This is a genomic window from Acidobacteriota bacterium (genome assembly GCA_035471785.1).
In the GTDB taxonomy this organism is placed as follows: domain Bacteria; phylum Acidobacteriota; class UBA6911; order RPQK01; family DATIPO01; genus JANQFM01.
On the sequence record DATIPQ010000086.1, the window covers coordinates 1 to 57671 of the forward strand.

The 57671-nt window shown below is 61.6% G+C and carries 49 protein-coding genes, 1 tRNA gene and 1 pseudogene (1 of these 51 running past the window's edge); 27 read left to right on the top strand and 24 right to left on the bottom strand.

The annotated features are described in order from the left end of the window. From VLU25_12115 to VLU25_12140, 6 genes and pseudogenes are all read left to right on the top strand, one after another. On the top strand, nt 1–202 hold a 202-nt coding region (locus VLU25_12115), incomplete at its 5' end, for a hypothetical protein (protein ID HSR68675.1). Between the two features lie 382 nt (nt 203–584). Beyond that, complete coding sequence (locus tag VLU25_12120; protein ID HSR68676.1) at nt 585–1037, top strand: hypothetical protein; 453 nt, start codon at nt 585–587, stop codon at nt 1035–1037. 101 nt (nt 1038–1138) lie between these two features. Further along, nucleotides 1139–1551: pseudogene (tnpA, locus tag VLU25_12125) on the top strand (IS200/IS605 family transposase). A 1009-nt stretch (nt 1552–2560) separates the two neighbouring features. Then, nucleotides 2561–3049: a hypothetical protein gene (locus tag VLU25_12130; protein HSR68677.1), complete on the top strand. Its 489-nt coding sequence runs from the start codon at nt 2561–2563 to the stop codon at nt 3047–3049. Between the two features lie 44 nt (nt 3050–3093). Beyond that, on the top strand, nt 3094–3486 hold the full coding sequence (locus VLU25_12135; GenBank protein ID HSR68678.1) for a hypothetical protein: 393 nt from the start codon (nt 3094–3096) through the stop codon (nt 3484–3486). A 17-nt stretch (nt 3487–3503) separates the two neighbouring features. Next, entirely contained in the window at nt 3504–4280 is a 777-nt protein-coding gene (locus VLU25_12140) for a DUF6503 family protein (protein ID HSR68679.1), read from the top strand. A gap of 140 nt (nt 4281–4420) precedes the next feature. Here the strand turns inward: VLU25_12140 and VLU25_12145 are convergent, their stop codons facing one another. The 3 genes from VLU25_12145 to VLU25_12155 are packed head-to-tail and all read right to left on the bottom strand — an operon-like array spanning nt 4421 to nt 7733. Then, nucleotides 4421–4780 carry a DUF488 family protein gene (locus VLU25_12145; protein HSR68680.1) on the bottom strand — a complete coding sequence of 120 codons (360 nt, stop codon included), beginning with the start codon at nt 4778–4780 and terminating at the stop codon, nt 4421–4423. 44 nt (nt 4781–4824) lie between these two features. After that, the gene (locus VLU25_12150) at nt 4825–7068 is read right to left on the bottom strand and encodes a hypothetical protein (protein HSR68681.1); all 2244 of its coding nucleotides are present in this window, start codon (nt 7066–7068) and stop codon (nt 4825–4827) included. Further along, on the bottom strand, nt 7065–7733 hold the full coding sequence (locus VLU25_12155; GenBank protein HSR68682.1) for a DUF3142 domain-containing protein: 669 nt from the start codon (nt 7731–7733) through the stop codon (nt 7065–7067). Before VLU25_12155 ends, VLU25_12150 begins: the two co-directional genes overlap by 4 nt. 190 nt (nt 7734–7923) lie before the next feature. Between VLU25_12155 and VLU25_12160 the strand changes: the two genes are divergently transcribed. Further along, complete coding sequence (locus VLU25_12160; GenBank protein ID HSR68683.1) at nt 7924–9336, top strand: SUMF1/EgtB/PvdO family nonheme iron enzyme; 1413 nt, start codon at nt 7924–7926, stop codon at nt 9334–9336. A 23-nt stretch (nt 9337–9359) separates the two neighbouring features. Here the strand turns inward: VLU25_12160 and VLU25_12165 are convergent, their stop codons facing one another. From VLU25_12165 to VLU25_12190, 6 genes are all read right to left on the bottom strand, one after another. Further along, entirely contained in the window at nt 9360–10673 is a 1314-nt protein-coding gene (locus VLU25_12165; GenBank protein ID HSR68684.1) for an ABC transporter permease, read from the bottom strand. A gap of 22 nt (nt 10674–10695) precedes the next feature. Beyond that, nucleotides 10696–12300 (bottom strand): sugar ABC transporter ATP-binding protein, encoded by a 1605-nt coding sequence (locus tag VLU25_12170; protein HSR68685.1) that lies wholly within the window; start codon nt 12298–12300, stop codon nt 10696–10698. Continuing rightward, nucleotides 12297–14789 (bottom strand): substrate-binding domain-containing protein, encoded by a 2493-nt coding sequence (locus tag VLU25_12175; GenBank protein ID HSR68686.1) that lies wholly within the window; start codon nt 14787–14789, stop codon nt 12297–12299. Before VLU25_12175 ends, VLU25_12170 begins: the two co-directional genes overlap by 4 nt. Before the next feature lie 676 nt (nt 14790–15465). Next, on the bottom strand, nt 15466–16287 hold the full coding sequence (locus tag VLU25_12180; protein ID HSR68687.1) for a DUF1223 domain-containing protein: 822 nt from the start codon (nt 16285–16287) through the stop codon (nt 15466–15468). 103 nt (nt 16288–16390) lie between these two features. Then, nucleotides 16391–18463, bottom strand: coding sequence for a S9 family peptidase (locus VLU25_12185; protein ID HSR68688.1), 2073 nt, complete (start codon nt 18461–18463; stop codon nt 16391–16393). Nucleotides 18464–18576: 113 nt separating this feature from the next. Beyond that, nucleotides 18577–19083, bottom strand: coding sequence for a DinB family protein (locus VLU25_12190; protein ID HSR68689.1), 507 nt, complete (start codon nt 19081–19083; stop codon nt 18577–18579). Nucleotides 19084–19990: 907 nt separating this feature from the next. Here VLU25_12190 and VLU25_12195 point away from each other — a divergent pair. Then, entirely contained in the window at nt 19991–20941 is a 951-nt protein-coding gene (locus VLU25_12195; protein HSR68690.1) for a 4-hydroxy-3-methylbut-2-enyl diphosphate reductase, read from the top strand. 283 nt (nt 20942–21224) lie between these two features. Here VLU25_12195 and VLU25_12200 read toward each other — a convergent pair whose 3' ends face one another. Together VLU25_12200 and VLU25_12205 are read right to left on the bottom strand one after the other, a co-directional pair. Further along, nucleotides 21225–23666, bottom strand: coding sequence for an ABC transporter permease (locus VLU25_12200; GenBank protein ID HSR68691.1), 2442 nt, complete (start codon nt 23664–23666; stop codon nt 21225–21227). Nucleotides 23667–23694: 28 nt separating this feature from the next. Next, nucleotides 23695–24198 (bottom strand): ester cyclase, encoded by a 504-nt coding sequence (locus tag VLU25_12205; protein HSR68692.1) that lies wholly within the window; start codon nt 24196–24198, stop codon nt 23695–23697. 255 nt (nt 24199–24453) lie between these two features. On the opposite strand from VLU25_12205, the gene VLU25_12210 reads away from it, so the two are divergent. The 4 genes from VLU25_12210 to VLU25_12225 all read left to right on the top strand — a co-directional run bounded on the left by VLU25_12210 (nt 24454) and on the right by VLU25_12225 (nt 29472). Beyond that, on the top strand, nt 24454–25896 hold the full coding sequence (locus VLU25_12210; GenBank protein ID HSR68693.1) for a HAMP domain-containing sensor histidine kinase: 1443 nt from the start codon (nt 24454–24456) through the stop codon (nt 25894–25896). Further along, nucleotides 25893–27281, top strand: coding sequence for a sigma-54 dependent transcriptional regulator (locus VLU25_12215; protein ID HSR68694.1), 1389 nt, complete (start codon nt 25893–25895; stop codon nt 27279–27281). Before VLU25_12210 ends, VLU25_12215 begins: the two co-directional genes overlap by 4 nt. 175 nt (nt 27282–27456) lie before the next feature. Continuing rightward, nucleotides 27457–28692 (top strand): PQQ-binding-like beta-propeller repeat protein, encoded by a 1236-nt coding sequence (locus tag VLU25_12220; GenBank protein HSR68695.1) that lies wholly within the window; start codon nt 27457–27459, stop codon nt 28690–28692. Nucleotides 28693–28821: 129 nt separating this feature from the next. Next, on the top strand, nt 28822–29472 hold the full coding sequence (locus VLU25_12225; GenBank protein HSR68696.1) for a hypothetical protein: 651 nt from the start codon (nt 28822–28824) through the stop codon (nt 29470–29472). Here VLU25_12225 and VLU25_12230 read toward each other — a convergent pair. From VLU25_12230 to VLU25_12245, 4 genes are all read right to left on the bottom strand, one after another. Beyond that, entirely contained in the window at nt 29460–29648 is a 189-nt protein-coding gene (locus tag VLU25_12230; protein HSR68697.1) for a hypothetical protein, read from the bottom strand. The genes VLU25_12225 and VLU25_12230 overlap by 13 nt on opposite strands. A 165-nt stretch (nt 29649–29813) precedes the next feature. Continuing rightward, the gene (locus VLU25_12235) at nt 29814–30056 is read right to left on the bottom strand and encodes a peroxidase (protein ID HSR68698.1); all 243 of its coding nucleotides are present in this window, start codon (nt 30054–30056) and stop codon (nt 29814–29816) included. Between the two features lie 104 nt (nt 30057–30160). Continuing rightward, a complete protein-coding gene (locus VLU25_12240; GenBank protein HSR68699.1) occupies nt 30161–32821 on the bottom strand; it encodes an ADOP family duplicated permease in 2661 nt (886 codons plus the stop codon). Nucleotides 32822–32823: 2 nt separating this feature from the next. Then, entirely contained in the window at nt 32824–33165 is a 342-nt protein-coding gene (locus VLU25_12245; protein HSR68700.1) for a PadR family transcriptional regulator, read from the bottom strand. A gap of 120 nt (nt 33166–33285) precedes the next feature. On the opposite strand from VLU25_12245, the gene VLU25_12250 reads away from it, so the two are divergent. Then, the gene (locus VLU25_12250; GenBank protein HSR68701.1) at nt 33286–33654 is read left to right on the top strand and encodes a nuclear transport factor 2 family protein; all 369 of its coding nucleotides are present in this window, start codon (nt 33286–33288) and stop codon (nt 33652–33654) included. A 13-nt stretch (nt 33655–33667) separates the two neighbouring features. Beyond that, nucleotides 33668–33790, top strand: a complete 123-nt coding sequence (locus VLU25_12255; protein HSR68702.1) for a hypothetical protein — start codon at nt 33668–33670, stop codon at nt 33788–33790. Between the two features lie 18 nt (nt 33791–33808). Here the strand turns inward: VLU25_12255 and VLU25_12260 are convergent, their stop codons facing one another. The 3 genes from VLU25_12260 to VLU25_12270 form a co-directional block, all read right to left on the bottom strand. Beyond that, on the bottom strand, nt 33809–35200 hold the full coding sequence (locus tag VLU25_12260; GenBank protein HSR68703.1) for an FAD-containing oxidoreductase: 1392 nt from the start codon (nt 35198–35200) through the stop codon (nt 33809–33811). A 63-nt stretch (nt 35201–35263) separates the two neighbouring features. Next, nucleotides 35264–36391 (bottom strand): AI-2E family transporter, encoded by a 1128-nt coding sequence (locus VLU25_12265; GenBank protein ID HSR68704.1) that lies wholly within the window; start codon nt 36389–36391, stop codon nt 35264–35266. A gap of 418 nt (nt 36392–36809) precedes the next feature. Further along, the gene (locus tag VLU25_12270) at nt 36810–37151 is read right to left on the bottom strand and encodes a hypothetical protein (protein HSR68705.1); all 342 of its coding nucleotides are present in this window, start codon (nt 37149–37151) and stop codon (nt 36810–36812) included. 590 nt (nt 37152–37741) lie between these two features. On the opposite strand from VLU25_12270, the gene VLU25_12275 reads away from it, so the two are divergent. After that, on the top strand, nt 37742–39400 hold the full coding sequence (locus tag VLU25_12275) for a carboxypeptidase-like regulatory domain-containing protein (protein ID HSR68706.1): 1659 nt from the start codon (nt 37742–37744) through the stop codon (nt 39398–39400). 6 nt (nt 39401–39406) lie between these two features. Then, nucleotides 39407–40129 (top strand): hypothetical protein, encoded by a 723-nt coding sequence (locus VLU25_12280; GenBank protein ID HSR68707.1) that lies wholly within the window; start codon nt 39407–39409, stop codon nt 40127–40129. 324 nt (nt 40130–40453) lie between these two features. Here the strand turns inward: VLU25_12280 and VLU25_12285 are convergent, their stop codons facing one another. Then, nucleotides 40454–40921, bottom strand: a complete 468-nt coding sequence (locus VLU25_12285; GenBank protein HSR68708.1) for a hypothetical protein — start codon at nt 40919–40921, stop codon at nt 40454–40456. Further along, nucleotides 40918–41916 carry an RHS repeat-associated core domain-containing protein gene (locus VLU25_12290; GenBank protein ID HSR68709.1) on the bottom strand — a complete coding sequence of 333 codons (999 nt, stop codon included), beginning with the start codon at nt 41914–41916 and terminating at the stop codon, nt 40918–40920. Before VLU25_12290 ends, VLU25_12285 begins: the two co-directional genes overlap by 4 nt. Here VLU25_12290 and VLU25_12295 point away from each other — a divergent pair. The 3 genes from VLU25_12295 (at nt 41903) to VLU25_12305 (ending at nt 43764) form a co-directional block, all read left to right on the top strand. Then, nucleotides 41903–43069: an RHS repeat-associated core domain-containing protein gene (locus VLU25_12295; protein HSR68710.1), complete on the top strand. Its 1167-nt coding sequence runs from the start codon at nt 41903–41905 to the stop codon at nt 43067–43069. The genes VLU25_12290 and VLU25_12295 overlap by 14 nt on opposite strands. Before the next feature lie 13 nt (nt 43070–43082). Next, nucleotides 43083–43394 (top strand): hypothetical protein, encoded by a 312-nt coding sequence (locus tag VLU25_12300; GenBank protein HSR68711.1) that lies wholly within the window; start codon nt 43083–43085, stop codon nt 43392–43394. 184 nt (nt 43395–43578) lie between these two features. Continuing rightward, a complete protein-coding gene (locus VLU25_12305; GenBank protein ID HSR68712.1) occupies nt 43579–43764 on the top strand; it encodes a hypothetical protein in 186 nt (61 codons plus the stop codon). A gap of 51 nt (nt 43765–43815) precedes the next feature. Here VLU25_12305 and VLU25_12310 read toward each other — a convergent pair whose 3' ends face one another. The 4 genes from VLU25_12310 to VLU25_12325 all read right to left on the bottom strand — a co-directional run bounded on the left by VLU25_12310 (nt 43816) and on the right by VLU25_12325 (nt 50006). Further along, nucleotides 43816–45063 (bottom strand): DUF4238 domain-containing protein, encoded by a 1248-nt coding sequence (locus tag VLU25_12310; protein HSR68713.1) that lies wholly within the window; start codon nt 45061–45063, stop codon nt 43816–43818. A gap of 695 nt (nt 45064–45758) precedes the next feature. Next, complete coding sequence (locus VLU25_12315) at nt 45759–46370, bottom strand: hypothetical protein (GenBank protein ID HSR68714.1); 612 nt, start codon at nt 46368–46370, stop codon at nt 45759–45761. 193 nt (nt 46371–46563) lie between these two features. After that, nucleotides 46564–49158 (bottom strand): hypothetical protein, encoded by a 2595-nt coding sequence (locus tag VLU25_12320; protein ID HSR68715.1) that lies wholly within the window; start codon nt 49156–49158, stop codon nt 46564–46566. Nucleotides 49159–49929: 771 nt separating this feature from the next. Then, a tRNA-Val gene (locus VLU25_12325) sits at nt 49930–50006 on the bottom strand. Between the two features lie 619 nt (nt 50007–50625). Between VLU25_12325 and VLU25_12330 the strand changes: the two genes are divergently transcribed. The 8 genes from VLU25_12330 to VLU25_12365 all read left to right on the top strand — a co-directional run. Next, nucleotides 50626–52314 carry an alpha/beta hydrolase-fold protein gene (locus tag VLU25_12330; GenBank protein ID HSR68716.1) on the top strand — a complete coding sequence of 563 codons (1689 nt, stop codon included), beginning with the start codon at nt 50626–50628 and terminating at the stop codon, nt 52312–52314. 77 nt (nt 52315–52391) lie between these two features. Further along, complete coding sequence (locus tag VLU25_12335; GenBank protein ID HSR68717.1) at nt 52392–52586, top strand: hypothetical protein; 195 nt, start codon at nt 52392–52394, stop codon at nt 52584–52586. Between the two features lie 95 nt (nt 52587–52681). After that, nucleotides 52682–53821 (top strand): HupE/UreJ family protein, encoded by a 1140-nt coding sequence (locus tag VLU25_12340; protein ID HSR68718.1) that lies wholly within the window; start codon nt 52682–52684, stop codon nt 53819–53821. Between the two features lie 547 nt (nt 53822–54368). After that, complete coding sequence (locus VLU25_12345) at nt 54369–55199, top strand: hypothetical protein (protein ID HSR68719.1); 831 nt, start codon at nt 54369–54371, stop codon at nt 55197–55199. An 86-nt stretch (nt 55200–55285) separates the two neighbouring features. Next, nucleotides 55286–55579 carry a twin-arginine translocase TatA/TatE family subunit gene (locus VLU25_12350; GenBank protein HSR68720.1) on the top strand — a complete coding sequence of 98 codons (294 nt, stop codon included), beginning with the start codon at nt 55286–55288 and terminating at the stop codon, nt 55577–55579. 17 nt (nt 55580–55596) lie between these two features. Further along, nucleotides 55597–56565 (top strand): twin-arginine translocase subunit TatC, encoded by a 969-nt coding sequence (tatC, locus tag VLU25_12355; protein HSR68721.1) that lies wholly within the window; start codon nt 55597–55599, stop codon nt 56563–56565. 71 nt (nt 56566–56636) lie between these two features. Further along, nucleotides 56637–57482, top strand: a complete 846-nt coding sequence (locus VLU25_12360) for a hypothetical protein (protein HSR68722.1) — start codon at nt 56637–56639, stop codon at nt 57480–57482. 48 nt (nt 57483–57530) lie between these two features. After that, on the top strand, nt 57531–57671 hold the start of the coding sequence (locus VLU25_12365) for a hypothetical protein (protein HSR68723.1). It continues 564 nt past the right edge of the window; 141 of the gene's 705 nt are visible here — the first part of the coding sequence; its start codon is at nt 57531–57533; its stop codon lies beyond the right edge, outside the window.

Consider the following 57671-nt stretch of genomic DNA (forward strand, 5'->3'; position numbering starts at 1 on the left):
CAGCTTTCCGCTGACCGTCTACCAGAGCTTCGACGACCAGAACCGCGCCGTCACTTCCTGGTGGGACAACTCCGTCGCTTCCCAGGACCTGGTCGACGCCTACACGGCCAACTTCAAGATCAGCGGCAGCGTTCACGCCAAAGACACTTTGACAAAAGGATCGCTCAACACGCTGTCATGGTCCTCATGCCAAGTGACCTGACAGACGTTGTACTCGTTGGGGCGGCTGCCGGCGGCGGTCGGATCATTAGATCGGTTCGTGCAGCACCAGGTGCCCAAGCATCCACTCGGGCTCTTGACGATCTCCTTCAAGGTAGCCGCCAAGTTACCGGTCACTTTCCACGAACTGCCGCGGCGAACGAGATCCTGGTACGGCGAGACGCGACTGGCAAGATAACTCACTATCAGGTATATAATGACCAAGGTCTACCGTTGATCCGAGTCGATGTCACAGGAAAGGCTCACGGCGGGGTGCCGACTCCACACGTGGTTGAATTCGAGCACCACATCAACCCTGACACGGGAGAGGTTTTCGTTAAACCGGCGAGCGCAGTCCGCCCAGCCTTGCCAGAAGAGGTGCCTCAATGACACGTTTTTTCGATCTAGCGTCCGTTCCTGGAATCCGGCGTTGGCTTTCCGGGAAACACGGTTCCGTGTGGGATTACTTGAGGGTGAACGGGGGTGCCGAGTTAGCGGTTGCTTTCACTGCTCTATATTGGCCAGGATTTATTGAAGTTGATGAGTGCGTACTTCTGCGCGAAAATTATCAGCCGCGAAACTTCGATGAATGGTGGAAGGAACTTCGCGGCGACAGGTCAAGGGTCGAGGAGATCATCAACCACGTGCACCTTTGGGACCTTTTCGATATGGACGAGGCCGCAGTGCCCAATGAGGGGATGGAAGAACTTGGTCGGATACTGTCTCTCACCTGGAAATGTGCTCTGCACCATCAGTTTCCTGAGCGGAAATTCGAGGTACACTTGGCCTTAGACGACTCGGAATACGGTCCGACCCTCTCCTTCTACACGTCACGATAGCGTAGCCAGGGCCATTAAGGGACCGAACGCATCAGCAATCAGGAGCGTCTACTGAGCGAAGTGGGAGTTTGGAGTCCGCCCTGAAGATTGGCGGAACGTGGATTCGGAGGGCGGGAAGTGACCGGGACGATCCTGAGGCCGAGTCCTCTGCTCACGTGGTGTTCATCCCCAAGTACCGGAGAAAGGCGCTGTACCGGGAACTGCGCCGGGAACTGGGTCCGGTGTTTCGAGGTTTGGCTCAGCAAAAAGAGAGCGAGCTCGAAGAAGGCCGGCTGTTGGTCGATCATGTTCACATGCTGATCTCGATCCCGCCCAAGCATCAAGGGCAAGAGCGCGATCTACATCCCGCGCAACCACGGAGGAAGGCAACGCAACTTCGTGGGCGCGCACTTCTGGGCCCGCGGCTACTTTGTCTCTGTGGGCGACCGTAGGTCGGGATGAAAAAGCGGTGCGGGAGTATATCCGCCGTCAAGAGGCGGAGGACCAGCGCCAGGACCAGATAAGGTTGCTTTAATCTCGGCCACCTTTAGGTGGCGCAAGTAAGGCCGCGCGAGCGGCCACGTCTAGACCGCTTTGAGCGGCTCACAAAACTAAAGCCCCCGGCTTTTGCCGGAGGATATTTACCGCCAGGCGCAACCTTCGTCCCGTTCAAAAAGACACCAAACCGATAATGAGGTAGCCAGGCAATTGACAGGCATCTTAAGGAATTGGAGCAGGGCCTTGCACAGTTGTCCGACCGGCATCAGCTCGCCTTTTCTGCAGCTTGTTGCAAAAGGGCATTGCCTGCCTACGAACTTTTTTCACAGCGGGAGCGGTGGGGCGATCCGGCGATGCTTCGCGCCTGCCTTGATTGTGTCTGGTCGTGCTCGGCCGGCGGGGCAGTCGAGCTAAGGAAGATGAGAGAACTAGAGCGGCATTGTGAACCGCCGGGTTCGATTGGGTGAGAGGAGGGTCTAGGGAGAGAACGTCAGACCTGGCAGGTACTCAGGCTGTGTGAAAAACCCAAAACAGAACAACCCCCTTTGGATTGGGGGGCCGATTTCGCCTGGTTGTGGCATCGCCTCCATCGCCGCAAGGATGCGCCTCCCACCAGACTGCTCCCATTCAGACTTCTGGAGCGGGTAGCTTCCGGGAAGGTGGGAGGCGATCCTCGCCGTCAGGCGGCCAAGGATCGCATAGCAGGGGCGGCCGGTCGAAGAACTGTTGATTCGAGTCGATTGCGACAGCCAGTGAGGTGATGAACTCGAGGGCAATTTCCAATGACTGATTTCCAATCTTCGATTAAGTCTCGTGTCGCAGAAATCGCGCAGCAGATCCTGGACGACGAGATCGGGCTGGTGGAGGGGTGTAGGAGCCTGGTGCGATTGTCCGCTCAACTTGAGGACAAAGATAACGACCTGCTCATGCCTATCTTCGCGGTCGAGTCCGAGACGGACCGTCTCCCCGTGGGAGAGACCCGCTCCCTCTGGTGTCCTGAGGCTCTTGCCGAGAAGGAAAAGGCCGTCCAACCCTACTTGGATCAGATGGGAAGCGACGTGAGGGAAGTCTGCAGGGCGCTGATCCGCAGGTATTCGCCCGCCCGCCCTCAAGAGCAATCCCCGCAAGAGGCAGGCATAGGCACGAACGCCCCGAAGTCCCGAAAAGGGAAGTGCCCCCTGAGCGCGGAGACGGTGGCTTTTGTGGGGGCGCTCGTTTATCGGTTTCCAGCGCTCTTGCCGGTCCTCGAAGAGCATTTGCAGGATCAAGACGGCGAGGTGCTTTCGCATGTCTTCTTTGGCGACCTTACGCGCTGGATTGTAGGGCGATTGGAAACGGCGGGAAGGAAAGACCGGATCCTTCGTGAGATCCTGGATTTCATGGAGCATGCGTTTGGTCGAGGGGAAGGCGAAGTGCAGGAACTCATCGCGGTGTCGTTCCTGGAGAACCTGCCCAGCCCCGGCGAACCCGGATCGGAGATCCGTTCCCTCCTTGGCCCATTGTTGCAGGAACAGTTGAAACGAATGCGTCTGTGAGTTCGGGCGGACACCCGGTAGGTGGTCTTTGCGAGAAGCCTGAGATGATCATAGCCGTCAATCTGGCCTATGTTTTTCTTACCTATTTCATGCTCTTCGCCTATGGCGGGGCAGGGCATGGGACCTATCTGCCAATGATCATCCTATCCGGCTGGTCGTTTTTCGGAGGCTATTTTCTCGGCCCCTTGGTGCAGGCGGTGGTTTGGGCGGTTTTGTGGGAAGCGGCGATCCGCTATCGACGGGTTCGCTGGCTGCTGACCCTTCCCGGCCTGCATGCTCTGGGCATCTGGGTGGTGCTGGAGGCTGTCGGGGGGGAAGATTGGGACCGGCATGGCGCCGAGGGAGTCTGGCCGGCTGTTCTGACCGCCTCGGTCTTCTGGGTTGTTTATCTGGCATCGGCTCGCTGGCTGAGGGACGACGGGGAGGGTCAGGGGTGAGGCGGGTATAATGGGGCATGATGCGTATCGAGGAACGATGGTGGGTGTTGTGGTTGTTTTGCCTTGCCGCCGCCTGCGGGCAGCAGCCGCAGCAAGGTGAGGACGCCGCTCAGGCTGCTTCCGAGAGGAGTCCAGCTGAGGAATTGGTGGCGCGTTCTATCGCTTACCATGATCCCCAAGGCGTTTGGCGAAAGAAACCCGTGCGCCTGGGATTCACGCTCAGCATGGCCGGGGACGGGTCGACGCGCAGCGGCCAGATCCTCATCGACCACGCTCACGACCTCTTTGAAGCCCAGCTTGAACGCGGAGGCCATCATATCTACTATCGCGTCGAGGGCCAGGACGTCGTCGTCAAAGTCGACGGACACGAAGAGATCAATCCCGAGGTCCGGCGCCAGTTGGGCCTGGACCGCGAAGGCGGCCTGGGCATCCGCAACTACTACACTTTCCTCTATGAACTGCCCTCCAACCTCGACACCCCCGGCACCCGCATCCATCCCGAGGTGAGGGAGACCGAGTTCGCCGGCCGCGAAGCGCTGGAAGTCACGGTACGCTACGATCCCGAGGTAGGGAACGACGAGTGGCATCTCTACTTCGATCCCGACACGGCGGCCCTGATCGGAAGCCGCTTCCAGCACGGCGACGACCCTTCCAGCGGCGAATACATCATCTACAGCGGAGAGGTTCACGCAGGAGGCCTGCGCCGTCCCAAGTCGAGCGAATGGCACATGACCTCCGACGGCCGCCTGCTGGGTACCGACACCATTGAATCGGTGGAGGTGGAGGAGCGTTAGAGGCGGCGAAGGAAGGCCGCAAGGATGCGCCTCAAACCCTCCCGAAAGCTACCCGCTCCATAAGTCTGAGTGGGAGCAGTCCGGTGGGAGGCGCATCCTTGCGGCGATCCTGGAAACGCTGCCAGACAGCGCCCAGCCTTCTAGCCGGCAGAAAGATTCTCGAAGTACTCCCGAAGGGCGGCGGCGTTGTTGAGAGATTCTTCCTTTGAGGAATAGAGGAAGGTGACGGTGTCGGCATCCTCCATCCGCGACCTGAGTTCGGCGACTCCATGCGGATTGTCGTCAAGTTCTTCGAAATAGCGGTGGCGGAATGCTTCCCACTTGTCGGGATCGTGCTGATACCAGCGCCGCAGTTGGTTGGAAGGAGCGATCTCCTTGGCCCAGTAGTCGATCCGGGCCGCCTGCTTGGAAATGCCGCGCGGCCACAGGCGGTCCACCAGAATGCGCCGCCCGTCCTCATCTGAAGCTTGCTGGTAGATGCGCTTGGTCCGGATCTGCATGGATCCCTCCTCAACCCCCTTGGATGAAACGAGACGTACTCAGGTTACTCGTACCAGTAAGGCGTCTTCTCAGCCCACTGCGACTTGGGATAGCGCCGGTGGAGCAGCCGGAAGGCAGCGCGGGAAGCTTTTCCCGTGTCGGCGCTGTGGCAGCCGTAGCGGGTGGAGCGAACCGCCAGATGCAGGATCTCGGGAGAGCGCGGATCGTCGGGAAAACGCTCGGCGTATCGAATCGCGCGGGCCGCCAACTGGACGGGAGCTGCAGGCAGTTCCGCCAACCGTCTCTGCTCCCGGGCCGCCCGCTCGACCTCTTGCCCTTCCAGGAAGTCAGGCCGCCAGGGCTCGATCCGGCCCCCGTGGATGAACTTCAGAATCTCGCCGATATAGTGATGTTCGCTGGGCGGACACCACCAGTTGTCTCTGAAGTTGTCGATACGGGCGAGGGGACGGCGGCGCATGATGCCTGAGCCGATTTCGGTGGAGAGTCCGGGGAAGCGGGCCAGCAGGTACCAGGCGGCGAAGTCCTGCCGCTCGCCCTCCGCTTCCAGGAAGCCCCTGAGTTCGCTGTCGAGTTGGGGACGCAGCGGAAGAAGCGCCTTGGCGGCATGGAGGGCGATCTTCCGCTGCTCAAGCAGAATGGCGCGCACCAGGACGGCTTGCAGCAGTTCCTGCTTGAGGTGGCGTTGCCAGGGATGCTCGAGAGCCACCCGCAGCAGGGTTTGAAGGGAAAGCTGATGGCCCAGCACCCAGGTGGCGTCGCGGTCGAAGTAGTTGCGGCGGTTGGCGATGAAGCGCTTGAACTCGTCGCCCTCGAAAAGCTCTCCGGCCTCAGGCCTGTCCACGGGTTTCTCTTGACCGTGAAGATCCCGCGCCAGGGCCACCGGGCGGCGCGCGGCGTCCTCGAGGAAGTCCCTCAAAGTGGGAGCCCGCAGAGCCCGCAAGGCCCGCATGGCGTTCAGCGACGAGGGAGGAAAGAGGTGGGGATGGCTGGAGATAGCTGCGTCCACCGCGCGGCGGGCCTCGCCGGGCCGCCCGGCGAGGTCGAGCAGGCGGCTGCGATAGAAGGTAACGCTGGCATAAGCGGGCGAAGCGGGCTCGACCTGCGCCGCCTGACGCAGCAGATCAGGCAGCCGCTCATCCTGATAGGAGATCTCCATCAGCGCCGCCACCGTCCAGGCCGGGGAAGGATTCTTGACCCACTCATCGACGGCGCTGACCTGCCTGGACCGGTTGAAGGAATGGACCCAGAGGAGCAAGTCTCCGCCCTCTGGCTGGGGCGGCTTTTGTATGGCCAGCATGTGGAGTTCATAAAGGTCCACGACTTGCCAGCGCTCTTCGCTTTCCCTCATCAGACGCTTCTCGATTCGGCGGGCCAGGTCGGCCGGTCTGAGGCGCAAGAGGACGAAGTGCAGCGATCCCCGGGCCGCATCGTGGATGGATTCTTGGGAGGAGTCGTTCAGGATGTCCAACAGCCGCCTTTCGGCGTCCTGCAAAGAGGCGGTGTAGGGCCCCGTCAGAGTTCCCATCCGTATCGAGCAGCGCGCGGCCAGATAGGGGGCGATGGGTTGCCAGGGGGACCCCGGCGTGGCGGCGATCGCTTCGAAGAGACGCTGGGCCTGCTCGTATTCCTGGCTGTAGAAGTGGGCCGCCGCCTGCTGGTAGAGTCGGTCGTGGCGGATGATCTCGGGCAGGTCGGGGTCGGCGGAGGGTGGAATGGCCCGTCCGCCGGAACAATTGCTGAAGACGACGGTCTGGGCGTCCAGCCAGGACTGGACCGCTCGGCTGGTGGCGCCGAAATGGGACACCCGTTGGCTAAGGGTGGATCGGGCGGTATCGAAGGCGTCCCGATGGCAGTTCAGGTAGTGGCTCCAGCCCTCCCAAGGCCGGCGGTGGACGACGATGGAGGAAAGTTGGCTCCGCCCGGTCAGTTGGCGGACGGTGCGGAGCCACCGCTGGCCGGCCTGGAATGCTGAAACCGGCTCTTGCGGTTTTCGCTCCTGCCAATAGAGCTTCATTTGCTCGAATTCCCACCCCTCCAGGGGCTTGCCCAGCAGAGCGCGATAGGCGACGAAGAGATGTCCCGGCGAAAAATCCTCGAGCAGGATCCCAAGGTTGCCCTGGGCATACTTCTGCAGCGGGTAGTCGGGATGCCTGCTGAAGCTGAATAGGATGTAAGGGGGCGCCGGTCCGCAGGCCCAGAGCAAGCCGGCAGTCAGGCCGCTTGCCGCCGCCAGGCCAGCCAGCAAAGCGGCTAATCGAAATCTCAACAGCGAGGGAATGAACTTCATGGCCGCACTCTCGCGAGAAACGTGTTTAAAGAGGCTTTGCCCCAGGCCTCGGGGTGGAACAGGTAGAGGCGGCGCCCGGGGCGCAACCGCGGGGCCGTATCACGGCTGTAGAGTCCGTAGCTGCCGCGGGCGGACGGAGGCCTGAAATCCCGTCCGCTGTCGAGGAAACTGCGTACTCGCGGCCCGTCCGCTCCCATATGGAAGAGCATGGGGACGGCTTCATCCACCGGGAGTCCCCCGAGCCAGCCGTCGTAGAGGCACCAGGAGGCCAAGGCCGTCATGGAAAGCGGCCATTGGGCAGGGATTTCCCGGCGCAAGTCTTGCAGCAGCGCACGGTAGAAGCCCCTTTCAGAAAGCCGCGCGTCGAAGTCGATTTGTAGTCCATGGGCCCGTTCCAGGGGCACAACCGCAAGGATTTTCTTGACCGCCTCCTGCCTTTGCTCCAGCGAAAGGGCGGCCGATCTGCTCTCGATCCGAACCACCGCCATCATCCGGCATCCTTGGGGCGCCCGGAGCGGCTGAAACCGGGGACGCATCAGCGCTTCCTCGTCTTGCAACTGCAGTGTTCCGGCCAGGTAGGCGATCCCCATTTGGGAGCAGTCCAAGAAGCGCAAGTCCTCCTCCCGCTCCCAGGCCCAGACCATAACCGGGGGGAAGCCATCCATCCGCTGATCGCCCTCCGAGCACCCATTGCCTAAGAAGATCGCCAAACAAGCAAGAGTGGAGAAGGCAAGGCTGCTCATCGAGTGCATCACCTTAAGAGTAACCAAACAAGGCCCGAGAGTTCCGGTATGGAACCTGGGCAGCGAACTTTCGTGTGAGAAGAGGATGTATAATCCCATGGAGCCGCACACGATGAGAACATTTGTTGCCACTTTGATAGCTCTGACCGGACTCGGCGTCGTCCAGGCCGGTGAGTTGCGGATCGCAGACGTCGAACGGATTGAGCCCGACAAGGTGGGTTTCACCGTGAGTTGGAAGAACGCCTGGCGCAACGCGCGCAACCGCGACGCCGCCTGGATTTTCTTTAAAGTCCGCCGCCAGGGCGCGGACGGCCCGCCGCGTCATGCCGCAATAGGCCCCGGCGGGGTCTGGCCTGCCTCAGATTCCGGTGAAGAGGCTTCGGCCGTTGAGCCCATGCTGGAGATCGCTTCCGACCGCAGCGGCCTCTTCGTCTCCTGCGCGCAGCAGTGCCGGGGCGATATCGAGTGGCGCCTGCAGGCTTCCCTTGAGCGGGCCGGACTGGAAGGCGAGTTGGAGGTGTGGGCCTTCGGACTGGAGATGGTCTACATCCCTGAGGGCGATTTCTGGGTGGGCGACACCGATCAGGTGGCGCGCCGGCATGGCTCTTTTTTCCTTTCCGGTGCAGAGGGACGTCCTGAAGGGCTGGTGCACATCACTTCCGAGGACGCGCTGGCCGTGGGCCCCGAGGCTGGAAAGCTCTACTACGAGGTCAATACGCGTCCTCGTTACGAAGGCGATCAGCAGGGCCCGATTCCGCAGGCCTTCCCGAAAGGCCATCAAGCCTTTTACGTGATGAAGTACGAGATCACCCAGGGGCAGTACGCCGCTTTTCTCAATACGTTGAGCGACGGCGCCACCGGTTTCCGCGCTCCCTTCGGCGGACGCGACTACTACCACTACCGGGGCTCTATTCTCCTTGAGGACGGGCGTTACAAGGCCGCCCATCCCCAGCGTCCCGCCAACTTCATCAGTTGGGACGACGGATGCGCGTTCGCCGACTGGGCGGCGCTGCGTCCCATGACCGAACTCGAGTTCACCAAGGCAGCTCAAGGTCCCGAGCGTCCCGCCGCCTCCACCTTTCCCTGGGGCACTGACAGCAAAGAGCGCCTGCTTCGGCGCATGCGTCCCGACAACAACCTGGAGCGGGGCGGGGAAGCCGCCGAGTCGAACCTCAGCGACCAGACCCGCGACGTCCTGGGCGCGTCCTATTACTGGGTGATGGATCTGGCGGGGAGCGTGTGGGAGCGGGTGGTGAGCGTGGGGCATCCAGCCGGACGCGCCTTTGAGGGCAGCCACGGAGATGGACGCACCAGCTACTACGGCTCGGCCACCAATGAGGACTGGCCGCGCGGAGACGACGACGGAGGCGGCTACGGCTACCGCGGCGGCGGCTTCTACGACCATTCCCAGGAGGAGGGCCTTTTCAATCCCTACAGCCCTACCGCCTTCCGCCGCTTCGGTGCCTGGGGCTCGGCTCCCCGCTACAAAGCCTACGGTTTCCGCGCCGTCCGCACCGCCGATTGACGTCAGGTGTATGCCGGTGGGCCTCAGCTCTTCCAGGCCCGCTTGCGCAGCGAGTCGAGGACCACGGCGCCCAGCACCACGAATCCCAGCACCACCTTCTGGGTGTAGCTCTCCACGTTGGTGAGGTTCATGCCGTTGTTGATGACGGCGATGATCAAGGCGCCGATGAGGGTGCCGAAGATCTTGCCGCGTCCTCCCGAAAGGCTGGCCCCGCCCACCACCACGGCGGCGATGACATAGAGTTCATAGGTGAGTCCGTAGGTGGGCGATCCGCTCTTGAGCTGCGAGGCCAGGACGATTCCTCCCAGTCCGGCCATGGCGCCCGAAACGGCGAAGACGAAGAGGCGGATGCGCTGCACCCTGACGCCGGAAAGACGGGCTGCCTCGGCGTTGCCTCCCACGGCGTAGATATAGCGTCCCAGGGGAGTATGGGACATGAGCAGGTGGGCCAGCAGGTAGAGGACCACCATCACGATGACGGCCATGGGGATGGAGAAGACCTGCCCGCGTCCCAGGGCCGTGTAGGAATCGGGAACCTGGTAGATGGGCAATCCTCCCGAGATGATAAAGGCCAGTCCCGAAGCCACCTGCATCATGGCCAGAGTGGCGATGAAGGAAGGGATGCGCACGGCGGTCACCATCACGCCTGAGAAGAGCCCCACTGCGGCGGAGAGCACAATCCCTCCCAGCGAGGCCAGCACCATCTCCGTCCCCGAAGCCTCGGCCGCCCCCGCCCAGCGGATGAGCCAGGTGGCGGCCACGGCCGACAGTGCGATGAGGCTTCCCACCGAGAGGTCGATCCCTCCCGTGATGATGACCATGGTCATGCCGATGGCGATGACGGCGATGACCACGATCTGATTGGCCACGTTGAGCAGGTTCTCGGTGAGCAGGAAGGTGGGCCAGTGGGAGGCCGGAGGCAGTTGCACCCGAGCCGAGGAAACCTGGGGCTGCGTTTCCAGCAGGCTTTCGGCCAGCAGGCGGTAGTCGGCGGTGGTGGCCAGGATGTCGATGGCGGTTCCCCCGGCCGTCACTTCCTGCATCTGAGAACGCACCGAGGGCGGGTCGCCTTGCAGCGTGGCGGCGACGGTGAGTCCAGCCGATTGCAGCCGCTCTTGAAGGCGGCGCGCGAAACGCCTGCCGTCAGGGTTGCCCTTGGAGAGGATGGCGATTGAAGCGCCCTCCGGGGTCTGCCCCTCCAGGACATCGGCCAAGGCCTCGGCGGCCTCCGCGCCGCGGGGCGGCTGCTCCTGCAAAGTGGCCCAGGAGAAATAGGCGCACAAGAGGATGAGGACGGCCAGCATTCCGTAATCGCTGGCGAAGGACTTGAGAGTCATGATGGCTTCTCTCTGATCGTTCTCAAGACACCGCCATGGCCAGCAGGTCTTCCTGGGTGGCGTTGGCGACGTCGCTGACTTCTCCTTTGAGGCGGCCCTCGTGCATGACCAGGATGCGGTCGCACATTCCCAAGACCTCGGGGAATTCCGAGGAGATGAAGAGCACGCCCTTGCCCTGCGAGGCCAGCTCGTTGACCAGGACGTAGATGTCGTACTTGGCGCCTACGTCGATGCCGCGGGTGGGCTCGTCGAAGAGCACCACCTCGGAATGAGTCTCCAACCAGCGCGCCAGCAGCACCTTCTGCTGGTTGCCCCCCGACAGGTTCTTGATGGGCGCCTGAACACCAGGCATGCGGATGCGGAAGCGTTCTACGTAACGTTGCAGGGCCCTGCGTATGGAACCGTCGCGCACCCATCCCAAAGAGGCGAACTTGGCCAAGGAGGCGATGGCGAAATTGGCCTGGACGGCGTGTTCCAGGAAGAGCCCCTGCGACTTGCGGTCTTCGTTGAGCAGACAGATGCCGTTTTCGATGGCCTGCACCGGGGAGCGCAGCGGCAGCGGCTTGCCGCGCAGAAGGATCTGGCCGGAGTCGGCGGGATCGGCCCCGAAGATGAGGCGGGCCAGGTCGGTGCGTCCTGCCCCCACCAGTCCGCTCAGGCCCAGGATCTCGCCCGGATAGAGGGAGAAACTGACGTCTTTGACCCGCTTGCCGGCCGAGAGTCCCCGTACTTCCAGCAGCGGCGTCCGCTTGGCTTCGTCTGGGCCGCTGGCGTCCGGGTCCTCTGCATCGCCTTCTTTGTCACGGCGCGGGAACTCGGCTTCCACCTTGCGTCCCACCATCAGTTCGATCAGCTCGGGACGGGTGATTTGGCTGGTGGAGCGGACGCCCACCAACTCGCCGTCGCGCAGCACCGTGACTGCGTCCGCGATGCGGAAGATTTCCTCCAGGCGGTGAGAAATGTAGACGATGCCCAGTCCCTCGTCGCGCAAGTCCCGAATGACTTCCAGCAGCCGGTCCACCTCGCGGGGGGAGAGGGCGGCCGTGGGCTCGTCCATGAAGATGACCTTGGCCTCGAGCAAGAGCGCCTTGGCGATTTCGACGGCCTGCTGTTGGGCCACCGAAAGCCGGCCTACGCGGGCCTCGGGATCGATGTCGGCCTCCAGGCGCTGCAGCACCTGCAGGGCTTTGCCGTGTTCGGCCGCGCGGTCGATCCAGAAGCGGGCCTGTTCTTGCCCCAGGAAGAGATTCTCGCGCACGCTCAGTTCGGGAACCAGGTTGAATTCCTGATAGATGACGGCGATGCCGGCCTGGATGGCTTTCAAGGGGGAATCGAAACGCGTCCGCCGGCCCAGGTAGCGGACGATTCCGGAGTCGGGCTGATGAATGCCCACTAGGCACTTGACCAGGGTGCTCTTGCCGGCCCCGTTCTCACCCATCAGAGCCACTACTTCGCCGGCGTGCACGGTGAGTCCGGCGCCCTTGAGGGCCTGTACCCCGGGAAAGGCCTTGTCGATGTCCTCCATCAGCAGCAGCGGACGGATGGAGCGCTCGAAGTAGTCTTCGCCGTGCTGCTGCGAATTCTTGCCGCCCGCTTGCACCAGGTCGGAGTAGGCGCCTTCGCTCATCGCTGGAAGCCTCCTGAGGGGGTGGGCGGGTAGGCGTCGCCGGTGCGGTAGAGCCGGGTGGGCACCAGCACCTTCTCGGGCACCTCGACCCCGACGAAGTAGGCGGCCACGGCTTCCACGGCGCGGCGTCCGATCTCGTGGGGAAACTGGACCGGATCGGCGTAGATCTTGCCGTCCTCGATGGCCTGGCGGCCTTCCGGCAGCCCGTCGAAGCCCACGATCTTGACCTGCTCCTGTTTGCCGGCCTTCTCCACCGCCGCCACCGCACCCAGCGCGGTGACGTCGTTGATGGCGAAAAAGGCGTCCAGGTCTGGATGGCTCTGCAGCACATCCTCGGCCACCTTGAAGGCCTTGTCTTTGACTCCCGAGGTGGGCAATTGGGCCACGATCTGAATGTCGGCCTGACCCTGGCGGCGGGCCTCCTCGACGACCTCCAGGAATCCCTTGGTGCGCAGGATGACCGACTCCACCTCGGGATGGTCGAGGATGGCGACTTTGCCTGATCCTCCCAGAGCCTCGATGAGGGCCTGGGCTGCCAGGCGTCCGCCTCCGTAGTTGTCGCTGGCGATGTGGCTGACCACCTCGGCGTCGGGCGCCAGGCAGGCGATATCCACCGTGAAGACGGGGATTCCGGCACGGTTGGCGTTGTTGATGGCCGTCGCCACCGAGCGCGAGTCGCAAGGGGCCAGCACAATAGCGTCCACCCGCTTGACGATGAAGTCGGCTACCTGGTTGTACTGCTTGAGGGTGTCGAATTCGCCGGCCGTGACCAGCACTTCGAATCCCTGGCGGCGGGCCTCGCTGCGCATCCCCTCGGCCAAGTCGCGGAAGAAGGGATTGGAGAGGGTCAGCAGCGAGACTCCCAGGGTGGCGCGCGGCCTGGACGGGGAAACGCCCTCAGCGCGGGCCTGCTGCTGCCTCCAAACGCTCTTCAAGGGCCAGACGCGCAGTTCTTCGATCACCCCGCCCGGGCCGAAGACTTCGATGGCGGCGCTCTGCGGGGAAGGGAAGATGCGGTCGGAAATCACCCGCACGCCCTCGCCTGCGAACACCTCCACCGAGGACTGGTCGAGAAAGATATGGAGGGTGAGGCTGCCGTCCCCATCAGGTTGGAGAGGGGCGGCGTGACGGGCGGCGAATCGCTCATGAAAATCGGTGGCGCCGGACCGGCTGCGGTCGACGAAAACCTCTCCAGCGGCGGGAGCATAGCCCACCAAAGTGCCTTCCTGCCCGCCCTTGCGCAGGCTCAATCCGAGCGGTTCGCCGTCGGCGCCGGGGCGCAGCCGCAGCATGATTTCAAGAGAGGCGCCCGAGATGCCCTGCGAGGCGAGTCGCTGATTGACCTCTGCCCGAGAAACGGCTTGGCCCCTTTCGCCCCAGGCCAGGTTTTGCAGGCGCTTTTCCGGGCCTCGCAGCTCTTGCAACTCCTGCACCGGACGTTGCGCCAGCATCAGGTCGTCCCCCACCCGGCGCAAGGAAAGCCGGCGCGGAATCGACATCATGCCCCGCCACGGATGGGTGGGGATGTCGCGGGCGTAGTCCCAGTTGTTCATCCAGGCCAGCCAGATGCGCCGTCCGCCGGGGACGTTGGAAAAGGACTGGGAGGCGTAGAAGTCGGCGCCGTAGTCCACCCAGCGCACGCGCTGGGGCGGATCGTCGCTGGTGAAGTTGGTGCCGTCGAAGGTGCCCACGAAATACTCGGCTCCGCTTCCGCCGGCGATGGCCGCCGAGCCCATGTCGGTGGCCAGCACCCAGCGGGTTTCGCCTTCCTCTCCGTTTTCCACCGGCAGTTCGAAGAGGTCGGGGCACTCCCAGTTGTGCTTGTCGGGCGCGCCCGCCGGACCGAACTCGCTGAGCAGGTCCCACTGCTTCAGGTCAGGCGACCCATAGAACTGGATACGCTTTTCATTGGCCAGCGAGACGGCCATGATCCAGCGTCCGCCGCCCTCGTGCCAAAAGACCTTGGGGTCGCGGAAATCGGACTCGCCGATGTCCAGCACCGGGTTTTCCTGGTAGAGCGTCCAGGTGCGTCCCCGGTCGGTGCTGTAAGCCAACTCCTGACGCTGCAGCAGCGGATCGCGGCTGTGCAGGTGGGCCGTGTAGACGGCCACCAGGGGCGGATTCTCCCGGCTGCCCAAGCCGCTGCTGTTTCGTTGGTCGACGACCGCGCTGCCGGAGAAGTACATCTTCTCGGGCGTGTCGCGCAGCGCTACCGGCAGGTGAGTCCAGTGGAGGAGATCGGACGATACGGCGTGTCCCCAACTCATATGCCCCCATAGGTCGCCCTCGGGATTGTACTGGTAGAAGAGGTGGTACTCGCCCTGGTGAAAGACCAGTCCGTTGGGGTCGTTCATCCAGTTGCGGGCAGGGGTGAAGTGATAGAGAGGACGGTAGGTCTCCTGATAGAGGCCCTGGCGTCCGGCGTCCGGCTCAACGGACGAAGGCGACGGCGAGCAACACGTCCAGCAGAGCAGGAAAAAGACCAACATAGCAAGGGGTCTGCGCATCGTCGCTAGGGCCACCAGGTGGCCAACAGGTTCACACACGTGTCAAGTTTCAGTGACCGCGGTCAAGGCCCAATTGCTCTCGGCGGTATGAGGCTGCTCGCTAGGGCCACTAGGTGGCCAACAAGTTCACACACGAATCAAGTTTCAGTGACCGCGCTGAAGGCCTAATGGCTCTCGGCGGTATCAGGCTGCTCGCTAGATCGTAGCAGATGGACGCCGGGGTGAAAATCGAATCCACGGCCGGTAGCGGGTCGATTGTAATAGACTGGTAGACATGAGCTTACAAGGACCATTGCGGCGCCTGATCTTTAGAGCATCGGGGACACGCTGGCCACCAGCGAGGACTGGGCTCCGCTGGAAATGTCGGTTCAACCGGTGGATGTGGCCCTGGTTCCGGCCTGGTACATGACCTCGCCCAGCTTTATCGAGGTCATCCGGCAGCAGATTCGTCCCATGCACTTGGCTGCCATGCACCTGCCCGACAAGAAGGCGCCCGAGGCTTACTTCGGACGTCATAAGACGCCAGCGCGGCAGGTGGCCGCGCTCAAGCGCCTCTTCCCTAACCGCCCGGGTCTTCACAAAGCCCGGCCAAAGGCACCGCTACTGAAGCCCCACCCTCTTGGGAGTTGGTCTTTGGAAGTTGGTGATTGCGCAGCAACTACCGCAAGCTCGCTGTCCCGGCCGCGTGGATGGCGCCCTGGGCGTCCTGCAGGAAGGCCACTACCTGCAAGTTGTCGCGCTTCCATTCGGGCTTCAAGCGAACGGTGGCCCGGTAGTCGAAGGGATCTTCGGCATCCTGGGGCAGGCGGACGGCCGATCCCAACTGGCGCACTACGGCGTCATGGGCCAGGCGGCGTCCCCGGTTTTCGCCCGCCGTGACCTGCATGCCGAGCCCGTATTCGGTCACGGCCAGCATCAGTTCCAGGGGAGCCCGGTACTTGTCCGGCAGCTTATCGAGCCGCAGGGCCAGACGGATCCGGTTCTCGCCGGGTTGATCGAGCACCTCGACCTCCATCAGCGGACGCGATTGGCTGGCCGCAGCCTTGATCTCGCGCAGCGCTTTGCCGCGGTTGCTGCCCACGAACTCGCGGCGTCCGTCCACCACCATCTGGGGCGTGTAGACGCTGCGCAGGCGCATGAGTTCACCGTAGGTGCGCTGGCGCTTGCTGTACTGGGCGTCGGAGTAAGGATCTTTCCAACCCAGCCTGTTCCAGTAGTCGACGTGCAGGCTGAGGGGAATGATCCTGACTCCCTCGATGGGCTGCTCCGCCAATTCGGAGAGGAGGCGGTCGGCGGGCGGGCAACTGGAACAACCCTCTGAGGTGAACAACTCCACCACCACCGGCACCGGCTGGCCCCTGTCGGCGGCAAACCCTTCGGCGGCCGCCTCCACCGAGGCCGCCCCCAGTCCTTGTCCGGACCACAAGCTCACCTGCTGGGCCAGCACCCAAGCCAGCCCCGCCATTGCCGTCAATCCCAAAAATATTCTTTTACTCGTTCGGTTCATAGTCTTGGTCCTCGGCATCTTCGATGCTCATAGGCCTTGACCGTTTCCGGCGCGGTCAGCTTTCCGACACTGCGGGCTATTCCTTTACCCATCTGTCCATCCACTTGAGGACTTCTTCGTGCCATTGGATGGAGTTGGCGGGACTCAGCACCCAGTGGTTCTCGTCGGGAAAGAAAAGCAGCTTGCTGGGGATTTCCTTGCGCTGCAGGGCCGTGAAGGTTGCCAGTCCCTGTCCCAGGGGGACGCGATAGTCGAGGGCGCCGTGGACCACCAGCATGGGCGTCTGCCACTTGTCCACATGATTGGCGGGATTGTGCTTTTCGTGCTGCCCGGCTGCCTTCCAGTAGGGCCCGCCGTGCTCCCACTCGGGAAACCACAGCTCTTCGGTGACGTAATACATCATGCGCATGTCGAAGAGTCCGTCGTGGTTGACCAGGCACGTGAAGCGGTCGGACCAATTGCCGGCGATCCAGTTGATCATGTATCCGCCGTAAGAAGCTCCCAGGGCGCATACCCTCTCTCCGTCCAGCCAGGGATAGCGCGCCAGAGCCGCCTCCAGTCCTTTCTGCAGGTCGACCAGCGGCTTGCCGCCCCAGTCGCCGGTAATGGAGTCGGTGAAGTCCTGCCCGTAGCCCACGGAGCCATGGAAGTCCACCATCACCGCCGCGTAACCCGCCCCGGCATAGGCCTGAGGATTCCAGCGGTAGTGGAAATGGTTGCCGAAAGATCCTTGCGGTCCCCCGTGAATCAAGAAGGCCACGGGATACTTCCGGCCGGCCACCAGGTCTGCGGGACCCACCACATAGGCGTGCACGTCTTCGTCATTCCAGCCCTTGAAGGTGAACTGCTCGAACTCTCCCATGGCCACCGATGCCAGGCGGGCGTCGTTGAACTCGGTCATCTTCTCGGCGTAAGCGGCGCCGGGACGGAGCTTGTAGAGTTCGGCCGGCGCCCTGAGGTTGTCGTGCAGGTAGGCGATCTGTCCTCGAACCGCCATCGGCGAGGCGTTGTAACCCTGCTCCACCAGGGTCTGAACCTCACCCGTGGCGGTGTTGATGCCGAATATGGAACTCTGGCCCAGATTGGCCGCCGAGGCATAGATTTCGCTTCCGTCGCCGTTGAAGACGAAGGAGCCGGGAGAGCGGTCCCACTCTTCGGTCAGCAGATTGGTCTCGCCTTCAGGCCAGGGCCGCAGGGCGATGCGGAAGCGGTCGGCCTCGAATCCGGCCCGCTGCATGGCCAGGTAAGCCAGCGTATTTCCATCGGGAGAGAAGACCGGCTGTGTGTCCCAGGCCGGATTGTCGGTCAGTTTGCGGGCCGGGTAAAAGCCGTCGGCGGCGGCATGATAAAGATCGAAATTGGTCGACCAGGGCTCTTTCGCTCCCTGGACGCGGGCCGTGAAGACCACCCCGTCGCCGCTGGGAGTGAAGGTGTACTCCTCGGGTCCGCCGAAAGGTTTGGACGGGCAATCCGCCTCCATGCCCTTCATGACGTCGGTCAGTGGGCCGCCTTGCAGTGGCATGACAAAAACGTGAGAGCGGCGTCCGTCTTTCCAGGTGTCCCAGTGGCGCACGAAGAGCTGATCGTAAACGACCCCGCTGCGGCTGCTCTTCTCCCGCTGCTGCAAACGGTCCACCGTGCATTTCAGGTTCTCGCAGTCGGGAAAGACTTCCATGGAGAGGGCCGCCTTGTCGCCCTGGCGGGAGAGGACGAAGCTGGTGACGTCCAAAGGCAAGTGGCTGACTTGCTCGGCCTCACCTCCGTCGATGCGGATTTTCCAGATCTGCGACGACCCCGAGCGGGTGGACAGAAAATAGACGGTCCGCTCGTCGGCCCATACCGGGTTGAAGTCGGAAGCCTGGTGAGAGGTGAGCCGCTGCGGAGCCGGATCCTCGAAGGGCGTCAGCCACAGGTCGGTGCGTCCGCGGTCGGCTTCCAGGTCGGTGCTGCGCAGCACGAAAACAATGTGCCGTCCGTCGGGCGAGGCCGCGGGGGAAGAAACCCGCTCCATGGCCAACATGTCGTGCACCGAGAAAGGATGCTCCTCCTGGGCGGCCATACTGCCCGCGAGGGCGAGCGCCGGCAGCATCAAGAGCAAAGCAAGGCGAAGGGGATGGAAAAATCGGGGGAAGGGCGACATCTTCGTCATCGTTATTTTCCTCATAGGCTGCCTGCGCCCGCCAATGGACTGAAAAACAACGGCGGACGCAGGCTTTCATGATAACGAATCGGAAGGTGTTCACCCAAGCGTCGGGAGATCCCTCAGCCGCCCATGCCTCCGTCGTCATCGGCCGATGGACCGTAAATGGAGGGGACGGTGCCGCCGGCCAGACGCAGGTAGACGGAAAGCTGCCCGCGATGGTGAATGAGGTGGTTGAGCAGGATGCCGCGAATAACGGCCACGCGCGGCATTTCCATAACCGTGTTTCCGCCCACCTGCATGGTCCAGGTGCCCATCGCCTTCTCGTCGCTGACAGTGTTGAGCTTCTCCACCGCCTGCTCCACCAGTCCGTCCCAGTTGCGCAGCAGTTCTTCCTTGCCGGAAGCCACCGAGGGCTTGTAGTCCTCGGGCATCACGAAAGTGTCTTTGTCAGTGATCTCGCTGAGCCACTCCGGGATTTCCTGGATGTGGGAGGCCAAACGGCCCATCGACATGGAACGCTCATGGGGCGTCCATTCCCACTGCCCGTCGGGGATATGTTGGAAGCACTTGCGGGTGATGGCCGCTTCGTGTTTGAACTCTTCAATCATGGGATCGATGATTCTCATCGGCATTCTCTCCTTGTTGACGGCTCCCTGACGATTCTATTCCTCGGAATCGCCTGTTTCAATGACGACAGCTTATACCCGGCCAGGACTGAAATCAAGGTGAAAATCCAGCCACTCTTGTTTTGGGTACTGAGTTCGCTTGCGCTTGCTTCGGCAGCCTCGCCCAAGCGCCCGTCATCAACACCTCCAGGGGCATTAAAAACGCTCAATAAGCTCAAATAAGCATTTAGCCAAGGTGCCGAAAAAGGCCGGTTTTCGAGCCTTTCGGACACGGTGTGGAAAAGTCTGTGAATTTCCTGTGAACGGAGGATGAGAATGCGTTGGATGGCGCGCATCGGGTGTGAATAGGTGCATGCACAACATGTGTGCAGGGAAAATTATCCGTAAAAGCGTTTGACCCCCTCCGGGGCCGGGTATAGACTTCGAATCGTCCCAAGAGGTGGACGGACGCAGCCAAGCCGGTATGAGGATTGGCTGGGTCGGTCGGCCGGAGAAAGGGCCCTCAGGTTCGCCTGAGAGCGCGAGACCGGCCAACCGGGGAAACCGAACCTTCGGGAGCGGTTTCTGAAGCCTCGTGAAAGGCAAAGCGGCTTCGGTCGCGGCGCCGGAAGCGAAGGCAACGTCAGTCGTTCTCTCCTGCTCCTCCGGGAGCGGGGCTGTGAGCGGAAGTCGGGTTTCCCGGCGGAAGCAGCAGTTATCGGGTTCGCCGTCGGCGCCTAGGGGCGGAAGCACAGGATTTCTTCGGGTATCCAGAGTTTCCGTCCTGCTTGAAGCGCCGAACTGGCGATGCGACTACGGCTGGACATCACTTGGGACCTTTTTTTTTGCCCAATTCGGGGCTTCTCCAGCCCCCGCTTCGGCTTCCTTCGGCAAGAACCCGCCGCGGCTGCTGTGATAACATCCCACTATGGTTGAAAAGGTGATTCTGGCGGCTCCCCGCGGGTTCTGCGCGGGCGTGGTTCGGGCCATCGACATCGTGAATATTGCGCTCAAGACTTATCCCAAGCCGGTCTACGTGCGCAAGGAGATCGTCCACAATCAGCATGTGGTGCAGGAGTTGCGCGAGAAGGGCGCCATCTTCGTGGAGGAGTTGCAGGAAGTCCCCTCGGGCAAGACGGTTATCTTCAGTGCCCACGGCGTTTCCCCCGCGGTTCGCGAAGACGCCAGGCGCCGCAATCTCAACGTCATCGACGCCACCTGTCCCCTGGTCACCAAGGTTCATTTGGAGGCCGTCCGCTACGCCAAGAAGGAATACACCATCGTCCTCATCGGCCACCAGGGTCATGACGAGGTGGTGGGGACCATGGGCGTGGCCCCGGAGAACATCCGGCTGGTGGAAGACATTCATGACGTCGAAGAGCTGCAGGTGGACACCGAAAAAGTGGCCTATATCACCCAGACTACGCTCAGTCTCTTCGACACGCGCCAGATCATCGAGGCCTTGCGCCGCAGATTTCCTCACATCGAGGGGCCGGCGGCCGACGATATCTGCTATGCCACCCAGAACCGCCAGACGGCTGTCCGCCAGATGGCCGGCCAAGCCGACCTGGTGCTGGTGGTGGGCTCGACCAACTCCTCCAACTCCAACCGCCTGGTCGAAGAGGCCCAGAAGTGCGGAGCCCGTCAGGCATACCTGATCGACGATGTGGAGGGCATCCGCCCCGAGTGGCTGCATGACGTCCGCATCGTGGGCATCAGTTCGGGGGCTTCGGCGCCCGAGAACCTGGTGGAGGGCGTGGTTGACTTCTTCCGTACCAAGGGGGCCGCGGTTGAAGAACTGGTGACCACCACCGAAAACGTTCAGTTCAACCTCCCCAAGAACCTGCTTCGCGACAGCCAAAGCCTGCCGACAACCTAGTGCTCTGCCGGTCATAAGTTCTGAGCCAGCGCCCTCCGTTCCTGTCCCTGACCAGGGACAGATTCGCCAGCCCCCTCCTTCGCCAAGACTTCGGAGGGCAGGCAGCGACTGTGTTAGAAGTCAAGTCCGGCTCGCTGAAGGCGAGCGATTCGTCAGCCCAGGGTCAGCCCCGACGAGCGGCAGCGAGACGGCGGCGCCACCCTGGGTTTCAGACGCCAAAGGTCGGAACGCTGAAAGCGTGGGATAACGCGACAGGGTGGCTCAAGACTTCTAACTCAGGACACTAGGTAATCCGCAGCGCCTTCCAGGGATCCAGGCGGGAGGCCCGGCGGGCGGGGAGGTAGGTGGCGGCCAGCATGACCAGCAGCAGGACCAGGGGCACCGTCAGGTAGGTCTGGAGATCGGTGGCGCTGACGCCGAAGAGCAGCGATTCCAGCAGTCGGCTGAGGCCCAAGGCGGCCGCCATCCCTACTCCGATTCCGATGACGGCCAGAGTCAGTCCCTGGCTCAGCACCAGTCCCAGGATCTGCGACGATTCGGCTCCCAAGGCCATGCGGATGCCGGTCTCGCGCGTGCGGCGCGACACTGCGTATGAAGTCACGCCGTAGAGCCCGATCATGGCCAGCACCAGAGCCAGGGCCGAGAAGGCCGTCATCAGTCCCGAATAGAGGCGGGGCTCGGCGATTTCACGGTCCACCCGCTCTTCCAGCAGGGTCACGTCGAACTGGGGCAGGGCCGGATCGAGGGCCTGCACGGCTCCGTGAAGGAAAGGCACCAACCGCTCGCTGGAGTCGGTGCGGGCCACAAGGTTGACCTGCCGGGTCATAATCGACATGCGCGGGGGCAGTTGGGCCAAAGCCATGTAGAGTTCGGGCTCGGGAAGCGATTGCAGCCCTTCGTTGAGGATGTTCTCCACCACCCCCACGATTTCGCCGAACTGAATTTCCTGGCCGATGGGGTTTTCGTCGGGGAAGTAGCGGTCGGCCAAGGCCTGATTGACGATGATGACTGGAGGCGTGCCGGTCCTGTCGGTTTCGGCGAAGCCCCGTCCTTGCAGGATGTCGGTGCGCATGGTGCGGAAGTATCCCGGAGTCACCACCCGCACGCTGGCCTCAGGACTGCGTCCCCCCTCCTGGGTCTCAGGCCGTCCGCGGATGCCGAAGCTGAGGCGGATTCGGGCCTGAGACATGGGCAGCAGATTGGCGATGGCGGCTGACTCCACGCCGGGCGCCGAGCGCACCCGCCGCAAGAGCCGGTCGAAAAAGTCGTTGCGGCTCTCCGAGCTTCCATAGCGGTATCCTGGCAACTGCACGCGCATGGTGGCCACGTCCTCCCAGTCGTAGCCGGGGTCCACGCTGCTGAGACGCAAAAAGGAGGAGGCCAGCAGGGCGGCTCCGACCAGGAGGACGGTGGCCAAGGCGATTTGAATGATGACCAGCCCGCCCCTCAGGCTGACCCTTCCCAGAGCGCCGGGCAAGTCGCCCGGGGTCTGCTCGGCCCCTTCCTTGAGGGAGGAGGTGAGGTCGACCCGCCGGTACTGGAGAGCGGGTATGAGTCCGAAGAACAACCCGGTCAGGGTCGATAAGGCCAGCGCAAAAGCCAGCACCGTCCAGTCCAGGGTCACCGTTTCCACGCGCGGAATGAGATCGGCCGCGAAGCTCTTCAGCAGCCGCATTCCTCCCAGCGCCAGCAGCAGCCCGGTCGTTCCCCCCAGCAGCGAAAGCAACAGGCTTTCGGTGAGGACGAGACGGGTCAGGCGTCCAGCCCCGGCCCCCAGGGCCAGGCGAATGGCGATTTCTCCCTGCCGGTCGGCGCCACGGGCCAAGATCAGGTTGGCTACGTTGGTGCAGGCGATCAGAAGCAGCAGGCCGACGGCCACGAAGAGGATATAGAGGGGCGTGCGCACGGGCCCCGTGATGCCCTCCAGCAGATTCTCCAGATGCAGGATGACGCGCTCATCCCTTTCTTGGGGATCGGGTTCGCGCTGCCGCAGTTCCTCCACAATGGCCTGCCCTTGGGCCTGGGCCTGCTGCACGCTGATCCCGGGCTTGAGACGGGCGAAAACCGGCAGCACGATGACCCGGCGTTCGCCCGGCCTGTTCTGAGAGGGGCCTACCAGCATGGGAAGCCAGTACTGGGTCTCGCGGTCGGGATAGGCGAAGTCGCTGGGCATGACGCCGATCACGGTGTAGGGGATGCCGTCCAGGCTCATCGAGCGTCCCACGATCTGGGGATCGCTGCCGAAGTAAGTCTGCCACACGGAATGAGAGAGCACGATGACGCGCTCATTGCCTCGCTCTTCGTGGACGGGTTCGAAGGCCGTCCCCAGGGCCGCCGGCACACCCAGCACTTCGAAAAAGCCTACCGTGGCCCGGATGCCGTTAAGCTCCAGGGCGGGCTCCCGGTCGGTCAGCGTGGCGGTGTGATCTTGAAAGGCGGCCATGGCCGAAAAGACCGAGTTGCTTTCCTTCCACTCCCGAAAGCTGTCCAGCGAAAAGCCTGGAATCCGTCGCCCGCCCGCCCCGGAATGCTCCTCCACCATGCGCACGATGCGCTCGGGATGAGGGAAAGGCAGAGGACGCAGAAGGACGTTGTAGATGACGCCGAAGATCATGGTGTTGGCACCGATCCCCAGAGCCAGTGTGAGCAGGCAAACAGCCAGAAAGCCGGGTTGGCCGGCCAGACGGCGGACGGCCACCTTGATGTCGCTGAACAGGTCTTGCATGGCTTCTCCTTGAAATGGTCTTTGACCCCTACTGTTGGCGTCTGACCTGCAAGCTCTCGATACCCAGTTGCCGCAGCCCCGAGCGGAAATCGTCGATGGTCCACTCTTCGTAGATCTGGCCGTTGTGGATCTCCAGAACCGTCATGCCCTCGTAGGACATGCTCTTGCCGGTCGGCTCGTTGCCGCCTAGAGGACCCTCGTGGGTTCCCGCAGCCTTCCAGCGCACCAGAACCTTGGGCCCCTCGCTGAAGATGTCAAGCACCTCGATCTTATAGTCGGGAAAGGCTTCGCGGATCATCTCCACGCGTCCCGTGACCAGATCGGGTCCTGTGGGGCCCACGATGCGGATCATGGGATTGTGAAACTGAAAGTCGGCGTTAATGATGCCGTGAGCCAGTTCGACGTCGCCTTCGCTCCAGACCTTCTCGAAGAAGGCTCGCGCCACTTCGGCGGGATCGTCGGCCGCACTCAGGGGAGAAGTCATCAGGGTCGTCAGCACAATCATCACAATGGCGTAGCCAGCAGTTCTCATCAATTTAGAACCTCCTTAGTGGTTGCCCGCGCCAATTGATGGCGGGTTTTAATCGATGCGCCCTCTCCATTGCATCGCCTGTGCCAAAGACCCCTGGGCCGGAATTGGCCCCTTCTGCGCAAAGGAGACGAGGAAGTTTCCCCAAATGGGGACACCCGGCCCGCCCCCTCTTCCTCATTTGCGGAAATAGAGCGGTAATATGATGGAGTAGAGCGTGCATGCCTGCAGAGGGCTACAGTGGAGATCATTATGTCGTTGAAGGCCAAATTATTTCTGTTTTTCGGTTTGCTCATCGCGGGCGTTCTGGCCTTTCACTGGTGGCTGGTCAACCGGGCCGCCCGGGCCTCGGTGGAACAGGCGGGCGAGGCGGCCCTGACGGCTACCCGCGAAGTGGCCGAATTTTTCGACCAGCGCATCGAGAACCTTCTGGACCATTTGGCGGAAGGCGGAGAAGTGACTCTGGTGCAGGCCCAAGAGAGCGTTCAAGAGAAGGTCGAGGCCGGCTCTGAAGGGGACAAGGAAGAGAAAGAACGGCGGGTGGTGCGAGTCCTCAAGCAGCCCTCAGAATCCCACCTCGTATCCGAGAGAGAGCTTGTTCTGGACGGCCAGCCGGGGCGGCTGTCCACGCGGGTTGAGTTGCACGACGAGGGCTCGGCCTTTTCGGCCACTCTCAAGGTCAAGGGGGCGGGATTCGAGCGCACCATCAGCATTCCCTCCACCGACGTCGAATCGACCGTTTCCGACTTGCGCAGCCGTTTGCTGGGAGGCACGGTGTTGGCCTTGCTGCTGGGCCTGTCAGGAGCCGGATTCATCGCCTACGGAGTGAGCCGTCCGCTGGGCGAACTCACACGGGCCGCCCGCAGAGTGGCGTCGGGGGAACTGGGATTGCAGGTTGCCGACTCGACCGGCGGCGAGGTGGGAGCGGCCTTGCAGTCCTTCAACCGCATGTCGCAGCGCCTTCAGGAATACGACCGGGAACGGCGCCGATGGCAGCAGGAAGAGCAGCTCAGCGAACTGGGCCAGATCGCACGCGGATTCGCCCACACCATTCGCAACCCCCTCAACACCTTGGGATTGGTCATCGAAGAGCTGGCCTCCTGCCCGCCCGACGATCCGCGCGCCCAGGAACTGGCCGCTACGGCCCGCCGCCAAACGGCCCGCATCGATTCCTGGATACGCTCTTTCCTCAGCCTGGCCGCTGATGGAGAGGGTCTGCAGGAACCGGTGGAGGTGGGCGTCCTGCTCGAGGACGTGGTGCTGGAGGCCGTGCAGCACGGCCAGGCCCAGGTCTCGCTCGACTTGCCCGAAGAGGCCGACCTGACCATCAAGGGAGTACAGGCCGAGATCCGGGGCATGGTTCAGGCCCTGGCCGTCAATGCCGTGGAGGCGGCCCCTCAGGGACACATCGGTCTGGCCGCCAAGGTCCACCCCGAGGGCGGTGTCGTAATCTCCGTCGAGGACGACGGGCCCGGCTTGCCGCCTCAAGTCCGCGAGCGGCTCTTTACGCCTCATGTCACCACCAAGTCGCAAGGCAGCGGCATGGGGCTCTACCTGGCCAGCCGGGTGGCGATCACGCGCTACCAGGGCAGCCTCTCTATCGAGGACCGCGATCCGCACGGCAGCCGGGCTCTCCTGCATCTGCGTCACCGCCGCCGCGGATCTGTGCCCTCGGGCCCCAGCCAGGAGCCGAACTCATGAAGCCGGCCCACATTTTGGTCGTCGAGGACGAACAGGACCAGCGCCGCATCGTCTGCCGCATCCTCACCCGGGAGGGGCACCAGGTGGAAGAGGCCGCCTCGGCTGAAGAAGCCGGCGAAGCCCTCCTCCGCTCCCTCCCCGACCTGGTGGTCAGCGACTGGAAGCTCCCCGGTCGGGACGGCATGCATCTGCTCAAGAAGGTGCAGCAGGACTTTCCTTCGGTGGCCTTCATCATGGCCACCGCCCATGGTTCCATTTCCCATGCCGTGGAGGCCGTACAGGCCGGCGCCGACGACTACCTGGTCAAGCCTTTTCAGCGGGAAGTGCTGATCCTGGCCGTGGAACGGGCGCTTAAGTCGCATTCTCTGGTGGAACAAAACCGCCGCCTCAGCCAAGCCCTGGAGGAGCGCGAGCAATTAGTGGATCTGCTGGGAAGGGCCCCCGCCATGCAGCGCATCTTCCGGCGGCTGGAGAAAGTGGCCGCCACCGAGGCCACCATCCTCATCGGAGGCGAAAGCGGCACCGGAAAAGGACTGGCGGCCCGCACTCTGCACGCCCTCTCCTCACGCAAGCACAAACCCTTTGTCACCATCGACTGCGCCGCCGTTCCCGAGGGACTGGTGGAAGCCGAGTTCTTCGGGTCGGAGAAGGGCGCCTACACGGGCGCCGAGGAACGGCGCCGCGGCAAGTTCGAAGCGGCCGAGGGCGGGACGGTCTTGCTGGACGAGGTGGGAGAACTGCCCCTGCACCTTCAGCCCAAGCTCTTGCGAGTGCTGCAAGAAGGACGCTTTTGCCGCGTCGGCTCCAACCGCGAAGTGAGCGTGGACATCCGCCTCATCGCCGCCACCAACCGCGACTTGGAGGCCGAGGTGGCCGAGGGCACATTCCGCCAGGACCTCTATTACCGGCTCAACGTGGTGCCCATCATCATGCCGCCCCTTCGGGAAAGGCGCGAAGACATCCCGCTGTTGGCCTCCCACTTTCTGCGCAGCGCCGCCCGCCGCCACCGCATGCCCGTCCCGGAAGAGCTGCCCACCGACATTCTCCGCTGCCTGATGGACTACTCCTGGCCCGGAAACGTGCGTCAACTGCACAACCTCGTCGAGCGCCTGGTGCTTTTCTCCGAGGACGGCCGGCTCGACGCTCAGGACTTGCCGGCAGAAGTGCGGACGGACGTACCCAGTTCCTCCGGGGCCTTGGGCGAAGAGTCGGGCAACGGGGCCTTCCGCCTGCCTGCCGAGGGCTTGAACTGGGAAGACCACGAGCGCTCGCTGCTGGCCCAGGCCCTGCAGCGCGCCGAAGGCAACCGCACCCAGGCCGCCCGCCTGCTTGGCCTTCCCTACAAAGCCTTCCTCTACCGGCTGGAAAAACACGGCCTGAGCTAGTCCAATTGACGATTCCCCCGGTTCCGTGCAACATGCTGGCATGAGCTTGCGCATGAGCGGTAGGGCCCTTTTGGGCTTGGTATTTCTTTGTCTTATTCTTCCGGGTCTCAATCTTCCGGCATTGGGGCAGCCCGCGAGTTGGCCCTCCTTCCGGGGGCCGGACGCTTCGGGAGTGATGGAGGGGCAGAACCTGCCCCTGGAGTGGAACGGCGAGAGCGGCCACAATATCCGCTGGAAGCGCGAAATTCCGGGATTGGCCCATTCCAGTCCCGTCCTGTGGGGCGGACGCATTTACCTCACCACCGCCGTCAACCTGGAAGCCGAGTCCAGCTACAAGCACGGCCTTTACGGGGCCGGCACGGCGGCCGACGACAGCGGCCAGGTCCATCGATGGCAGGTGTATTGCCTGGACGCCCTCAGCGGACGCGTCATCTGGGTACGCACGGCCCATGAGGGGCGTCCCGAGTTCAAGCGCCACATCAAGTCCACCTACGCCAGTTCCTCTCCCGCTACCGACGGCCGCCGCCTGGCCGCCCTCTTCGGCTCCCAGGGGCTCTTCGTCTACGACATGGAAGGGAATCTGCTGTGGAGCAAAGACCTGGGCGACATGGACGTAGGCGCCTACAACGCGCCCACCTACGAATGGGGACCCGCCAGCTCGCCCATCATCACCCAGGACATGGTCATCGTCCAGGTCGATACCCAGCAGGACGACTTCCTGGCAGCCTTCGACGCCGCCGACGGAAAGGAATTGTGGCGCACCGCCCGAGAAGAGCTCCCAAGCTGGGGCACGCCCGCCTATTACCCCGGCCCGGGCCCGGCCCAGATCGTCACAAACGGATCCAACTACATCCGCGCCTATGACCCCTTCAGCGGCCAGGAGATCTGGAGACTGGGCGGAAGCTCCAAGATCACGGCTCCCACTCCCGTCTTCAACCAAGACCGCATCATCGTGGCCAGCGGACGCTCGCCTGAAAAGCCTATCTTCGCCGTCTCGCCTCAGGCCCGCGGCGACATCACCTTGCAAGGCGAGGAGACCTCCAGCGATGCCGTCCTCTGGAGCAAGCGGGGACGCGGACCCTACATGCCCACCCCGCTCATCTACGGCGACTACCTCTACTCGCTCAACAACAACGGCATTCTCGACTGCTACCGTCTTTCCGACGGCGAGGAAATCTATCGTCAGCGGGTCGGGCACGCGGGCGGAGGCTTCAGCGCCTCGCCGGTGGCCAGCGGAGGACTTCTCTACCTCAGCAGCGAGGACGGCGAGGTCCTCATCATCGAAGCGGGACCCGTCTATCGCGAAGTAGCCCGCAATGAACTCGGAGAGCGCATTATGGCCACTCCCGCCCTGGGCCACGACACGCTCTACGTGCGCGCCGAAAACCACCTGTTCGCCATCGGTCGTTGACCCTCCATAGCTTCAACGACGGAGGGGCAGCCCCAACTTCGCCTCGACGTTGGAAAGCAGGACTTCTTCCGCTGGAAGTGAGAGGATGCCGTCTTCGGGGATGTGGAGTATACTCCGCCCTGCATCGCAATGATCCTGTCGCACAAGTACAAGTTCATCTTCATCAAGAACCAGAAGGTGGCGGGAACCAGCATCGAGGTCTTTCTCTCCCAGTGCTGCGGCCAAGAAGACATCGTGACCCCCATCCAGCCGCCGGTGCCTCCTCATGCAGCCCGCAACTACCAGTGGAACGGGATGCCCTTTCCCGAAGACCCGGCCGATCCCAAGATGCTGAAGTTCTACAATCACATGTCCGCCTCGGCTGTGCAGCAGCGCATCCCGCGCGGGCTTTGGGAGGGCTGCTTCAAGTTCTGCGTGGAGCGCAATCCCTGGGACAAGACGGTCTCTCACTTTCACCAGATCAACCACTTGAGGGGCGGTGACTGGAGCTTCGAGCAGTACCTCGAGAAGGGCCGCTTCTGCTCTGATTTCCCGCGCTACAGCGCCCCCGACGGAACTCTGCTGGTGGACCGGGTGGTGCGCTACGAGTCCTTGAAGGAGGAACTGGACCAGGTCTTCGAACGACTGGGGATCCCCTTTAACGGGTCGCTGGGAGTCCGGGCCAAGTCCGAATACCGCAGCGACAAGCGCCACTATCGCGACTACTACTCGCCCTCCGCCAGGGCCGTGGTGGAAGAGGCCTTCGCCTGCGAAATCGCCCTGCTCGGCTATGAATTCTGATCGCGGATATAGCCGCTCTTGGCCATCCGCTCTCCCGAAGCCTGGTAGGCCTCGGGCGTCATGTCGGCGACGCCGGTGGCGTCGATCCACTTATTGAAAAAGTTGAAGAGGGCGCAGACGGTGATGGCGTCGTAGAGGGCTTCGCTGCTCCAGCCGGCCGCGAGCACGCTATCCACGTCTTCTTGACCGAGCTGGTGGGAAGCGGCGTTCATCTTCTCCAGATAGGCGAAGAGCGCCTTTTCGCGTTGGCTGATGGGGGCGCTGCGGAAGTCCTTCAGTACCGCCTCGACCAGTGCCGGGTCCCCCAGAAGGTTCGCTGCGACCGCAGCGTGGCAGCCGATTCAGAAGGGGCACTGGTTGCGGGTCGAGGTAAAGGCCGCGATCAATTCGCGCATTCCCGGCGAAAGGGGCGAGGGGCCGCGCATGACGCCTTCGGCAAAGCGGGAGAGGAATCCCGTGCGGTCGGGTTTGTAGGCGAAGAGGTGCATGATTTCAGGCACCATCTTGCCGGCCTCGCGCAGGTCTCTAATGGCGGTGGCGTAGGGTCCTTGCGGTGATGCGTCCTTGACGTCCTTTAAAAACATCGGCTCTTCCTCTCTATTTTTCAGACATTGAAAATGAATTGAAGGCATCACCCTAGCCTGGACATCAAGCTACACAATCACTCCCCCAAGAACAAGGGCCAAGTTCAGTCTCTGCGCAGGATTTGGCTGGGGGTGGCGCGGGTGACGCGCAGGGGGGGCAGCAGAGAGGCGGCGAGGGCCGCGCCCACGACAAGTCCGAGGACCGACAGGAACGTGAGCGGATCGTGCGCAGTCACGCCGGTGAGCAGGTGATCGAGCAAGCGCATTCCGCTCCAGGCCCCCAGGGTTCCCAGCCCGGCGCCGACCAGCGTCAGCACCATCCCCGGCAGGGCCACCCTGAGGACGGCTCTCCAGCGCCCGCATCCCAGAGCCATGCGGATGCCGGTTTCCCTACGCCGGCGGAGAGCGGCTTGAGCCACCACCCCGTAGAGGCCTACCGTGGAGAGCAGCAGCGCCAGGGCGGCCAGCGCCAGCATGAGAAAGGCCTGCAGCCGCTGGTGGGACCAGGACTCGGCCATCACCGAATCCATGCTTTGGAATCGGGAAAAGGGCAGCAGCGGGTCGAGAGAGTGGACCGCTGATCGGATGACCTCGGCGGCTTCGGCCTCCGACAGCCTGCTGCGCACCACCCAGGAAGGCGAGAAGAAGCGATGCGCGAAGCGGAAGAGTCCTGAGCTTTGCTGGGCGGCCACGTAGAGGGTGGGAACGTTGCCCAGCGGCCCCCTCTGTCCGCCCCACACGGGACGATGCTGAACGTCCCCGACCACGCCCACGATCTCCCTCATTTCGCCCACCGCCGCCAGCCGCCGTCCCAGGGCGGGACCGCCATCCAGGTAGCGTTCGACAAAGGCCCGGTTGACCACCGCCACGGGGGAGTGCTGCTGGTCGTCTCGCGGTTCCAACAAGCGCCCCTGCAAGAGCGGGACGCGCAGGGCCTGAAAGAAGCCGGGAGTGACGTAGACCGCGTCGGTGACCTGGCCCGGCCCTTGCTCTCCGTCTTGCTGAAGGCGGAATCCCAGGTTGACGGCGCGCTCGTAGGGCAGGGTCAAAGCGACGGCGGCCTCTTCCACGCCCGCCGAGGCGCGGATCTGCTGCAGGCTCTGGACGAAGAGGCGCTGGACGCTTTGAGGGTCCCGGTAGCGGGCGTCGGTGAGCGACAGCTTGCCCGTCACCACCCCCGAGGGATCGATGCCGGGGTCGAGCGCGCGCAAATGCAGCAAGGTGCGCAGCAGCAGTCCGGCGGCCACCAGCAGCACGACGCCCAGGGCCACCTGGGCCACCACCAGCAGGTGGCTGAAGCGGCGGCTGGAAGCGTCCTGGCTGCTGCGTCCGCTGCCCTGGGAGAGGCTTTGGCGCACGTCCAGCCGGGCGGCCTGCCAGGCTGGGGCCAGTCCGAAGAGGAGGCTGGCCAGCAGCGCGCTGAGCGAGGTCACCAGCAGCACGCGCAGGTTGAAGGCGACCGGCTGCCACAGCCCGAAAGCGTCCTGGGCCAGCAACTCGAGCCCTTCCTTGCCCAGGTAGCCGAGGCCTGTTCCCAGCAACGCTCCCAGTGCCGCCATCACCAGGCTTTCCGTCAGCATCTGGCGGATGACGGCACCGCGTCCGCCGCCCAGGCCGTAGCGGACGGCCAGCTCGCGGCGCCGCCTTGCCTGGCGGGCCAGCAACAGTCCCGCGATATTGACGCATCCGATCAGCAGAGTCAGTCCCACCGCCACCCAGATGATCACGAGCGGGCGCTTCACTTCCCGCACCAGGTCGCTCTGCAAGGGAGCCAGCCGGTAGCGGACGGAAAAGTCATCGGGAAGGCGCGCCGCTTCGGCCAGGGTCCCGCTCAGCAGCGATATCTGGGCCTGGGCCTGGTCCGAGCTGAGCCCCTCTCCGGGACGGATGAGGATGCCGTAGTTGGCTCCTTCGCCCTCTCCTTGAGTGGAGGGGCGCAAGGGCGTCCACACTTCTTCGCCGTAGGGACTGCGGAAGTTGGAGGGGAGGACGCCGATGACCTGGTGGGGCTGTCCCGCCAGCGAGATGTCTTGTCCCAGGGCCTGCTGGGGCCCCGCGAAAAGGCTCTCGGCCAGATCGTGGCCGAGAATGGCGACCGCTCCTCCTAGGGGCGAGTCCTCGGCGGAGGAGAACTCGCGTCCTGCCGGGAGCTCGACGCCGAGAACCTGAAAGTAGCCCGCGCCCACGCGTCCCTGACTGACGTGGCGCGCCCACTCGCCTACCACCAGGTTGCTGCCTTGAGGCCAGCCTGAGAAGCAAGCCGTCTCCAGTCCCTGGGCCCGGTCGCGCACGACTTCCCACTCGGCCCCGCTATGGCTCCAACGCCGGGCCGAACCGCGCGGCGATTCGATGTCGGAGGTCAGTACGTAAAGGCGCTCGGGTTGGCGGTAGGGCAGGGGCTGGATCAGGAGTCCGTCGACGATGCTGTAGATGGCCGTGTTGGCGCCGATGGTCAGTCCCAGCGTGAGCAGGACGCTGACGGCAAAGGTGGGGTGGCGGCGCAGCAGGCGCAGGGCGAAACCGGCATGGCGGGCCAGTTCGTCGCTCCAGTAAAGTCCGCGGGCCTGGCGGCAGTCGCGTTTGAGGGCCTCGGCGTCGCCGAACTCGCGGCGGGCTCTGCGCCGGGCCTCTCCTTGGCTCAGTCCGCTTTGCATCAGATGCCGTTTGCGGCTTTCCAGGTGATGCTCGAATTCAGCCGACAGGTCGGATTCGAAGCCTTTCCGGTCTCTTAGTGAACGCCACCACGACCTCATCTTCGCCCACATCTTCAAGCCTCCTCGGGAGTCGCTTTTAAAGCGGTTTCAACGGCTTGGGAGAGACGCGTCCACTGGCGGCTGTCCTTTTGCAGGCGCTTCTCGCCCGCTGCCGTCAATTGGTAGTATTTGGCCCGCCTGTTGTTGTCCGAGACTCCCCACTCGGAGTCGAGCAGTCCGCGGTGTTCCAGCCGGTTGAGGGCCGGATAGAGCGAACCCTGCTCCACCCCGAAGGCCTGTCCGCAGATTTTCTCGATGCGCAGCAAAATGCCGTAGCCGTGGGCCGGACCCAGCGAAACCGCCTTGAGGATGAGCATTTCCAGCATGCCGGGCATGAAGCCCGCCGATTTTTCCATCTTCCTTCTCCTAGATCAACTAGGAGAGACTCTACAGCAAGGCGATGTCGAAGAGCAAGCTTTTTTCTGACAGGGTAGGGTAGGCTATGCTCGGAAGCGATTGATCGAAAGGAGCGCAGCATGGCTGAGAAGAGTCCGCGCAATGTGGTGACGGAATGGATAGAGGCTTTCAACGACGGCGACGTGGAGCGCATCGCTTCGCTCTACGCGCCCTCGGCGGTCAATCATCAGGTGACCCAGGATCCGGTGGAGGGACGGGAGGCCATCCGCGCCATGTTCCAGCGCGAGTTTTCGGCGGCCGAGATGACCTGCATGGTCGAGAACCTGTTCGAGGACGGTCAATGGGCCATTCTGGAGTGGCGCGATCCTCTGGGCTTGCGGGGATGCGGCTTCTTTCAGGTCGAGGAGGGCAAGATCGTCTTCCAGCGCGGCTACTGGGACAAGCTCAGCTTCCTGCGCATGCACGGCCTTCCCATCCCCTCCGAGTAGTCAGAGGCGAACGATGGACAGCCAATCCCCGACCATCGAATGGCGCATCCTCCTCAAGTCCTGCGCCGATTTCGACATCGACCTGCGCAACCACGACCCCTCCCGAGGCTGGGATCAGGGCTTCGTCGACAACTGACGGCGATTCGCCGAGATGTCAGTCGCCCTCGTCCTCTAACGGCTCTAAGCTCTGCAGTACGGTGGGGATCAGCTCTGAGACGGTGGGATGGATGTGGACGGCTTGGGAGATGACGGTGTAAGGCGTCTTGGCGTACATCACGTCGAGCAGGCAGTGCACGGCCTCGTCGCCCGACAGGCCCAGTATGGCCGCACCCAGGATTTCTTCGCTGTCGGGGTCCACCAGGATTTTGATGAAGCCCTGGGTCTGGCCGAATTCCTTGGCGCGTCCTACCTTGCTCATGGGACGCTTGCCCATCAGCGCCTTACGTCCGCTTTGCAGCGCCTGGCTCTCGTTCAGGCCGATGCGTCCCAGGGGCGGGTCGATGTAGAGCCCGTAGCAGGTGATGCGGTCGCTGACTTTTCGCGAGCCGTCCCCGAAAAGCTGGTTGGCCACGATCTCGTAGTCGTTGTAGGAGGTGTGGGTGAAAGCCCCTTTTCCGTTGCAGTCGCCGATGGCCCAGATGCTTTCTACGGGGCTGCGCAGGCGATCGTCGACGGGAACATATCCGCCCTTGTCGAGTTCAATGCCCGCCTTCTCAAGTCCCAGGTCGTCGGTATTGGGGATGCGTCCTACAGCCAGCAGGACGTGTGAGCCGACGACTTCTGGGGGACCTTCGCCGCATTCGACTTGGACGGCTATTCCCGAGTTCCGGGGGCTGAATCCGATGCACTCGGCATTCAAGCGCAGCTCGATGCCTTCCTCGGCCAAGATCTCGCCCACAGCCTCGGCCACGTCTTCATCTTCGTGCTTCATCAGGCGCGGGCCCATCTCGACCACGGTCACGCGGCTGCCGAAGCGGCGGTACATCTGGGCGAATTCCAACCCGATGTAGCCGCCTCCGATCACGACCAGATGTTCGGGAAGCTCTTCCAGCTTGAGCAGGCCGGTGCTGGTCAGGTAATCGATCTCGTCCAGTCCGGGCATTTCGGGGACGCGGGCCCTGGCTCCGACGTTGAGGAAGATCTTGGGAGCCGTGAGCAAATCCGACCCCACCCGCACTCGGCCGGGGCCTTCCAGGCGGGCGTGGCCGCGTATCAGATCGACGTTCTCCATGCCCTCCAGCCACTGGGTCACGCTTTCATTCGACTGTCCTGAAATCTCCCGCATGCGGGCCTTGACCCGTTTCATATCGGCCCCGACCCGGCCCGTGACCTGAATACCGAAATCGCCCGCCCGCCGGGCCTGATGAGCCACCTGCGCACTGGCCACCAGCGCCTTGGTGGGTATGCAGCCATGATTGACGCAACTGCCCCCGACCTGATGCCGTTCAATAATGGCGACCTTCAATCCCCTCCCATCAAACTCCCCGGCCAGGGGCGGCCCCGCCTGCCCCGTCCCAATAATGATGGCGTCATATTCTTGAGTCATAGAGGTCCTTTCTCAAGGCAGCATCGAGCGATCGTGCGAGGCGCACCCTGCGGCGATTGCCGGCTACACGAGTTCGCGGAAGTATTTGTCTCGGGCCAGCCGCCAGAAGACCACGAAGAAGGCCGTCAGGGGGATGGCCAGCAGCATTCCCAGGATACCGTTGAGGGCCGAGCCCCAGAAAAAGACGGCCACCATGATGACCATGGGGTGGAGTCCGGTTCGGTCTCCCATGATCTTGGGGGTGAGGACGTAGCCCTCGACCATCTGCACCACGGTGAAAACCACCAGCACCCCGACCACCAGAGGAAAGCCGCCTCCGGTCTGCCAGAGGGCCAGGGGCAGGGCCACGCCCAGTCCCAGGATGCTGCCCAGGTAGGGAATGATGTTGAGCAGTCCCAGCGCCAGACCCAGCACGGCGCCCCAGCGCAGTCCCACGATGCTGAATCCCAGCGCGAAGAGGATGCCCTGCAAGAGGGCGATGAGCAGTTGGCCGCGGAAGAAGGCCACGATGATATTGACGAATTCGTGCCCCAGGTAGGAGATGTCTTCGCGGGTTTCCGGCTTGAGGAAGGGAAGGGCGGAGTCGGACCAGGTCTGCGGCTTCTGCGGGTCCATGAGCAGGAAGAAGGCGATGTAAACCGGCAGGACGACCCAGGCCGCCAGGCGTCCGAAGAGGCTGAAGACGTCTCCGCCGGTGGAGGCGAAGCGTCCGCCCAGGTACTGCAGCGCTGAGAGCAGTGCCCCGCCTCGATCCTGCAGGGCCTCGGTGACGCGGTCTCCGTAGCGGTCCCACAGGTCCTGGATAAGCGGCAGATGCTGACGGGCTTCGGCCAGAAACTGTTCCCACAGTTCGGGCAGCTTTTGAACCAGATCGGACGACTGCCGTACCACGATGGCGCCGAAAAACCATCCCACCAGGGCCAGCGGCACCAGCGCGGCCAGCGCCATGACGGCCAAGGCCGCCACCGGCGGAAGCTTGAGCCGGTCGACGAACGAGTCGTAAAGCGGTTTGATGACCAGGGCGATGATTCCGGCCACGGCCAAGGGCAGAAATACGTGCGAGAAAGTGGCGAAGAAGATGCCGATCAACCACAGCAACCCGGCAATCGCGCACAGGATCACAATGGCTGCCAGCAGTGTGGCAGCGACAGCGATGGTCGATTGCTGACGGGGGCTGAGATCGATCTTCATGGTGTCTCAGAAGCGGCCTCATTATCCTGCACCCTCCAGAATCCCGCAAGTAGTTGGCCCCGGCTGGACTATGCGGGTGTTCCCGGTGGATTGCCCTGACCTCACACGGCCTTACCCGAGTCCACCTTGCTCAAGTCACGCTTCGGGACTCCTGCCCTGCGACCTGCCGAAACATATGGACCGGCGCTGTGTTCATGGCATCATGGGCGGGTGTCCGTTTCCCTGGACGAAGGATGAAGGCTGCGCCGGTGGGCGTTGGAATCGGCTTGGCCGGAGCCCTGGCGGCTTTCGGGCTTCGTGGCCGGCTGCAGATCAATCAATTTGCAATTGTCTCTCACTCTTGATCAAGGGCGTCTCATGATCGCGCCGTCTGTCGGAACGGCATCGCCGGCAGCAGCACGGCCACGGCATACTTAGGCTATGGGAAAGTTGCTCCAAAAGCGATGGAGGAAGCATCGCGATTGCCGGAAAAGGAACAAGAGGAGGTCGGCGCTTGGATTCTTGATGAACTGGCTTCCGAGCGTCGCTGGATGAACTCTTCAGCCGTCCGGGGGCGGCCATCGAGAGGCTGGCTGACTTTCTCGCTGAGGGTTCTCGACATCGCTGGACGTGGCAACGCTCCCAGGTGATCGCGGAAGAAGTTGTGCAGCCCTCCGCCGGGCCGGGTGTCGTTTTCCACCACCAGGCGCCCGTTGAACCAGCCCCGCACCAGATCCTGGATCGGCGAGTTGAGCGGAAACTCCCAGATGACCTCGCCCACCGCTTCGTCCCAGAAGTAGATTGCGCCCCCCGCCCGAGCCGTCCAGCTTGGCCGCCCTTCGGCCCCGGTAGTCGTAGAGATAGCTGGCGGCGGGCGAGCCGCTGCGGCCCCGAAGCGAAGAGCGGCCGTCGTCTCCGGCGGGCGGGGAAGGCGAGGGCATGCTGGGCCCCACTCCCGTCATGCGCCCTTCGGCGTCGCGCCAGTAGTGGCGGATGCCGTCGTCGAGCAGGTTGCCGGCCGCGTCGTACTCCCAGCCCAAGACCCGGTTGGTGGCCGCATCGTAGCTGAGAAAGGACCTTCATAGGCAGCATGGAGGAGACGGTCGAAATCATCCAAACCCTCATGCAGCACCTGGTCGCTTCCTACCCATAGGGTGGCTCAAGACTTTTGGTGCAATGCACTAGTTCCCGACCTACTGCACCTCATCTAGAGAAGGTTCGCTCCTCCGTTAATAACGAAAATGCTTGTATCCCTCGTATTGTTTATGCTATTCTGCAGGACATGCCAGGCACCATTGGAAGAGATTTGAATCCGACTTCTGCGGTCGGCGGCGCTAGAAAGGCCCCGCGCTTTTGGGAAGGAGACCGCTGGTGAAAGGGCGCTCGATCATCGTCGTTGCCGCTCTGGTCTTCACAGTAGCCACCTCGCTGATGCTGTGGAATTGGTGGCCGTCCACTTCCTCCCCCATTGCAACCGACGATAAACGGGAAACAGCGTCGACAACTGAATCGGAGGCTTCGCAGGATGAGAGCTTCCAAGCCTCCCCACGTGATGACGAGAGCAGCCCTGCAGCGGACCGCGACGATCTCGCAGTTGAGCAGCCCTCTGGCGGTGCGGGTTTTGCCAGCCGGGAGGGGTCTCGTGAGAAAGACGCTTTTCATGCTGCGATAGTCGGTCTGGTTGCCTTGCCCGACGGCGAGCCCCTAACCGACGCGCAGGTGGCTCTCTATCAGAGTCGCCGATCCTTAGGCGATCGCAGGTATGACGGTCTGGTCCGTCAGACACGTAGTGGAGCCGATGGCACGTTCCGCATTCGCCTGGATCGACCATTCGAAGGCTACCTGGTGCTTGATGAGCCGGGTTATGAGCCGATGGAGGACCCTCTCAAGATCACCGCCTCTGGAGAGGTGCGCCGGCACTACCGGCTTCGCGAAGCAGCCGAGTTGGTCTGGGGTCACGTCTACGACAGCAACACGGGCACACCGGTGGCAGACATTCCCGTGGCTCTTAGCTTCAATGCGGAGTGCGGCCGTGTGCCGGACGGCATATTGCTCTATCGACGGACCCGGACCGACGAGCTCGGCCGTTTCTTTTTTCATCGGGTGCGGCGCGGCGAGAACTTTTACGTGGAATCGGGAAGTTCGGACTATATGCCGGACTCGGCTCGAGCCGTCCTGTCGGAAGAAGAGGACGAACGACAGGTCGACCTCTCCGTCAGACCCTCCACGCTGGTCCAGCTCCGAATCCTCGACGAGGAAGGAAGAGCCCTGCCGACGGCAAGCGTCGCCTACATGTCGGTCCCCTTGCCTGCTGTGAAGGCGGATGAGGACGGCCAGGTTCAATTGCAGGTCGACTTGAAAGCTCCCACCAGCTGCACCGTACGGGCCCGAGGGTACGTCTCCCGAGAGATTCTAATTGAAGGGCCTTCGGCGGCTGAGATGGAAGTTCGACTCAAGAGCAGCCCTGTCCTGCGCGGCGGGGTTGTTAATGAGAACGGCACCCCCGTTTCGAGAGCCGCGGTGGAGGTTTGGGCTGAGGGGCGGCGGCTCAGCGGCACCGGCGGCACGGACGAAACGGGCCATTTCGAAGCCGTCCTCAGCAGGTTTCCGATTCATAGGGTGGTTGCTCGCCATAAGGACTATCTGAGTTCCGAGGTGCCCTTGCAGGGCGGGGATGATCCACGCGAAGTGCAGATCGTCTTGCAGCGGGGTTCAGGATCGATCGCTGGACGCGTGGTTTCTTCCGAGGGTGTGCCAGTCGCACGCTTTTGGGTCCAGGCCACGCGCCGCAGTAGTCCGGACCACTCGGAGGGCCGGCAAGACACAGGCGAAATCGTCGATCCTCAAGGTCGTTTTCAGATCACAGGGCTGCCCCCAGGCATTTATGACCTTCAGGCCAGCTCCGTGCACGACAACCCCCGAGAACTCGAATCGGGCACTGTTAAGGGATTCGAGATTTCGGATGGTCTCGCCGTCACTGACGTACTGATCCAGTTAAGAAGGAATGTTCCCAAACGAGGGAGAAGGTGAAGAGTCGTGTTCGAATCTCATTCCGCTATCGCTAAGATCTTGGTGTTGTTGCTCGCGGGTTCGTTGACACTGTTTGCGGCGTTGCTCTTGCCGACGTTCGCACAGGACGACTGCCGTCCGGATGACGCAGACAACTGTTCAGGTGTATCGACCGGCAGATGCGTCGATGGCCGCCCCAACTGCGTCGTCGCTTGTTTGTGGGAGGTCCACAACGCTATCAAGCTAAGCTCCAGAGCGGAAGGCGTTGCTTTCGACATTAATGGCGACGGAATGACCGAGATGTTGCCGTGGCCGCAAGAGGACAGCGACGACGCTTTGCTGGCCATGGACCGCAACCTCAACGGGCGCATCGATGACGGGACGGAACTGTTCGGGAACTTTTCGCCGCAGGCGCGGTCGAATGCAGACCGTAACGGTTTCGAAGCTCTCAAGCCATTCGATGGGGGAGGGTTGGGCGGCAACGGTGACGGTTTCATCTCCCGCGAGGACTGGGTATTCCCGCGCCTGCTGCTGTGGACTGACCGCAACCGGGACGGCGTTTCTCAAAGTGACGAACTGCGTCCCCTTGATCACACGCGCATCGTGAGCATCGATCTCAGCTATCGGATCTCCAAGCGTATCGACGGCCACGGCAATCAGTTCAAGTATATTTCCGGCGTCATGATGGACTCCGACTCGCCGGGGCCTCGGCGCAAATGGGCCGTCGATGTCGTCTTCAGTCTTCAGTGAAGTCGAGCGACGCTAGGAGGCTCGCCCAAGCCCTGCCTTGATTTGCATAAGGGATCCCGGAGGCGCTTGTTCATGAACAGCTGAGTGGCGACCATAGAATCTCACTATCCTACGCGACCTCGTGCCGTTGGCCGGCGTGAAGCAGGTCCTCGACGCCAAGCTCCCAAAAACGGGCCGCTAGCACTAGTCGGAACCAAAGCTCCGCGTCTGAGTGAGACCGGCCGATGCGATAACCACAACGAAACCAAGGATCCCGAGAACCACGCGGGACTTCCGCAAGCTTTTTCGAGAACTCCTGGGGCCGTTTGGCGCCCTTGGTTACGACTACTTCACTCTGGAATAGTGGATTTCAACAGGCTGCACCTGCTCTCCTCGGCGCAGATGTAAGAGCACCTTGAAGCGTTCCCCTAAAACGTCAATTGCTGAGCGGCCAAAATACCATGACAGTTCAAGACGCTCTGATCTGTTCGCCTCAACCGATCGCCAACGCATATCGCCGGAACCTGGAAGGCTCGCTTCGAACTCGCGCTTGCCCCCCGTGATGAGCTCGGATTTTTCAAGTATCAGGAGTTCGTCGCCTTGGTTACTCAGCTGGAGCGAAAGGCCCACGTAGCTATCGCCAATTACCCCCCCCATACTGGCGACGGCGATTTCAATCTTATCGATCTGTTTCTTCCAGTCATAGCCGTCCTGATGATGGGAGTCCCAATCGTCGGGATCAAAGGAAAAGCCAGGGTCGCAGGCTATAAGAAGAAAAGAAGTAAGAACGATTAACTGAGATGTCAACCTCATTCCTCTCTCTCCGCTTGAGGAAAATAGATGAAAACCAGTTTCCCGTCTATCACGTGGTAGCCCTCCTTTAGGTCTCCATTCCGAGCGGCTTCTGAGAGGGCATTGCCAATCCTCTTCAAGTCGTCTGGTGTTAGTGGAGTGTTGGATTGGAGTTTGTCAAAAATTCCCGGATTGTCGTCAAGAAATCTCTGAATGACTCGACTAACGGCGAAGGCGAGTGATTCTGCCTGGATGCTCTCATAAGCCTCTTGGGCTGGCATACCCGCTACGCCTCTACCATGGGTGCGATTGAAGCTGTAGTTTTGGAGATAGCCAGGCAAAAAGAGAGGCCCCCAGGCTTGAAATTGCTGCGTGTGAACAAGTTCATGACCGACCAACGTGATTCCTCGGCCCAGTCTGTTCTCAAACGCTTCGGCTGACCCAGAATCGAGATAAACGGTCTGACCGAGCGTCACACCATTGGCTCCAGCAATACTTGTCACGATTCTGGCCACTATACCAGTCTGGACGTCCACGGTGGACAAGTCTTGCCCGAAGAAGGCGTTGAAGAACTGCAGCAGGGTCCCATCCAAGGGCTGCAAGCCGTCGGGGTCGAAATACCTCGTTGGGTTATTCCGGCTCTGGAAGTACCTGTTCCACGACTGGGGGTCAGTTACGTAAGCCGAGTCTAGCAGGGGGTCGGGGGAGAGGAAGCGAGCGGAGACAGAGTCGCAGTAGCGGGCGCCGAAGTAGTCGAGGGCGGATTCTGGGTCGCGCTCCTTTTGGGTGAACTTGCGGGTGTGCCCGTCGCAGGCCGTGGGGTCGGCCGACTGGCCGAAGGGGTGGTAGAAGGAGGAGCAGACCAAGGCGCCGGTGAAGAAGTCTGCGGTGACCTGGGTGCTGCCCAGGTGGTCGCGGAAGAAGTTGTGCAGCCCTCCCCCCGGGCGGGTGTCGTTTTCCACCACCAGCCGCCCGGGCAACCGCCTTTCGGCCCAGGGAACGATGTCGACTCCCAACTATCACAGCTCGAGCCTGATGATCGACCCCTCCACCAACCGCATCCTCGATGCGGGCTACGAGTACGATGCCGCCGGCTACATGCTGCGCGATCCTCAGCGCAGCTACCGCTGGGACGCCGCCGGACGGCTCATTGCAGTGGCCCCTTCAGACCAGACGCCCCTGGACGACGGGCGTTGCACGGGAGCCGGCTGCCCCCCGCCCCCGGATCCTCCTTCCGGCCCCGGAGGCCCCCTCGACAACGGGCGCTCCCTGCGCGGGCGCGGAGCCGCCGGTGGGTCCGCACAAAGCGTCAGCTACGAATACGACTACACCGGCCGCAGGGTGATCAAACGCCATGAGGACGGCAGCGGGCGGATCTATTTCTGGGACGAGGTGATGGGCGAGGTGCTCTGGGAGTTCCCTCTGGGCGGCAGCCAGCAAGACCTGGTCCGCGGCTACTTCAACGGCCAACTCGTAGTAGAAAACGACGCCCGCGGCCCCGGCATCCACTTCTTCCACCGCGACCATCTGGGCTGCACGCTGATGAGCACCAACTTCCTCAGTCCAACGGTCGTCTGTGACAGCTTCTTCCACCCCTTCGGCCAGTCCGCCGACACCACAGCCTGCGATTCCCACGTCCGCAAGTTCACGGGCAAAGAACGCGACCCCGAATCTTCTCTCGACTACTTCGGCGCCCGCTACTACGACAAGGTGGCAGGCCGTTTCCTAGCCCGCGATCCTCTCCTCGCCTCTGCTGATCTCGCCGATCCCCAGACTTGGAACAGGTATATCTACGTACGGAATAGGCCCATGGTCTTCGTGGACCCAGACGGACGTGACCCGATCTCTGCAGAGGAGTGCGAGAGCAATTCGAACTGCATCCGCCTCCAGCTCAACGTGATTTTGGACCAGGACGCCGACATATTCGACGACGATGGCAATCTCAGACCGCGGTTCCAGCAGCTTCTCGACGAGCAGATAGCGCAGGCCCGCGACGAACTCGGCGCCGTAGGAATCTACCTTGACGTAATATATTCTCGCGGCGGCGTCGAAGGCAGACGGATTACCTCAGGCACAGTTGATAAGGCGCTCAACTACGCTTTGAGCGACAGCAACAACACCGAACATTCTTGGCGCCGACTGGCTCGGCTCATTATTAGTGGGCGATGAGGAAGCACATCCAATGTCAAAGCTTTCAGGGGCTCTTCGGTTCGCACTCGCCGTCATCTTCTGTGTTGCGGCGCTCCGATGGATCTCCGCCATTATTCTATATGTTGCCGCCTTCATGAGTTCGGGGATGGATGGCGTGTATTCGAGAATGGCCGAGGACGCGAGTGCTCTGGCCGCCGCCGTAGTATCGATGTGGTCCGATATTGATGGGATATATCATCTCCCCAAGAAACAAGTGCTACTGATTACTCTCGCCGATGCCCTTATCACTTTGGCTCTGGGCGTGACCCTTTTTAAGATGTTCCGACGCAGGGGGAAGAATTGAACCTCGGTGGTCGAGGTGCGAGCGTAAGCTTCCCCGTCAAGCGGACCGTTCAAGAGTAGAACTTTCTGGCAGTATGGAACAGCAGGTCTTGCATGAAGAAGTCGCGCTTCAGCGAAAGCCAGATCATCCGGATACTGGAGGAGACCGAGGCAGGGATGGGCGGTCAAGGAAGTGTGCCGCAAGCGTGGGATCAGCTCGCCGAGCTACAACGAGCTACTATAAGTGGAAGAGCAAGTACGGCGGTCTGGACCGCAGCCGGCTCAAGCGCGTGAATGAGTTGGAGGCAGCGGCGGCCCAGTACAAGCGGATGTACGCCGAACCTGCTCATGAGAACTACGGCCTCAAGGAGCTGATCGAAAAAAAGCTTTGAGGCCGGTCAAACGCCAGACCTCGGGGCATCTGATCGGATGCGGGGTATCGATCAGGCAGTCTTGTTCTGCGGTGGGCTTGTCACGCTCGGCCTGGTACGGCCAGCCGACCGATTGCCTGAGCCGCGAGGTCCGGCCCTCCGACAGATCATCGGCACCAAGCAGCCATTCGAGTTTCCTTCGTCAGCTCGTCCATCTCCTTCCGGCCCCGGAAAGTCCTCAGAGTTGGCAGTAGAAGCTTGCTTTTCAAAGATTAGATTTTCGTCAAGGACCTCATTAATGAGAGCCGCCAATTCCTGGACGCTGAAAATAGGGCCTTTCGTGTCGATCTCTGCTCCGTATTCTGCAACGAGATCTTTCCTTCCCCCGACGATGAACTGATGTGAATGCTGAGCCAAGGCTCTATTCAGGGACTTGGTGGCCAACGGTGGCGAGTCTGCATTTGAGGACCCGAAGACCAAATGCCCAGTTGAAATTGGCAAGTAGACCGAGTTTATCGGGTCTCCCTTTTCCGGCAAACTGCGAAAGCGACCCTCGTGACCGACCGATGTCAGAACCCCCATGTCCCCAAGTATCAAGTCGTCCTGGAGGATGATCAGCCTCCACGAAAGCGACCTCATCACTCGAAGGCGCGGCTCTGGAATGATCGCTCCTGCGAGAGCCTTTAGATGCCCATCCTGGGCCGCCTTCTTAAGGGCCTCGGTCATTTTTCCTTTGAGCAGTCCTATGAGTGGGGCCATTATTCCAATCTCACCTAGCCGTGCCTTGGCAAGCCTTTCAAAAAGGTGACGCTGTTGCTTCCAAAAGATCTTGGTCTGCCTCCTTGGGATACCTTGCTTCTCAAACTCTTTGAAGAAAATCTCCTTCACGAGTTGTGGATTTCGCCGCAAGTACGCTCGAGCGAGTTCCTCCAGATTCTCGGGCTTTTCCAAGTGCTCAAGTAGTAGCTGCATGAGGAAGTCGCCAGCCTCGAACACTGCCATTCGCAGGTGCCTGGTCCGGATCGAGAAGTGGGTTACCAGTTCTGGTATGCGATCATTCACTAGACGGCGAGATCTTGTCTCTAGGCGAAGCTTGTCTAAGATCACAGCAAGTTGCGGTTCTAGGCGTGTGATCCTGTCATCTATTTCAGCCGTATCCAAATCGTAGAAATCCTTCGCGACCCCCACGTTCTGGATGTTCGGCTCGAAGAGTTTACCTCCCTTTCTACAGACCCACGTAAAGACGCTGCCTCCCTTCTCTTTGGAGGAAAAACCCTTGAGCAGGAACTGGGGTAGGAAATGCTGTCTTCTTCCCGCCATGGCCAGTATTGTAGTCTAACCGTTGGTTGCTGGAGGGATTCGGGCAGTTCGCCGGAGACCGAAGGGTGCAAGGCAGCCACCAGTAGGTTGACGGCACTCCGTCAAGACCCAAACTTGTTGAACAGGTCAGGATAAACTGAGACTTGCGCCGCCCCGACTTCCTGCTGCCGTCTCACATAGCGGGAAGACTTGGTGTATTTTTATGAGCGACGGACCAATCTAAGTAATTGAAAACAAGGGAGATAACTGGTGGGCGGTGACGGGCTTGAACCGCCGACTTCCTGCTTGTAAGAAAGAACCCTCCGGGCTTCGCCAACTTCCTCATTCCGCGCAACTTACGCGTTTTCAGCGACTTGGCCGATTCCACATAGTGGCAGATTTTCTACGATGAGGGCAAATCTTGGACGGGTTTTCTCACACAATCCCCACACAGGCACCGAGTCCCCCAGGTGCCGCACTAGCAGTTGCAATGTTCACTGACTCCCGGAGAGCGCTTCTTGATCCATCATCGCGCCGCCGCCTTGTCACGGCGCCGCCAGCAGTAGACATTGCTTGCGATGGCAAATTGACGAAATGGGAAGGGTGCTGGAGAAAGCCATTCGAGCAATCGCCGCGATTGCCGGACAAGGAGCAATAGGAAGTCGGTGCTTGGGTTCCCGGAGTGAGTATCTCAGCCGCTTCCCGCTCGGGCGGGCTTAGGGCACCAAACGCTGATAGAATTCGAGGAAAGCCTTTAGGCGCTCTTCGTCAGGCACAAACTCACGCGCCAGGGCGTGAGCTTGAGCATTGTCGAAGACCATCAAGGCAGCCGCCGCTCGTTCACGGAATTGTGGAGGCATTCGGCGGATCGTCTCTACGATTTCCTGGATCTCGTCGGGCTCCCGCAAGATAGCCAAACCTATGATTCCTTGGTTGGCGATGTAGAAATTGGGTGCTGCCAGGGCTTCCCGGAAGATATCTGTCGCCCGGGAGTCCCGGGCCCATGTCAGCGGCATAACGTCGCCTGGCAGATCGTAGAGAGCCCGGCGCGAGGTTCGCGCCGGGTCCAGGCCGCGTTCCTCACACCAGGCCACGAAGGCTGGGTCAAGCTGCTTGCGAACTATATTACCTTCCTCATCTAGTAGAATTGGAAACGGCATATCCATGCGGATGGCTTCCAGGGCATGCTTTGCCAGGAAGTCGAAGTATCGCGCCTCCCGTTCGCCCAAGCTCAGAAGGGTTGCTGCGATGATCTGCTTCTCTCGCTTTGTCTCCACTTTCTCAAAGGCTCTCCGAAGTGGTTGGATCGCCTTTGCGTCATTGAGCATTCGAAGCCGTTGAACAACGTCAAGCCATCCGGGACGAGTCTCCAAGTCCTGGATCAATTCGTCGACCGACTTGGACAGGAATGCCTCTCGCTCGGGTTGTCGGTTGCTTTGAGGCGGCCCCTCGGTTGTTTGGGCCCAAGTTGCCCCCGAGCATCCGACAAAAAGTAAAAAATACAATGCTCGTAGTATCGTCCTAGTTGATTTCACTGGTTGACCTTTGCGATGAGGAGTCCTTAGCGATAAATGCGCTCAGACTTCCCTGAGCGTGGTTTTGGATTCTGACACCATTGCGGTAGACCGAATAGGCAGGAAACGATTGGCGGTCCACGCCGGCAAGCGTGCCATCTGCCCCTAACTTGATGGCAGACCAAATCCACGGTGTACCGGAGCCCAGAGGATCACCGAAGTAGTTAATGGTTCGGTCCACTCTTTGACCAAGTGTGCCAAGCCGCCCCTGATTGAGTTGATAAACTCGTGCCGAGTTTGCCGTTATTCCACGAGCCGCGTTTTGGCTGTGAATTTCCGGGCTTGCGGCAGGCACGAGGCCGCATGGATCTGGAGTGTTGCCAACTCTTGCGACCGATGCTCCGTTTGTGAGAAAGCTACTGACCTGGCCCCCGAAGGTCGTCAGTCGTACTTTGAATCGATTGAAAAGCCGATAGTCCCCAGCGGTCTGAACGCTGCTCGCGTCAATGGATGAACCTGGATCAGAATTGCCGGAGTTCTTTAGCAAAAACTTGTTCGCGTAGTCTCGCTCGGTCGACGAAATCAAATAGAGGGGGGTGTTGGCCGCCCATTCGCCGACCACTACCGGACACCCCAAAGGGTCATTGAGATCGAGAACGAGCGGGAAAAACGCTCCCGAAGGTAAAGTGATGCCGCTTGAATCGACCCAACCCACGGCGACGTATTCATCAGTATCCAACTGGTTGACCAGCACCTGGACGCTTCTTTCGATGCTGTGCGTGACCTGGCTGCAGAAGGTTCCCTCATAAGATGCCGAGCGCCAAGACGCCGTGATCACCGCCAGTCCTATGCCCTCGGCCATTATCTCCCCGGTGAAGGGGTCGACTGTGACGGCGCTTGCGTTGTCGCTGTCCCAATCATCAACAAGTTGCACCTCTATCGGAAGCCCAACTTCTCCGTAGCAATTCTCCTTCCATTGTTTGGCGTCAAGGTCTATCTGGGCCCCGACTAGAAGAGGCCCAGGGGAGGGGTCAACAGTCCCCGCATAGAAGCTGTCGGGGCAGCAATTCTCGCACGAATAGGTTCGGCTGGTGCCGTCAGCCAGGTTGATATACTCGGCCCTACCCGTCAGCACCTTGCCTCCAGAGGCTTCGGAAGACCACAAGACTCGTCCCCAGGTCGCGTCAGCAGGCAGCGCTTGACCCAAATAGCCCGGAGCCGGCTCATCTCGGAGACTGCCGATGTCGACGGTTCTGGTTTCCCCAGGGCCTATAACCTGGAGGCCGGGGCTGTAGATACCCTCTGAGTGCCAGACATGAAAGAGAAGGGTCTGCTGCTCTTCGGTCGTGTTCTTAAAGTGAAGAAGGGTCGTCGTCTGATCATCCACTAGCCACGGAAAGCCGCCGGAACTGCTTGCTATGGACTCTGGATCGAGCATAGGAACCTGAGCAACATGTGTCCCGTCCGGAGATGCGGACAGTGCGGCCGCTATAAGACCTCCGGGGGAACCTTCATGCGTAAGCTCAACACCCGCCACACTTCCGTCGAGCGGAAGGCTCAGTTCTCGAAGACTCTTCTGCGCCACAGTACTGAGATCGCCGACCTGCCCAGCAAAGAGCTCAACCGGCGGCAGCGCGACTTCATGAGCGTGTCCGTCCGCGTCAGTTAAGACAATCGCAGTATGGACGGTCATCGGGTGTTCATGCATATTGCGGACCAACAGGACGGGATCAACCCTCCGCCCGAAGGATCTGCCCAGGCGTAGGCCAGCGCCATGAAGGCTTGTCGAGGTCTGCGTGGCGGAGTCTTGGAAGGCGACCTGAAGAGAAGAACCGGGTGCCCGTGAGGCGATCATCCCTCGAGCGAGCAAGTCGCCGCCTCTTCCCGAGTGGCGAATCGATACCGCGCCCGCGTTGGCCCGGTGCGGTCCGCGGCGGTAACCGAGGTCAAGTGCGCGGATTTCATGTGGAGCCAGAAGCAGGTTCTCCGACGCCTGCTCCCCATCGATGCTCGCCGTGTCCACCTCGACCTGCAACTGGGAGTCACGACGGTTTGCCAGGAACAGGTCGAACTGAGAGCTTATCTGTGGGAGCCACCATAATCCCTCCAAACGGGAGGATTTGAACCTTGCCTCTGGGTCGAACAATTGTTCGTAAAATAACCTGCCTCGTCTCTCATCCTTCATAACGACTTGGGCGCCCAGTTCGAGTGGGCGGCCAAAATGAACAAGTTCGAGACGCCCTCGGCGGAACGTGCTGCCCGCCTCGGCGACAAGCGGTTCCAACGGGATCTCCTTGGCACCTTCCACGAAGACATTGTCCAAGCGAAACGATTCTCCTGACATGCTCCAAAGCGTGATGGCTATTCTGAGTTCCGTGGGGCCTTTGTTGTTCAGCACCAGGGAGACAGCGAAACCTTCAGTATCGTAGTACGTGTTGGCCAAAACCTCACCTTGCGGCGGTTCGGTCGGTAACGCTAGTGGGGCAGGTTTCAGTGGGAACCCGGTTAGAATAATGAGGATCACTACTGCAAGACTCCGGACGAAGCGACCGATGAGATGGCGGCAGAACTGGGGGGAGTTCATGATGCTTTCTCCTTGCATGCGAAGAAACTCTCTTGTAGCCGATTTCGTGTCTGACCAACTACAGGCGTGTTTCTGAGGAGGCTAGTTGTTTCAATGGCACGTCTCCTCGAAACGGTTGAGTCCGTGAAGTGAGGGAATGCGATATCCACACAATGTACCTTACCGCACCCTAATTTGTCAAGCAGTTTCCTAAAAACAAAACGAAGAATCGTTCTAGGCATGTGCTGAGCGTAAAAGCTCCCTATGGCTCTTGGTAGCGTCCCGGGACTGGGATGAACTTGTCTGCGCAGATTGGCCGTCGAATCAGCAGAAGGGAGTGAACGGACGATCACCAGCCCAAACCAACCGGCCTTCGATGATCCCGGCAGGCTGCGATTCCAGTGTGACCGAAAGATCGAGTATCAGCACTTCCTGCACATCGCTCCGGCAATACGAATAGTCCGTCCAGATCTCGGCTTCACTTGCTGGAAGTCCGTGAACAGAAACTGTCCGTGCTCATCGGACTGAGAACTGTGTGAGGTTGTTGTCCTTCTCAGGCAGACGAAGGTGAACCTGGGCGCCCGCCACTGCCTTGCCTTCCAATCTCGCACTTCGCCTGCTAGTCCCGAAGTAGGCGACGGATCGCAAGATTCGAATCCGACGCCCGTAGCCGATCTATCAACTTGTTGACGAATCGGGCCTTGAGGATTGTCGACCCGACCCCCTGCCTCCACCTCACACGAGGAGAAAAGTCGGTGTATTCTAAGAGGTCTAGTCAGAAGTTAAGTGATTGAAAATAAACAGGTTAGCTGGTGGGCGGTGACGGGCTTGAACCGCCGACTTCCTGCTTGTAAGGCAGGCGCTCTAGCCAGCTGAGCTAACCGCCCATTTTGCCGGAGTATAGCATGCTGTCGGCGCTTTTTGACGCCGAGAGTGGCTTCCTCGTTGGACGGATGATTGCTGCCGACGCTTGTCGTAGGTTCGAGCTTTCAAGCCCTTCGGACTACTGCGTCCCCGACGGCTTGCTGGATGCTTTCCGGGAGCCTATCGCGCCATTAGGCAGACGGACCTGGGCAGTGCCTTTGCGCTTCCGTCATCGCCCCAGCCCATACACTTTTCTCAGTCGCCGTAACTCTCGGATCCCTGTGCCTCGTGCGAACGTCTCCTCCTCCTGGATCATGCCCAGGATCTCAAAACTCATCACCTCTTTTCTTGACGCTCGAGATTGGAGTCGTGCAGGTTACCGGCGTGTGTTCCATCTTGCCGCATTCACGGGGTTGACGATACGGTGCGTCGAATTGCCGGAGGGGTGGGCTTGCTGCGGGAGGGGATTCCGTGTATTACATCTGAAGGGGCGTGCTTTCAAATCGATTCTGAAGGGGGGAATCGAGCATGATGAGGAAAGGACCGAACGGTCCCGCCCGCCGCGCACCTCAGAAATTCGCGGCAAAAGGGACCATCCGTACCTGGTACGCCTTGCTGGCGGCCGTGCTGCTGGCAACGGCGATGAACGTGGGTTGCAACAGGGGGGCTTCTGCTCAAGGACCTGTTTTTCGGGTTTCGTTCTCTGAAGAACTGGAATCCGAAACCCTGGACGGCCGGCTCTTGGTGCTGCTCTCCCAGGACGACAGCGCCGAGCCGCGATTTCAGATCTCGGACGGAGCCTCCACTCAGATCGTCTTCGGCATGGACGTGGAAGGACTGGCGCCCGGGGTGGCGGCGCAAGTCGATTCCGAGACGTCCTTCGGTTATCCCATCCACAGTCTAGGCGACTTGCCCGAGGGCGAGTACATCGTGCAGGCGCTGCTGCACCGCTACGAGACCTTCCAGCGCTCCGACGGGCACACCGTCAAGCTGCCCATGGACCGGGGAGAAGGACAGCAGTGGAACCGGGCTCCGGGAAACCTGCTCTCCCAGCCGGCCACCCTGCAAGTAGCGACCGGCGGCCTGATCGAGATCGAACTCGACCAGAAGATCCCGCCCATTCCCGATCCGCCCGATACCGAGTGGGTCAAGCACGTCAAAATCAGGAGCGAACTGCTGAGCGAGTTTTGGGGACGCGACATGTACCTGGGCGCCCACGTGTTGCTGCCCAAGGGATTCGACGAGCACCCCGAGGTCCGCTACCCGCTCATCATCAACCACGGGCACTTTCCCCACGATTTCGGGGGATTCCGCCCCCAGCCGCCCGATCCCGACCTGGAACCCGACTACAGCGAGCGCTTCGGAGTGGAGGGCTACAACCGCATCGTGCAGCAAGCCGCCCACCAGTTCTACCTCGACTGGACGGGTCCCGACTTTCCCCGCTGGCTCATCATCGAGATCCAGCACGCCAATCCCTATTACGACGATTCCTACGCCGTCAACTCGGCCAACGTCGGGCCCTACGGCGATGCCATCACCCACGAACTGGTCCCCTACATCGAAGAACGGTTCCGGGGCATCGGAGAAGGCTGGGCGCGCTTCCTCTACGGCGGATCCACCGGCGGATGGGAAGCCCTGGCGGCCCAGATCTTCTATCCCCAGGAATACAACGGCGCCTTCGGAGCCTGTCCCGATCCCATCGACTTCCGCGCCTATACCCTGGTCAACATCTATGAGGACGAGAACGCCTACTACGACGTGCAGCAGTGGAAACGGGTGCCGCGTCCCGGCCACCGCGACTACCTGGGACGCGTCAACGCTACCCTGGAGCAGATGAATCATCGGGAATTGGCGCTGGGAAGCAATAGCCGTTCGGGACAGCAGTGGGACATCTGGGAGGCCGTTTACAGTCCGGTGGGCGAAGACGGATACCCCCAGCGCATCTGGAATAAGCTTAGCGGCGAAATCGACCCCCAGGTCGCCCTGCAGTGGCGCGACAACTACGACCTGCGCTACATCCTGGAGCGTGATTGGGACACGCTGGGTCCAATGCTGCAAGGCAAACTCCACATCTACTGCGGCGATATGGACAACTACTATCTCAACAACGCCGTCTACTTGATGGAGGATTTCCTGGCCAAGACCAGCGATCCTCACTACGATGGGGAAGTTACCTACGGTGACCGGGCCGAACACTGCTGGAACGGCGATCCGACCCGTCCCAACCACCTCTCTCGACTTCGTTACCACCAGATGTACGTGGAGAAGATTCTTCGGCGCATCGAAGCGTCCGCTCCTCCCGGCGCTGACTTGACAAGTTGGCGATACTGAGTTGCAAAAACAAACAATAATTTCTATTTAAAAATAAGTTTGACGAAGGGCCCGACTGTCATTACAATGCGCGTTTCATGATCTTCGCCTGGATCATCATCATTTGGGTCGTGGCTGCCCTGCTCTACGGCGTCTTCTCCATCAAGCGTCAGGCACGGCGGGGAACTTCTGCGCCCTCCATCCTCGCGGCTCCCCCGAAAACCGGGGAGGAAAGCAAAGAGTCCCCTGAACATGCTGAGTCGCCGCCCCAAGATGTGGATGACGAGGCCTGAGCCGGGGCGCTCGACCGCTGTTCCCGATATTCCTGAAACCATTGACCCGCTGGCGGCGTTGCATGTTGCGAAGGAAAGGATCTGACTTGAGGACGATGAAGGTTTTGGGCGCAATGACCGCCTGGCTGGTTTCGGTTTCATTGACGGCCTCGCTGGAGGCTCACGATTTTCGACTGACCGAATCGCAACTGCATCTGGGCCGCCAGCAATTCGTGGCGAGCATGATCTGCGACCTGGACGCACTGGCGCTGGGTGCCAGCCAGGAGGCCGATTCGGCGCTTCTCAAAGAGCGCTTGAGCGCCCTTCCGCAGGTCGAGCTGGAGGAACGCCTCGACAATCTCCGGCAGCTTTTTCAGCGCCGCGTGCGAGTGCGTTTCGACGGCCGTCCCCAGGATTTCCAGGTGGATTTTCCCGACTACGGGTCGCCTCATCTGGAGGACTCGGAGGAACCTACCCTGCTGGGAACCAGGGCGGTCCTGAGAGGGAGCATTCCGGAAGGGGCCGAGCAGGTCAGCTTTTTCGCCTCGCGAGCTTTTCCTCCCGTGCGGCTGGAGGTCTATCGCAGCGACGATGAAGTCCCCCTTACCCAGGGCGAGCCGCAGACGGTCTTGATCCTGCAGCGCGGAGCCCGTTCCCAGCCTCTGCCGCTGAGCGGACCCCTGGCGCCCTCGGGAACACTCGAGGTGGCGGGGCGCTACCTGGTGCTGGGCTTCTGGCACATCCTTCCCGAGGGACTCGACCACATCCTCTTCGTGCTGGGGCTCTTTTTGCCGTCCACCTCTTTTCGTCCCCTGCTCTTGCAGGTGACGGCCTTCACGGCGGCCCACACCTTGACGCTGGCGCTGTCGATCTACGACGTGGTTTCGCTGCCCCCGCGTCCGGTGGAAACCCTGATCGCCCTCTCCATCGTCTACGTGGCGGTGGAGAACCTGCTGACTTCGAAGCTCAAGCCCTGGCGGGTGGGCGTGGTCTTTGCTTTCGGGCTGCTGCATGGACTGGGATTCGCGGGAGTGTTGCGCGAGTTGGGATTGCCCCAGGAGGAGTATTTGCCCGCCTTGCTCTCGTTCAATGTGGGCGTTGAGTTGGGGCAATTAGCCGTTATTCTGGGTGCCTTCCTGGTGGTGGGATGGATGCGCCACCGCCCCGATTATCGTAGGAGCATCGTGATCCCCGGGTCGCTCGGCATTGCCTTGCTGGGACTCTACTGGGCCGCGGAGCGGGGATTGGGCCTATAGCGGCGTGAGGTTATTCAACCCCTTCAGGGTTGGTTTTCCCGCAACTCTGGACCCAGGGTTCTGCCCTCGCCGCGCTTCGCTTGCCGCGGGCGGCACCCTGGGCTAGCGAATCGCTCGCCTTCAGCGAGCCCGGACTTGTACTTAACCACTGGGCTGGTGCCGCCGGCCATAGATTCTGAGCCAGGGCCCTCCGTTTCTTGTCCCAAAAGGGCCGGATTCGCTAGCCCCTTCTTTCACCGAGGCTACAGGCGGCGAGGCAAGGCTTCGGAGGACAGGCAGGAAAGGTGTTAAAGTCAAGCACCAGCTCCCTGAAGGGGAGCGATTCGCTAGCCCAGGGTCAGCCCCGGCGAGCGCTAGCGAGACGGCGGCGCCACCCTGGGTTTAGACGGCAAAGGTCCGAACGCTGAAAGCGTGGGATAACGCCACAGGGTGGCTCAAAAGTTCTGACGCACTGCAGTAGTTCCCGCGGCGCCGTTCCCCGCCCGCCTTGCCTGGTCGGCGAGATGGGTTTAGCATAGCCGGCGACTTTCCATTAAGGAGACCCCCGATGGCTAAGAAAGGCAACCCTGATCCTGCCCAAGAGAATTCCAGAGGATCCCTGTACCGTTTCTACGTCCGCTGGCGGGGGCCTGCTCTTTTGGTCTTGGCAGTATTGTGGGGAGCTCTGATCTATTATCGCTACCTGCTGGAGCCGGCTTGGTCCGCCGGTACCTTAAGCGGCCTTCAGGCCTTGCTGGGAGGGCTGGTATTGCTGGCCGCCCTCCTCTATGTGCTTCCATCGGCTCTCTCTCCGGCGAGTGGAGTTGCGGCGAAGGCCAAGAAAGAGCGGGACAAGAGCCAATCCGGCACCGCTCCAGGATACGCTTTTCCCCAGGCCAATACAGTCGGAATCGGGCTTTTTCTGGTCCTCATCAGCCTCGCCTTTGTTGCTGGGTTATTCGTAGTCATGGCCCGCCACGAACCCCTGTTGGCGTCGCTCAATCTGACTCAGGGCTCGGGCCAGTTGCAAGCCCAGCGTCTGCAACTTCAGGACGCCATGATCGCCATGCTGGCGGCCGGGATCGGATCCTGCATATCCACCCTTCTGGCCTACCTCAAGCACGCCAGCTCACTGCGGGACTTCGACCCGGCCTACACCCCTTGGTACCTTTGCCGCCCTCTGATGGGCGTGATGCTGGGACTGGTCTTTTATTTTTTGCTCAAGGGCGGCTTCTTGGCCACCGTCAACGCTTCCGGTGACGCCGACGTGGGCGACTTCAACGACTGGGGCCTGGCCGGCATCAGCGCGCTGGTAGGACTGTTTACCAAGAACGCCGTAGAGAAACTGGGCGAGGTCTTTCAAACGCTTTTTCGCTCCCGCGATCAAGATGGAGACTAGCCACCCATAAAGCTCCTGCCAATTGACTGCGCAGGCCCTTAGATATTAGACTGTGGCTGGTCTGCAGATCTGGGAGAATGAGCTAAATGGGCGGACTTGGATTCGGTGAAATCGTCGTTATCTTCGTGGTGGCCCTGGTCATCTTCGGACCTCGAAAGCTTCCCGAACTGGGAAAGTCGCTGGGCAAGGGCCTGGCGGAGTTCAAGAAAGCCTCCAACGAGCTTCGGCGAACCTGGGAAGAAGAAGTCGAAGCCGAGAAAAAGCTTCTTGACGAGACCCTCGAGGAGCCCAAGAAGGTGTTTAAGGAGACGGCCGATCTGAGTTCTCTGACGGCTCAGGACACCTCCCGCAAGACGCCCCAAACTCCCAAGAGCGCCTGATATGGCGCAAGAGCAGCATGTCCAAACCCATCCCCCGCGGTTCCGCTTCTGATTCGTCCGGGGAGGAAGAATCTTCCGTCGAAGATCAGATCGATTCCATCTCCCAGCCGGTGGATCAAGAGCGCGCCTCCACCCGTGATTCCGCGCCCCCTCCCCCACGCCGCGCTTCCTCCGCATCTTCCTCGGGGGAGGGAGGAGAGGAGGATGAGGAGGGGGAAGAGGAACTCGGCGGACGCATGAGCTTTCTGGAGCACTTGGACGAACTGCGCAAGCGTATTATTTTCAGCTTTTTGGCCGTGATGATCGCTTTCGGCGCCTGCTTCGTCTTCCGCGAGCAGATCTTCGACTTCCTGCAGCAGCCCATCACCCGGGTCCTCATCGACCGCGGAATGGAACCCAAGCTCAATTTCATCAAGCCCACCGACGCATTCACCATCTACCTCAAGGTCTGCGTGGTGGCGGGCACCTTCCTGGCGGCCCCTTTCCTGGTTTGGCAGGTCTGGCTCTTCATCGCTCCGGGACTCTACCGCCGCGAGAAAGCCTTCGCCATTCCCTTTCTGCTCAGCGCCACCACGCTCTTTCTGGCCGGAGGCGCCCTGGCCTACTACCTGATCCTGCCCGCCGGACTGCATTTTCTGGTCAACGAAATGGGGGCGAAGTTCAACCCTATCCTGACCGCCATCGACTTCTTCAACTTCGAGCTGATCATCATTCTCGGTATGGGAGTGGTCTTTCAGATGCCCATCATCGTGGCCTTTCTCTCCATTTTCGGCATGGTCACGCCGGGCTTCCTCTTCCGCAACTTCCGTTACGCTTTCCTCATTATCACTATCGTGGCCGCCGTCGCGTCGCCGACTCCCGACGCCCTCAATCTCTTTTTCTGGGTGGCTCCCATGGTGCTGCTCTATGTCCTCAGCATCGGGGTTTCCTGGATCTTCCAGCGGCGCCGCAAGAAAAAGCTGGCCGAGGCCCTGGGAGAGGACTAAAAGGCCCCCGCGCTGGCCCGAAAGGTCGCTTTCCCTTGGCTGCGGCCTAGAATTGCGCCATCATAAGGGCCATGAACTGGTTCAATTCCTTGGATAGCGTGGTTCGTCTGCAACAGATCCTTTCATGGGTGGGGGTGGTTTCGGCGCTTCTGGCGGCCGTTTGCGGAGTGCTTGCCTACTACCTCAACAATCAGGCGCGGAGCCTACAGGCCCGGCCGGCTGAAGAGCAGGTGACCGAAGGCGCCGAGACTCCCTTGCCGCAACTGTCTCAAGAAGAGGCCGATCAGCAGCCGCAAGAGGAGGCAGACGCTGAAGAAGCCGGTCTGGATGAAGGAGAGGCGGCCCGCCTGCGGGAGCGCATCGAGGAACTGCAGTCCCAGCTCGAGCAGGTCGGGTTTGAGGCCGGTCAGGACCGCGCCGAGGTTGAGCAGATCCGCTCCCAACTGGCCGGCCTGCGCCAGCGCAATGCCGACCTGGAAGCCCGGGCCGAAGAGGCGGAAGGGGCCGCCGAGCAGGCCCAGGCGGCACTTGCGGCTCTGCAGCGGGCCGAAGAAGAGCAGGGAGCCATTCCCGACGATGAAGAAGAGAAATTCATGCGGGCCATGGCAGGCAAACCGACGGGTCCGGTCGATATCGTGGCTGTGGCCGGACTGGATGATTCCCGCCGGACCGCTGAAGAGTTGCAGGCCCTGATGGAGAGAGCCGGATGGCGACAGGTGCAGGTGCGCGAAGCGCAGTTTCAAGGCGTGCCCGAGGGACTGTACATGGTCGTCCACAGTCAGGAGACCATGCCCGAATACGCGGCCGCCTTGGCGATAGGACTGGCCATCATCGATCTGATGCCCATGCCGGCCCGGGTCAAGACCAACGAGGGCAAGGAACCGGGTTACTTGGGAATCGTTGTGGGAAGCCGCTGATCAGCTGGCCGTCCGGACGCAAAAGGGCAACGTGTATACTGGGTCTCGATGAAAAGGCGCATCCTCCTCTGGCTTGTCCTGTCAGCGATTCTCGTCCCCACCTTGGCCGATAACGGGGAAACTCTCCGCAAGAGCTACCGGGAATGGACCGAAGAAGAGGCTGTGTGGGTGCTCAACGAGTCTCCCTGG

Coding starts and splice junctions, on each gene's coding strand:
- VLU25_12120 (HSR68676.1), top strand. CDS start 585: ATGACACGTTTTTTCGATCTAGCGTCCGTTCCTGGAATCCGGCGTTGG.
- VLU25_12130 (HSR68677.1), top strand. CDS start 2,561: ATGGGAAGCGACGTGAGGGAAGTCTGCAGGGCGCTGATCCGCAGGTAT.
- VLU25_12135 (HSR68678.1), top strand. CDS start 3,094: ATGATCATAGCCGTCAATCTGGCCTATGTTTTTCTTACCTATTTCATG.
- VLU25_12140 (HSR68679.1), top strand. CDS start 3,504: ATGATGCGTATCGAGGAACGATGGTGGGTGTTGTGGTTGTTTTGCCTT.
- VLU25_12145 (HSR68680.1), bottom strand. CDS start 4,780: ATGCAGATCCGGACCAAGCGCATCTACCAGCAAGCTTCAGATGAGGAC.
- VLU25_12150 (HSR68681.1), bottom strand. CDS start 7,068: ATGAAGTTCATTCCCTCGCTGTTGAGATTTCGATTAGCCGCTTTGCTG.
- VLU25_12155 (HSR68682.1), bottom strand. CDS start 7,733: ATGGATGGCTTCCCCCCGGTTATGGTCTGGGCCTGGGAGCGGGAGGAG.
- VLU25_12160 (HSR68683.1), top strand. CDS start 7,924: ATGAGAACATTTGTTGCCACTTTGATAGCTCTGACCGGACTCGGCGTC.
- VLU25_12165 (HSR68684.1), bottom strand. CDS start 10,673: ATGACTCTCAAGTCCTTCGCCAGCGATTACGGAATGCTGGCCGTCCTC.
- VLU25_12170 (HSR68685.1), bottom strand. CDS start 12,300: ATGAGCGAAGGCGCCTACTCCGACCTGGTGCAAGCGGGCGGCAAGAAT.
- VLU25_12175 (HSR68686.1), bottom strand. CDS start 14,789: ATGTTGGTCTTTTTCCTGCTCTGCTGGACGTGTTGCTCGCCGTCGCCT.
- VLU25_12185 (HSR68688.1), bottom strand. CDS start 18,463: ATGACGAAGATGTCGCCCTTCCCCCGATTTTTCCATCCCCTTCGCCTT.
- VLU25_12190 (HSR68689.1), bottom strand. CDS start 19,083: ATGAGAATCATCGATCCCATGATTGAAGAGTTCAAACACGAAGCGGCC.
- VLU25_12195 (HSR68690.1), top strand. CDS start 19,991: ATGGTTGAAAAGGTGATTCTGGCGGCTCCCCGCGGGTTCTGCGCGGGC.
- VLU25_12200 (HSR68691.1), bottom strand. CDS start 23,666: ATGCAAGACCTGTTCAGCGACATCAAGGTGGCCGTCCGCCGTCTGGCC.
- VLU25_12205 (HSR68692.1), bottom strand. CDS start 24,198: ATGAGAACTGCTGGCTACGCCATTGTGATGATTGTGCTGACGACCCTG.
- VLU25_12215 (HSR68694.1), top strand. CDS start 25,893: ATGAAGCCGGCCCACATTTTGGTCGTCGAGGACGAACAGGACCAGCGC.
- VLU25_12220 (HSR68695.1), top strand. CDS start 27,457: ATGGAGGGGCAGAACCTGCCCCTGGAGTGGAACGGCGAGAGCGGCCAC.
- VLU25_12225 (HSR68696.1), top strand. CDS start 28,822: ATGATCCTGTCGCACAAGTACAAGTTCATCTTCATCAAGAACCAGAAG.
- VLU25_12235 (HSR68698.1), bottom strand. CDS start 30,056: ATGTTTTTAAAGGACGTCAAGGACGCATCACCGCAAGGACCCTACGCC.
- VLU25_12240 (HSR68699.1), bottom strand. CDS start 32,821: ATGTGGGCGAAGATGAGGTCGTGGTGGCGTTCACTAAGAGACCGGAAA.
- VLU25_12245 (HSR68700.1), bottom strand. CDS start 33,165: ATGGAAAAATCGGCGGGCTTCATGCCCGGCATGCTGGAAATGCTCATC.
- VLU25_12250 (HSR68701.1), top strand. CDS start 33,286: ATGGCTGAGAAGAGTCCGCGCAATGTGGTGACGGAATGGATAGAGGCT.
- VLU25_12255 (HSR68702.1), top strand. CDS start 33,668: ATGGACAGCCAATCCCCGACCATCGAATGGCGCATCCTCCTCAAGTCC.
- VLU25_12260 (HSR68703.1), bottom strand. CDS start 35,200: ATGACTCAAGAATATGACGCCATCATTATTGGGACGGGGCAGGCGGGG.
- VLU25_12265 (HSR68704.1), bottom strand. CDS start 36,391: ATGAAGATCGATCTCAGCCCCCGTCAGCAATCGACCATCGCTGTCGCT.
- VLU25_12285 (HSR68708.1), bottom strand. CDS start 40,921: ATGAGGTTGACATCTCAGTTAATCGTTCTTACTTCTTTTCTTCTTATA.
- VLU25_12295 (HSR68710.1), top strand. CDS start 41,903: ATGTCGACTCCCAACTATCACAGCTCGAGCCTGATGATCGACCCCTCC.
- VLU25_12300 (HSR68711.1), top strand. CDS start 43,083: ATGTCAAAGCTTTCAGGGGCTCTTCGGTTCGCACTCGCCGTCATCTTC.
- VLU25_12310 (HSR68713.1), bottom strand. CDS start 45,063: ATGGCGGGAAGAAGACAGCATTTCCTACCCCAGTTCCTGCTCAAGGGT.
- VLU25_12315 (HSR68714.1), bottom strand. CDS start 46,370: ATGCTCAATGACGCAAAGGCGATCCAACCACTTCGGAGAGCCTTTGAG.
- VLU25_12320 (HSR68715.1), bottom strand. CDS start 49,158: ATGCAAGGAGAAAGCATCATGAACTCCCCCCAGTTCTGCCGCCATCTC.
- VLU25_12330 (HSR68716.1), top strand. CDS start 50,626: ATGAACGTGGGTTGCAACAGGGGGGCTTCTGCTCAAGGACCTGTTTTT.
- VLU25_12335 (HSR68717.1), top strand. CDS start 52,392: ATGATCTTCGCCTGGATCATCATCATTTGGGTCGTGGCTGCCCTGCTC.
- VLU25_12340 (HSR68718.1), top strand. CDS start 52,682: ATGAAGGTTTTGGGCGCAATGACCGCCTGGCTGGTTTCGGTTTCATTG.
- VLU25_12345 (HSR68719.1), top strand. CDS start 54,369: ATGGCTAAGAAAGGCAACCCTGATCCTGCCCAAGAGAATTCCAGAGGA.
- VLU25_12350 (HSR68720.1), top strand. CDS start 55,286: ATGGGCGGACTTGGATTCGGTGAAATCGTCGTTATCTTCGTGGTGGCC.
- tatC (HSR68721.1), top strand. CDS start 55,597: ATGTCCAAACCCATCCCCCGCGGTTCCGCTTCTGATTCGTCCGGGGAG.
- VLU25_12360 (HSR68722.1), top strand. CDS start 56,637: ATGAACTGGTTCAATTCCTTGGATAGCGTGGTTCGTCTGCAACAGATC.